Annotated in this window: 45 protein-coding genes and 2 tRNA genes (1 of these 47 only partly in view); 32 read left to right on the top strand and 15 right to left on the bottom strand. The window is 61.1% G+C overall.

Annotation, left to right across the window (positions count from 1 at the left end; all coding sequences use genetic code 11):
- On the top strand, nucleotides 1-443 hold the final stretch of the coding sequence (serB, locus tag AC07OV_RS17505) for a phosphoserine phosphatase SerB (protein ID WP_038850738.1). It extends 772 nt beyond the left edge of the window; 443 of the gene's 1,215 nt are visible here — the last part of the coding sequence; the start codon falls outside the window, past its left edge; it ends in the stop codon at nucleotides 441-443.
- A 138-nt stretch (nucleotides 444-581) separates the two neighbouring features.
- Here the strand turns inward: serB and asd are convergent, their stop codons facing one another.
- Genes asd through AC07OV_RS17490 form a run of 3 tightly spaced genes read right to left on the bottom strand, consistent with a single transcriptional unit; the run spans nucleotide 582 to nucleotide 3,866 of the window.
- Complete coding sequence (gene asd / locus AC07OV_RS17500; RefSeq protein WP_176997146.1) at nucleotides 582-1,442, bottom strand: archaetidylserine decarboxylase; 861 nt, start codon at nucleotides 1,440-1,442, stop codon at nucleotides 582-584.
- 15 nt (nucleotides 1,443-1,457) lie between these two features.
- Entirely contained in the window at nucleotides 1,458-2,273 is an 816-nt protein-coding gene (locus tag AC07OV_RS17495) for a rhodanese-like domain-containing protein (protein WP_457404962.1), read from the bottom strand.
- 57 nt (nucleotides 2,274-2,330) lie between these two features.
- The gene (locus tag AC07OV_RS17490; protein WP_495092653.1) at nucleotides 2,331-3,866 is read right to left on the bottom strand and encodes an HDOD domain-containing protein; all 1,536 of its coding nucleotides are present in this window, start codon (nucleotides 3,864-3,866) and stop codon (nucleotides 2,331-2,333) included.
- A gap of 166 nt (nucleotides 3,867-4,032) precedes the next feature.
- Between AC07OV_RS17490 and motA the strand changes: the two genes are divergently transcribed.
- Nucleotides 4,033-4,884, top strand: coding sequence for a flagellar motor stator protein MotA (motA, locus tag AC07OV_RS17485; RefSeq protein ID WP_176997143.1), 852 nt, complete (start codon nucleotides 4,033-4,035; stop codon nucleotides 4,882-4,884).
- A gap of 3 nt (nucleotides 4,885-4,887) precedes the next feature.
- Entirely contained in the window at nucleotides 4,888-5,904 is a 1,017-nt protein-coding gene (motB, locus tag AC07OV_RS17480) for a flagellar motor protein MotB (protein WP_176997142.1), read from the top strand.
- A gap of 61 nt (nucleotides 5,905-5,965) precedes the next feature.
- Here motB and AC07OV_RS17475 read toward each other — a convergent pair whose 3' ends face one another.
- Nucleotides 5,966-6,328: a type II toxin-antitoxin system PemK/MazF family toxin gene (locus AC07OV_RS17475; protein ID WP_495092652.1), complete on the bottom strand. Its 363-nt coding sequence runs from the start codon at nucleotides 6,326-6,328 to the stop codon at nucleotides 5,966-5,968.
- A 319-nt stretch (nucleotides 6,329-6,647) separates the two neighbouring features.
- Nucleotides 6,648-7,679: a small ribosomal subunit biogenesis GTPase RsgA gene (gene rsgA, locus AC07OV_RS17470; protein WP_176997141.1), complete on the bottom strand. Its 1,032-nt coding sequence runs from the start codon at nucleotides 7,677-7,679 to the stop codon at nucleotides 6,648-6,650.
- Between the two features lie 108 nt (nucleotides 7,680-7,787).
- Between rsgA and orn the strand changes: the two genes are divergently transcribed.
- Nucleotides 7,788-8,330: an oligoribonuclease gene (gene orn, locus AC07OV_RS17465; protein WP_010213620.1), complete on the top strand. Its 543-nt coding sequence runs from the start codon at nucleotides 7,788-7,790 to the stop codon at nucleotides 8,328-8,330.
- A 181-nt stretch (nucleotides 8,331-8,511) separates the two neighbouring features.
- Complete coding sequence (locus AC07OV_RS17460) at nucleotides 8,512-9,129, top strand: trimeric intracellular cation channel family protein (RefSeq protein WP_495092657.1); 618 nt, start codon at nucleotides 8,512-8,514, stop codon at nucleotides 9,127-9,129.
- Here the strand turns inward: AC07OV_RS17460 and queG are convergent.
- A complete protein-coding gene (queG, locus tag AC07OV_RS17455) occupies nucleotides 9,126-10,190 on the bottom strand; it encodes a tRNA epoxyqueuosine(34) reductase QueG (RefSeq protein ID WP_495092651.1) in 1,065 nt (354 codons plus the stop codon). The two genes, AC07OV_RS17460 and queG, sit on opposite strands and share 4 nt — an antisense overlap.
- Before the next feature lie 63 nt (nucleotides 10,191-10,253).
- Here queG and AC07OV_RS17450 point away from each other — a divergent pair, with 63 nt between their 5' ends.
- The 12 genes from AC07OV_RS17450 (at nucleotide 10,254) to AC07OV_RS17395 (ending at nucleotide 24,612) form a co-directional block, all read left to right on the top strand.
- A complete protein-coding gene (locus tag AC07OV_RS17450) occupies nucleotides 10,254-11,114 on the top strand; it encodes an NAD(P)H-hydrate dehydratase (RefSeq protein WP_176997139.1) in 861 nt (286 codons plus the stop codon).
- Nucleotides 11,102-11,572 carry a tRNA (adenosine(37)-N6)-threonylcarbamoyltransferase complex ATPase subunit type 1 TsaE gene (tsaE, locus tag AC07OV_RS17445; RefSeq protein ID WP_176997138.1) on the top strand — a complete coding sequence of 157 codons (471 nt, stop codon included), beginning with the start codon at nucleotides 11,102-11,104 and terminating at the stop codon, nucleotides 11,570-11,572. Before AC07OV_RS17450 ends, tsaE begins: the two co-directional genes overlap by 13 nt.
- Nucleotides 11,573-11,587: 15 nt before the next feature.
- On the top strand, nucleotides 11,588-13,009 hold the full coding sequence (locus AC07OV_RS17440; protein WP_176997137.1) for an N-acetylmuramoyl-L-alanine amidase: 1,422 nt from the start codon (nucleotides 11,588-11,590) through the stop codon (nucleotides 13,007-13,009).
- A complete protein-coding gene (mutL, locus tag AC07OV_RS17435) occupies nucleotides 13,009-14,925 on the top strand; it encodes a DNA mismatch repair endonuclease MutL (protein ID WP_495092650.1) in 1,917 nt (638 codons plus the stop codon). Before AC07OV_RS17440 ends, mutL begins: the two co-directional genes overlap by 1 nt.
- The gene (miaA, locus tag AC07OV_RS17430; RefSeq protein ID WP_494997908.1) at nucleotides 14,925-15,896 is read left to right on the top strand and encodes a tRNA (adenosine(37)-N6)-dimethylallyltransferase MiaA; all 972 of its coding nucleotides are present in this window, start codon (nucleotides 14,925-14,927) and stop codon (nucleotides 15,894-15,896) included. Before mutL ends, miaA begins: the two co-directional genes overlap by 1 nt.
- A 94-nt stretch (nucleotides 15,897-15,990) precedes the next feature.
- Entirely contained in the window at nucleotides 15,991-16,251 is a 261-nt protein-coding gene (gene hfq, locus AC07OV_RS17425; protein WP_176997135.1) for an RNA chaperone Hfq, read from the top strand.
- 12 nt (nucleotides 16,252-16,263) lie between these two features.
- Nucleotides 16,264-17,565: a ribosome rescue GTPase HflX gene (gene hflX, locus AC07OV_RS17420; RefSeq protein ID WP_178918678.1), complete on the top strand. Its 1,302-nt coding sequence runs from the start codon at nucleotides 16,264-16,266 to the stop codon at nucleotides 17,563-17,565.
- Between the two features lie 96 nt (nucleotides 17,566-17,661).
- Entirely contained in the window at nucleotides 17,662-18,837 is a 1,176-nt protein-coding gene (gene hflK / locus AC07OV_RS17415; RefSeq protein ID WP_176997133.1) for an FtsH protease activity modulator HflK, read from the top strand.
- Nucleotides 18,837-19,703, top strand: a complete 867-nt coding sequence (gene hflC, locus AC07OV_RS17410; RefSeq protein WP_105695167.1) for a protease modulator HflC — start codon at nucleotides 18,837-18,839, stop codon at nucleotides 19,701-19,703. Before hflK ends, hflC begins: the two co-directional genes overlap by 1 nt.
- Before the next feature lie 303 nt (nucleotides 19,704-20,006).
- Nucleotides 20,007-21,194, top strand: a complete 1,188-nt coding sequence (locus tag AC07OV_RS17405; protein WP_176997132.1) for an ATP phosphoribosyltransferase regulatory subunit — start codon at nucleotides 20,007-20,009, stop codon at nucleotides 21,192-21,194.
- 54 nt (nucleotides 21,195-21,248) lie between these two features.
- A complete protein-coding gene (locus AC07OV_RS17400; RefSeq protein ID WP_010213605.1) occupies nucleotides 21,249-22,538 on the top strand; it encodes an adenylosuccinate synthase in 1,290 nt (429 codons plus the stop codon).
- 139 nt (nucleotides 22,539-22,677) lie between these two features.
- The gene (locus AC07OV_RS17395; RefSeq protein ID WP_494997906.1) at nucleotides 22,678-24,612 is read left to right on the top strand and encodes a methyl-accepting chemotaxis protein; all 1,935 of its coding nucleotides are present in this window, start codon (nucleotides 22,678-22,680) and stop codon (nucleotides 24,610-24,612) included.
- A gap of 91 nt (nucleotides 24,613-24,703) precedes the next feature.
- On the opposite strand, the gene AC07OV_RS17390 is transcribed toward AC07OV_RS17395, so the two are convergent.
- From AC07OV_RS17390 to AC07OV_RS17375, 4 genes are all read right to left on the bottom strand, one after another.
- A complete protein-coding gene (locus tag AC07OV_RS17390) occupies nucleotides 24,704-26,269 on the bottom strand; it encodes an ABC transporter permease (protein WP_494997905.1) in 1,566 nt (521 codons plus the stop codon).
- Nucleotides 26,269-27,294, bottom strand: coding sequence for an iron ABC transporter substrate-binding protein (locus tag AC07OV_RS17385; protein WP_494997904.1), 1,026 nt, complete (start codon nucleotides 27,292-27,294; stop codon nucleotides 26,269-26,271). Before AC07OV_RS17385 ends, AC07OV_RS17390 begins: the two co-directional genes overlap by 1 nt.
- 144 nt (nucleotides 27,295-27,438) lie before the next feature.
- Nucleotides 27,439-27,525 (bottom strand) — tRNA-Leu (locus tag AC07OV_RS17380).
- Between the two features lie 175 nt (nucleotides 27,526-27,700).
- Nucleotides 27,701-27,787, bottom strand: a tRNA-Leu gene (locus tag AC07OV_RS17375).
- 224 nt (nucleotides 27,788-28,011) lie between these two features.
- Between AC07OV_RS17375 and rnr the strand changes: the two genes are divergently transcribed.
- The 7 genes from rnr (at nucleotide 28,012) to dnaB (ending at nucleotide 35,308) form a co-directional block, all read left to right on the top strand.
- Nucleotides 28,012-30,648 (top strand): ribonuclease R, encoded by a 2,637-nt coding sequence (rnr, locus tag AC07OV_RS17370; protein WP_494997903.1) that lies wholly within the window; start codon nucleotides 28,012-28,014, stop codon nucleotides 30,646-30,648.
- Nucleotides 30,645-31,400: a 23S rRNA (guanosine(2251)-2'-O)-methyltransferase RlmB gene (gene rlmB, locus AC07OV_RS17365; protein ID WP_495092649.1), complete on the top strand. Its 756-nt coding sequence runs from the start codon at nucleotides 30,645-30,647 to the stop codon at nucleotides 31,398-31,400. The genes rnr and rlmB overlap by 4 nt, the downstream gene beginning before the upstream one ends.
- Before the next feature lie 323 nt (nucleotides 31,401-31,723).
- The gene (gene rpsF / locus AC07OV_RS17360; RefSeq protein WP_008035342.1) at nucleotides 31,724-32,146 is read left to right on the top strand and encodes a 30S ribosomal protein S6; all 423 of its coding nucleotides are present in this window, start codon (nucleotides 31,724-31,726) and stop codon (nucleotides 32,144-32,146) included.
- A 28-nt stretch (nucleotides 32,147-32,174) separates the two neighbouring features.
- On the top strand, nucleotides 32,175-32,405 hold the full coding sequence (rpsR, locus tag AC07OV_RS17355; RefSeq protein WP_002551829.1) for a 30S ribosomal protein S18: 231 nt from the start codon (nucleotides 32,175-32,177) through the stop codon (nucleotides 32,403-32,405).
- Between the two features lie 36 nt (nucleotides 32,406-32,441).
- A complete protein-coding gene (locus AC07OV_RS17350; RefSeq protein ID WP_494997902.1) occupies nucleotides 32,442-33,335 on the top strand; it encodes a hypothetical protein in 894 nt (297 codons plus the stop codon).
- A gap of 18 nt (nucleotides 33,336-33,353) precedes the next feature.
- A complete protein-coding gene (gene rplI, locus AC07OV_RS17345) occupies nucleotides 33,354-33,800 on the top strand; it encodes a 50S ribosomal protein L9 (RefSeq protein ID WP_003171376.1) in 447 nt (148 codons plus the stop codon).
- A gap of 110 nt (nucleotides 33,801-33,910) precedes the next feature.
- Nucleotides 33,911-35,308 carry a replicative DNA helicase gene (gene dnaB, locus AC07OV_RS17340; protein WP_016972593.1) on the top strand — a complete coding sequence of 466 codons (1,398 nt, stop codon included), beginning with the start codon at nucleotides 33,911-33,913 and terminating at the stop codon, nucleotides 35,306-35,308.
- A 9-nt stretch (nucleotides 35,309-35,317) separates the two neighbouring features.
- Here the strand turns inward: dnaB and AC07OV_RS17335 are convergent, their stop codons facing one another.
- On the bottom strand, nucleotides 35,318-40,489 hold the full coding sequence (locus AC07OV_RS17335) for a hypothetical protein (RefSeq protein ID WP_495092648.1): 5,172 nt from the start codon (nucleotides 40,487-40,489) through the stop codon (nucleotides 35,318-35,320).
- A 162-nt stretch (nucleotides 40,490-40,651) separates the two neighbouring features.
- On the opposite strand from AC07OV_RS17335, the gene AC07OV_RS17330 reads away from it, so the two are divergent.
- The 6 genes from AC07OV_RS17330 (at nucleotide 40,652) to AC07OV_RS17305 (ending at nucleotide 51,540) form a co-directional block, all read left to right on the top strand.
- Complete coding sequence (locus tag AC07OV_RS17330; protein ID WP_494997900.1) at nucleotides 40,652-42,955, top strand: YgiQ family radical SAM protein; 2,304 nt, start codon at nucleotides 40,652-40,654, stop codon at nucleotides 42,953-42,955.
- Between the two features lie 204 nt (nucleotides 42,956-43,159).
- Nucleotides 43,160-44,080: an Ssp4 family T6SS effector gene (gene ssp4, locus AC07OV_RS17325; protein WP_494997899.1), complete on the top strand. Its 921-nt coding sequence runs from the start codon at nucleotides 43,160-43,162 to the stop codon at nucleotides 44,078-44,080.
- Nucleotides 44,077-44,526, top strand: coding sequence for a hypothetical protein (locus AC07OV_RS17320; protein WP_495092647.1), 450 nt, complete (start codon nucleotides 44,077-44,079; stop codon nucleotides 44,524-44,526). The genes ssp4 and AC07OV_RS17320 overlap by 4 nt, the downstream gene beginning before the upstream one ends.
- Nucleotides 44,527-44,714: 188 nt before the next feature.
- Nucleotides 44,715-48,005, top strand: a complete 3,291-nt coding sequence (locus AC07OV_RS17315; protein WP_495092646.1) for a transglutaminase family protein — start codon at nucleotides 44,715-44,717, stop codon at nucleotides 48,003-48,005.
- A gap of 158 nt (nucleotides 48,006-48,163) precedes the next feature.
- The gene (locus AC07OV_RS17310) at nucleotides 48,164-50,650 is read left to right on the top strand and encodes a circularly permuted type 2 ATP-grasp protein (RefSeq protein ID WP_176997118.1); all 2,487 of its coding nucleotides are present in this window, start codon (nucleotides 48,164-48,166) and stop codon (nucleotides 50,648-50,650) included.
- Nucleotides 50,650-51,540: a transglutaminase family protein gene (locus AC07OV_RS17305; protein ID WP_494997895.1), complete on the top strand. Its 891-nt coding sequence runs from the start codon at nucleotides 50,650-50,652 to the stop codon at nucleotides 51,538-51,540. The genes AC07OV_RS17310 and AC07OV_RS17305 overlap by 1 nt, the downstream gene beginning before the upstream one ends.
- Before the next feature lie 145 nt (nucleotides 51,541-51,685).
- Here AC07OV_RS17305 and AC07OV_RS17300 read toward each other — a convergent pair whose 3' ends face one another.
- A complete protein-coding gene (locus tag AC07OV_RS17300) occupies nucleotides 51,686-51,868 on the bottom strand; it encodes a hypothetical protein (protein ID WP_178918692.1) in 183 nt (60 codons plus the stop codon).
- A gap of 342 nt (nucleotides 51,869-52,210) precedes the next feature.
- Here AC07OV_RS17300 and azu point away from each other — a divergent pair, with 342 nt between their 5' ends.
- The gene (gene azu / locus AC07OV_RS17295) at nucleotides 52,211-52,657 is read left to right on the top strand and encodes an azurin (RefSeq protein WP_176997115.1); all 447 of its coding nucleotides are present in this window, start codon (nucleotides 52,211-52,213) and stop codon (nucleotides 52,655-52,657) included.
- Nucleotides 52,658-52,793: 136 nt separating this feature from the next.
- On the opposite strand, the gene nadE is transcribed toward azu, so the two are convergent.
- The 3 genes from nadE to AC07OV_RS17280 all read right to left on the bottom strand — a co-directional run bounded on the left by nadE (nucleotide 52,794) and on the right by AC07OV_RS17280 (nucleotide 55,936).
- Complete coding sequence (nadE, locus tag AC07OV_RS17290; protein ID WP_495092645.1) at nucleotides 52,794-53,621, bottom strand: NAD(+) synthase; 828 nt, start codon at nucleotides 53,619-53,621, stop codon at nucleotides 52,794-52,796.
- A 3-nt stretch (nucleotides 53,622-53,624) separates the two neighbouring features.
- Nucleotides 53,625-54,839, bottom strand: coding sequence for a nicotinate phosphoribosyltransferase (gene pncB, locus AC07OV_RS17285; protein WP_176997113.1), 1,215 nt, complete (start codon nucleotides 54,837-54,839; stop codon nucleotides 53,625-53,627).
- A 206-nt stretch (nucleotides 54,840-55,045) separates the two neighbouring features.
- Nucleotides 55,046-55,936, bottom strand: a complete 891-nt coding sequence (locus AC07OV_RS17280; protein WP_176997112.1) for a LysR family transcriptional regulator — start codon at nucleotides 55,934-55,936, stop codon at nucleotides 55,046-55,048.
- 153 nt (nucleotides 55,937-56,089) lie between these two features.
- On the opposite strand from AC07OV_RS17280, the gene amaB reads away from it, so the two are divergent.
- A complete protein-coding gene (gene amaB / locus AC07OV_RS17275) occupies nucleotides 56,090-57,580 on the top strand; it encodes an L-piperidine-6-carboxylate dehydrogenase (RefSeq protein ID WP_176997111.1) in 1,491 nt (496 codons plus the stop codon).
- Nucleotides 57,581-57,671: the final 91 nt, after the last annotated feature.

Below are 57,671 nucleotides of genomic sequence, written 5' to 3'. Positions count from 1 at the left end.
CCTCCCTGCGCCTGACCGAAGGCGCCGAAACCCTGTTCGCCGAACTCAAGCGCCTGGGCTACAAGACTGCGATTTTGTCGGGTGGCTTCACTTACTTCGCCAAGCAATTGCAGGCCAAGCTGGGCATCGACTACGTATTCGCCAACGAGCTGGAAGTGGTGGATGGCAAAGTCACTGGCGTGGCGGTAGAGCCGATTGTGGATGCGCAGCGCAAGGCAGATCTGCTGAAGGAATTGGCCCACAAGGAAGGCTTGCGTCTGGAGCAGACCATTGCGGTCGGCGACGGAGCGAATGACTTGCCGATGCTGGCGATCGCCGGGTTGGGTGTGGCGTTCCGCGCCAAGCCGTTGGTGAAGCAGTCGGCCAAGCAGGCGATTTCGACGTTGGGGTTGGATGGCGTGCTGTATCTGCTGGGCTTCCGCGACCGCGACGGCCAGCTCTAACTCCGCGATCCCCCTGTCGGAATGGGATCAAAATGTGGGAGCTGGCTTGCCTGCGATAGCGATGGTGAATCCAACACCGCTATCGCAGACAAGCCAGCTCCCACATTGATTGGGTTCCAGCTTTGAATCTGGTGTGGATCAGGCTTTCGGCAGTGCGATGCCTTGGCCCATCTGTACCGGCGTACCGGCTACCAGCTCTTCAGCCCACTTCACCTGATCCGGCCCGAACAGCACGATCGCGGTCGAGCCCAGCTTGAAGCGACCCAGTTCTGCACCTTTTTCCAGATGAATCGGCGCACGCGCGGCTTCGTCGTAACGGAAGGTTTTCAGCTCGCGTTTCGGTGGCGTTACCAGGCCAGCCCAGACCGTTTCAATCGACGCCACAATCATCGCGCCCACCAACACCACGGCCATCGGGCCACGTTCGGTGTCGAAGATGCAGGCAACGCGTTCGTTACGGGCAAACAGCTCAGGCACGTTTTCAGCGGTGGTCTGGTTCACCGAGAAGATGCGGCCCGGGATGTAGATCATCTCGCGCAGGGTGCCGGCCAATGGCATGTGCACGCGGTGATAGTCTTTCGGCGACAGGTAAACCGTCGCGAAATCGCCGCCCATGAACGGTGCAGCCACGGCAGAGTCACCGCCCAGCAGTTCCAGCACGCTGAAGCTGTGGCCCTTGGCCTGGAACACGCGACCGTGTTCGATTGGGCCCAATTGGCTGACGGCACCGTCGGCCGGGCTCAGTACCGCGCCTGGGGTCTGGTCCAGCGGGCGGGCGCCGTCTTTCAAGGCGCGGGTGAAGAAGGCGTTGAAGTGCTCGTAGGCGGTCACGTCTTCAACCAAGGCCTGGGACATGTCCACTTGGTAGCGCTTGGCGAACCAGCTGGTGAAGGCATTCTTGAACCAGCGCACGCGGCATTCGGCGACGCAGCCAGCCAGGCGCGACAGCAAGTGGTGCGGCAGCAAGTATTGGCTGAGGATAAACAACTGCTTTTTCATAACTGTCCTTAAACCTTAAATCTCGACGGGGGTGTCGGGGTGGTTGCCCCATTCGCCCCAGGAACCGGCATAACCTTTGACTCGCGGATAACCGAGCGCCTTGGCCACCAGGTAGGTGAAGCCAGAGCGGTGGTGAGTCTGGCAGTGGGTGATGATTTCTTTGTCGCGGGTCAGCCCGAGATCTTCGAGGATCTGCGGCATGTCGCGGCGGATACGCAGGTTGCGCGCCTTGTCCATACCTGCGGTCCATTCGAAGTTCACCGCGCCAGGGATGTGGCCACCCTTGGCAGCGAGCACTTTTTCGCCGGAGTATTCCAGTGGGCCGCGTGCATCCCAGATGCCCAGGTCGGCAGCACCGAGGCGGCTTTGCAGGTACTCGCGGGTGGCCGTGGGGCCATCATGCAACGTGAGGCTGACCGGGCCGCCGACAGGTGCGGGCACGTCGGTGGTTACCGGGTGCTGGCCTTCGAGCCACGCCAGCAGGCCGCCGTCCAGGTAGTGGTATTTCTGGTGGCCGATCACGTCGAGCATCCAGATGAAGCGCCCGGCCCAGCCGCCGCCTTCGTCGTCATAGACCACGTAGGTCGCGTCCGGGGTGTGGCCCAGTTCGCCGAAGAGTTTTTCCAGGTCGGCCTTGTGCGGCAGCAGGCCAGGGGCGGGTGGCTGGCCCAGTTGGGTGCGCTTGGGGTCAACGAAATGCGCGCCGGGGATATGCCCTTCGGCGTAGCGGGCGGCACTGGTGAGGTCCACCAGAATCAGGTGTTCGGCATCAAGGCGACCTTGCAGGTCGCTGGACTCGATCACCAGCGGCAAGCCAGAGAAGTCAGGCATGTGAGGTCTCCTGGGCACAAATGTTGGCGATAAAAGAGGGCGATTGTAGCGCAAGCATCAGGCGCTGCGGTTGGTAAAGCTGTGCAGGGCTTTCTCGATGCACTGGGCGGTTTTGCCGAACGCCTGCACGGTGGTTTCCGAGAACGGCCCGCCACCCTGATCGGCCACCATCAACATCACCACGCGGCCATTGCAGCTCAGGGAGCGCAGCAGCAAATGCTCGCCGGTGAACAGGCGACGCAGGATCGGCGGTAACAGCGCCGAAAACTGCGCATGGTTCTCGGGGTTGAGGCGTACCTGGGCGGATTTCTCCAGCAAGCGTTGCAGCAGCGTGCTGTTGACCACGTCCAGGCTCAGATTCGCGGCGTCTTTGGGCAAGCCGTCAGCCTGGTGCACTCGCAGCGTGCTCAGGGCGCGATCGGCCATGAACAGCAAGACCCGTTGCATGCCGCTGGCCACCAGGGCCTCTTTGGCGCAGGTGGTCAGGTGCATGGCGTTGGCAAAGCGGCTTGGCTCCACCAGCAATTCGGTGCAGCGCTTGCGCCACACCGCCAGGGACTCAGCCGTGGGTGGCGGCGCCGGCAGCAGGCCTCGATGGATCTTCTGCACATGCCACGGCCAGATCAGCGACAGCGCCGGGTGCCACAAGTCGGGCATCAGGGTTGCGCGGGCACTGGTCACCGCTTGCTGGTGAACCTGCTGCTGTACCTCGGCCAAAGGCTGTTGCAGGTACAGCGCGGTGAGGTATTGCCAGCGTTCGGTGTGCGGGCAGGTCCAGGATTCCTGGGCCGACATCGCCAGGCCATTGGCCAAAAGCACGGTGTTGGCCGGCTGATTCAGCCAGCGACGCAAATTGGGTTCGGCATCGAGCAGTTGCTGGTGGCGCAGCGGGTCATCTTCACGGGCGATGTGCAGGGCCTTGACCAGCAGGCGTTGCTCGGTCAGCAAGAGCGTATAGCCCTGGGAGACCCAGATCGGCAGGTGCCAGGTTTCGGTCAGGCCGACGCACAGGTCCAGGAGGCGCACACCGAACAATTCCTGCTCGACCTGGCGCGCGGACTGGCCCTTGTGGATCACCCGCAGTTCCCATTCTTCCAGGAGTTTGGGGTACGCCACGGCCATTGGCCACAACGGCGACAGGAACAACAGGCTGCCCCAGTGGATGTCTTGCCACAGCCGCGCCAGGCGGCTGGCGAACAGGCCGTTGGCTTGCTGTGATGCATGCTGGCTCACCAGCAGCAGTTGGCGCAGCGCCACGGGAATTTCGTTGGCCGGCACTGAAGGCAAGCGTGCCAGCAGCTCTTCGGCGCGCTTGAGACCGAGGCGGTTAAGCGCCACTTCAAGGTTTTCGGCCGGTTCCGCCAGGCTGCCGTGGGTATGGCTGTTGGCTTCGCGCATCACGCTGAGCACCAGCGCGGGGCTGTTCTGCATCAGTTCGGCAATGTCTCGCAATGAACTGCGGCTGTCGCGGATGGCTTTGCACACGCGCTCGTGGCTGGCCTGTGGGACGGGCAGCAGCACATCGTCCAGGCGCTTGATCCAAGCGGCGAGGGTGGTGGGTTTTGAACTTGGGACTGTCGTTTCATTAGCCATGATTGGGGCGCGATCATCACTTGCATTCAACACGCCCGGAACGGGCCGAATTGGCTTTTCGCCTTAACGGGCTATAGTCTGGCGCAGTTTTGCCGATAAGTAGAACAAGAGTTTTCGGCTACACCCAATATGTCCATGAACCCGACGGCGCAAGTACAGATCCCCTATGGCTAAAATTATCGGCATCATCGTCGTCATCGCAAGCGTGCTCGGTGGGTACGTCCTGTCCCACGGTAAAATTGCTGCACTGATCCAGCCTTTCGAAGTGCTGATTATCGGTGGTGCCGCGTTTGGTGCATTCCTGCAGGCCAACCCTGGCTACATGACCATGCACGTGATCAAGAAGTCGCTGGGCATGTTCAGCTCGCGCTTCTCCCACACCTTCTACCTGGATGTGCTGGGGCTGATCTACGAGATTCTCAACAAGAGCCGCCGCGAAGGCATGATGGCCATCGAAGCCGACATCGAAGATGCCGCAGCCAGCCCGATTTTCGCCAAGTACCCGGCCGTGCTCAAAGATGAGCGCATGACCGCCTACATCTGTGATTACCTGCGCATCATGTCCTCCGGCAACATGGCTCCCCATGAGCTGGAAGGCCTGTTCGACATGGAACTGTTCAGCCTCAAGGAAGAGCTGGAGCATCCCTCCCATGCGGTGACCGGCATTGCCGACGGCATGCCCGGTTTCGGTATCGTCGCGGCGGTACTGGGTATCGTGGTCACCATGGCGTCCCTGGGCGAAGGCGACCAAAAGGCTATCGGCATGCACGTAGGTGCGGCACTGGTGGGTACCTTCTTCGGTATTCTCGCGGCCTATGGTTTCTTCGGCCCGCTGGCCACCTCCCTGGCCCACGACGCCAAGGAAGAAGTGAACCTCTACGAAGCGATCAAGGCGTGCCTGGTGGCTTCGGCCTCTGGCATGCCGCCATCGCTGGCGGTGGAGTTCGGGCGCAAGGTGCTGTACCCGAAACACCGCCCAAGTTTTGCCGAGCTGGAACAAGCGGTTCGCGGTCGCTAAGTCATGGAAAACAACCAGCCGATAATCATCAAGCGCGTCAAGCGCTTCGCTGCGGGACACCATGGCGGCGCCTGGAAAATCGCCTTCGCCGACTTTGCGACGGCGATGATGGCGTTCTTCCTGGTGCTGTGGTTGATGTCTACCGCCACGCCTGAACAGAAAATCGCCATCGCCGGCTACTTCAAGGACCCGATTGGCTTCTCGGAAAGCGGTACGCCCTTTGTGATCGACCTGGGCGGCTCGCCACAGCTGGCGCCTGAGCGCACCATCAACCCCGAGGTCAAGACCGAGACGCCGCAGCAGAACATTCCTATCGAGCGCGAAACTGTCGAATCGATGGCGGAGCAGGTCGAGAAGGAACGCCTGGAATTGCTGCTGCAGGAGCTGCAGACCAAGGTCGAGGAAAATCCGCAACTGCTGAAGTTCAAGGACCAGATTTCTTTCGAAATCACGCCTGAAGGCTTGCGCATCCAGATCACAGACGCCGCCAACCGGCCGATGTTCGACTCCGGCAGCGCCCGCCTGAAGCCGTACTTTGAGGACATCCTGCTGGCCATGGCCGATACCATCAAGGCGGTGCCGAACAAGATCAGCATCAGCGGCCACACCGATGCCAAGCCGTATGCTGGCCAGGGCGATTTCGGTAACTGGGAGCTGTCGGCCAACCGTGCCAACGCCGCTCGCCGTGCGCTGGTGGCGGGCAGCTACCCCGACCCGCAAGTGGCGCGCGTGGTGGGCTTTGCGTCCTCGCAGCTGTTTGATCATGAAGACCCGTTCAACCCGGTCAACCGCAGGATCGACATCGTGGTGCTGACCAAAAAGGCCCAGCGTGCGATTGAAGGTGACCAACCGCCACCTGCGCCGACCCCAGGCGCCGGCGCCCCGGGCGAGGTTCCGGCCGACCCGAACGCGATCCCGCCAGGGCAGGAACCGTTGCCGGCCCATGAACTGCGTCAGAAGCTGAATCTTTTTGATGATGGTGGGGTGAAGGATCCTACGGTTCCCAAGGCAGGTTCCTAACCGTCTCTTTACTTGGCCTCAATGAAAACGCCCCGATTGATCGGGGCGTTTTCATTTTTGCTCAGAAGGGCAGGTAGGCTTTGACGCCGCTGATGACGCCTCGCATGTCATCGGTGCACAAGCGGGGCACAAAATATTCCCGGCCTTTGGATCGGGTTTTTCGGTGCAGTTTGTCCAGGCGCTCGAAGCTGACGGTGTAGATCATGTCGCACTTCACCCAGAGCTCTTTGTGGCCGTCGGATTGAAGTGGATTGGCGCGCAGGAGGTGGTGCCAATCGTGCTGGATGTCGGGGGCGGTCGAGGAGATCGGTACCACTGTGCAGAGTTTGCGTTTATGTGTGGCGGTGGGGGAAATCACCACGACTTTGCGGATTTTCAGCATTTCTGGCGCAACAAAGCCTCGTGTGAAATCGCAGAGCAGCACATCGCCTTGTTTAGGGTGATAGTAGAGAGCCAATGGTTAATTCCCCACAAAAAGCAAAGCCGCCCGGAGGCGGCTTCATTCGACACGCAGTGGAGCTTGCTTCGCCCCTTCTGCGCCGCTGGATCAACTTCGAAAAGGATCCAGACTCCTGCCAGCTTGCGCTGGTGACGGAGCGATTATGAGCATCGGGAAATTCGAATTCAAGCTGGCTTGTGTCGACGAGCCACCCAGTTGTGCCGAATTCTTGATGCCAACTCCCTTTAAATCAATGGACTAGGGAGCTTTACGTTGCCCTTTATATGTATCAAGAAATGGCCTGTCAGTAACTGCTTTCCGGCAAGCTCGCAATGATCGACCGATAGCTGTTCATCCGTTGCTGCTGCACGCGGCCGTCTTCCAGCGCCTTGAGCAATGCACAGCCCGGCTCGCGGTCGTGCTTGCAGTCGCGGAAGCGGCAGGTGCCGATCAGGTCGTTGAACTCGATGAAACCGGCTTCCACGTCGCTGCGGCTGACGTGGCCGAGGCCGAATTCGCGGATGCCTGGGGAGTCGATCAGCTCACCGCCGCCCGGGAAGTGGAACAACCGCGCCGTGGTGGTGGTGTGGGTGCCTTGGCCGGAAAGCTCCGACAGCGGACCCACGCGGGTTTCGACTTCCGGCAGCAGGCTGTTGACCAGCGACGACTTGCCCACGCCCGATTGGCCGACAAACACGCTGATGCGCCCGTCCAACTGCTGTTGCAGCTGTTCCATGCCGTTGCCGTGATGGGCCGACACTTCCAGCACCGGGTAGCCCAAGGTGCGGTACACCGCCAGCAAGGCATTCAGCGCCGGGGCGTTCTGTTCGTCGATCAGGTCGTACTTGTTGAGCAGCAACAGCGGCCGGATGCCGGCGTGTTCAGCCGCGACCAGGTAACGGTCGATAAGGTTGGCATGGGGCTCGGGCAGTGGCGCGAACACGATCACGATCATGTCGACGTTGGCCGCCACCGGCTTGAGCTGGCCACGGCTGTCCGGGCGACGCAGCTCGGTGGTGCGCGGCAACTGGGCGACGATCACGCCGATACCCTGGTTGCCGGCACGCCAGACCACCTGGTCGCCAGTCACCAGCGCTGGCAGGTTGGCGCGCAAATGGCAGCGGAACACCTGGCCGGCGAGTTCGCCTTCCAGCGCCTCCACTTCGACCTGCACACCAAAGTGCGCGATCACCAGGCCCGTTTGTTCAGGGCCCAGGTCGCCGCCCTCAAGCGCTTCCACGGCGGAGGATTCACGTTTGGCGGCGCGAGCGGCGCGTTCACCTTGAATCTTTTCGATGCGCCAGTTTTGGCGACGATTGAGCTGGCGTTTGGCCATGGGTGTTCCGTGTCGATAATGCAAAGGTTGGGTAAAACGGTCGCGAGTCTAGCACGGCCCCGCCTGCTAAACTGCGCAGCTACGCCAAGGTGCCAAGAGAATAGAGCCATGCAAAACCCACAGAACCTGATTTGGATCGATCTGGAAATGACCGGTCTGAACCCTGACACCGACGTCATCATCGAGATGGCCACCATTGTCACCGACAGCAACCTCAACACCTTGGCCGAAGGTCCGGTGATCGCCATCCATCACAGCGACGCCGTGCTCGCCACCATGGACGAGTGGAACACCCGCACCCATGGCAACTCCGGCCTGACCCAGCGCGTGCGCGACAGCCGTATCAGCATGGCTGAGGCCGAGGCCGAAACCATCGCCTTCCTGGAAAAATGGGTGCCCAAGGGCAAGTCGCCGATCTGCGGCAACAGCATCTGCCAGGATCGCCGCTTCCTCTATACCCACATGAAGGCGCTGGAAAGCTACTTCCACTACCGCAACCTGGATGTGTCCACGTTGAAAGAGCTGGCCGCGCGCTGGGCGCCGGAAGTCAAAGACAGTTTCCATAAAGGCAGCACGCATTTGGCGCTGGATGATATTCGCGAGTCGATTGCCGAGCTGCAGCATTACCGCAAGCATTTCATCAAGGCCTGATTAAGCGGCGCTTGAACCGGCACCATCGCAGGCAAGCCAGCTCCCACATTTGATTGCATTCACACATCAAACTGTGGGAGCTGGCTTGCCTGCGATGAGGGCAGCGCGGTCTTTCGCCAAGCGCCCCCTTTTGGTGCCATCACCAAATGATTAGACTGCGCGCCTCTTTGCAAGGATCGCCATCATGCTGTTGATGCTCTACCTCATCGCCATCACCGCCGAAGCCATGACGGGCGCGCTGTCCGCCGGGCGACGCGGCATGGACTGGTTCGGTGTGGTGTTGATCGCCTGTGTGACAGCGTTGGGCGGCGGTTCCGTGCGTGACGTGCTGCTGGGGCATTACCCGCTGACGTGGGTCAAGCACCCCGAATACCTGGTGCTGACCTCCATCGCCGCGCTGGTGACCATCTTCATCGCGCCACTGATGCGACACCTGCGCTCGTTATTCCTGGCGCTGGACGCCCTGGGCTTGGTGGCCTTCACCCTGATTGGCTGCATGACCGCGCTGGAAATGGGCCACGGCATGCTCGTGGCCTCGGTCAGCGGCGTGATCACCGGTGTGTTCGGCGGCATTCTGCGGGACATCTTCTGCAACGACATCCCGCTGATCTTCCGCCGTGAGCTGTACGCCAGCGTGTCGTTCCTCGCCGCCTGGTTCTACATGCTGTGCCTCTACCTGGAATTGCCCAGCGAGCAAGCGATCCTGCTGACCCTGTTCAGCGGCTTTTTACTGCGCCTGCTGGCGATCCGTTTTCACTGGGAAATGCCCAAGTTCGTCTACAACGACGACGTGCATTAACGGCTGGCGTGCTGGGCCAGCGCCCATTCCACGTGTTCGCGTACCAGCTCCGACGGGTAATCCCGGCGGGCCTTCAGGGCTTCCAGCACGGGAATGCTCGACGGCGCATTGCCCAGGCCCACGGCCAGGTTGCGCAGCCAGCGCTCGTAACCGGCGCGGCGTAGCGGCGAGCCCTCGGTACTGCTGAGGAATTTATCCTCGTCCCACATAAACAGTTCCGCCAGCTCGGCATTGTCCAGGTTGTGCCGTGGCTTGAAGTCACCTTCGGCGGTTGAGCGGGCGAAGCGATTCCATGGGCACACGATCTGGCAGTCGTCGCAGCCGAACACGCGATTGCCGATCAACGGCCGCAGGTCTTCGGGGATCGCGTTCTTCAGCTCGATGGTCAGGTAAGAAATGCAACGTCGCGCATCCAGCACATAGGGGCCAACGAAGGCATTGGTGGGGCAGATATCCAGGCACGCCGTGCAGCGGCCGCAGTGTTCGGTGCTGTGGGGTTCGTCTACCGGCAGCGGCAGGTCGACAAACAGCTCGCTCAGGAAGAAATAGCTACCGGCCTTGCGGTTGAGCACCAGGGTGTTCTTGCCGATCCAACCCAGCCCGGCTTTTTCCGCGATGGCTTTTTCCAGTACGGGGGCGCTGTCGACAAAGGCGCGAAAGCCAAACGGGCCAATTTGCGCCTGAATGCGCTCGGCCAGTTGCTGCACGCGCTTGCGGATCAGCTTGTGGTAGTCGCGGCCCAAGGCGTAGCGCGAGATATAGGCTTTTTCCGGCTTGGCCAGCAGTTGCGCCATTTGTGTGTCGCCCGGCAGGTAATCCATGCGCAGCGACACCACACGCAACGTGCCCGGCACCAGCTCATCCGGGTGCGAGCGTTTGCTGCCGTGGGCGCCCATGTACTCCATCTCGCCGTGGTAGCCCGCGTCGAGCCAGCGTTGCAGGTGCTGTTCATGCTCGCCCAGGTCCAGGCCGCTGATGCCGACTTGTTGAAAGCCCAGCTCGCGGCCCCAGTCTTTGATCGATTGGGCGAGGGCAGGCAGATCGGAGGTAATGGCAGGCATGAGACACAGGAAACCGCAGGTTAGATGCGTATAATTCTGCCAGACATCGGAGCTCGAAGACGCATGCCGCAGACAAAACACGAAATAACCGACGTTCAGCCCCTGTTGCACGGCCATTTGCCGCAACTGGCTGCGCGTTCACCCGACGCCCATAAGGGCCAGTTCGGGCACTTGCTGGTCATCGGGGGGGACCGCGGCTTTGGCGGCGCGGCCTTGCTGAGCGCCGAAAGCGCCTTGCGCAGTGGCGCGGGCATGGTGTCCCTGGGCACGCGCGCCGAGCATGTGCCCGCAGCACTGGCGCGGTTGCCGGAGGTCATGACCGTGGGCGTCAGCTCGGCGAACCAGTTGATGGGCTTGCTGGAAAAAATCTCGGTCATCGTCATTGGCCCGGGCCTTGGTGAGGCCGCGTGGGGCAAAAGCCTGCTGTCGGTTGCCGCCAATGCCAAGCAGGCGCAGGTCTGGGACGCCGATGCCTTAAATCAACTGGCCAAGGGCGGCGTGCAGCTACCGGCCAACTGCGTGATCACGCCGCATCCGGGTGAGGCGGCACGTTTGCTGGGCCTGTCGACAGACGAGGTTCAGGCCGATCGCCTTAAGGTGGTGCGCGCGCTGAGTCAGAAATTCAAAGCAGTGGCTATCCTCAAGGGGGCTGGCAGTTTGATTGCCAGCCCGGACGGACGTGTTTCGCGCTGCGACCAGGGCCATCCGGCGATGGCCACGGCGGGGCTTGGCGACGTGCTGGCCGGCCTGGTGGGCGCGTTGCTCGCCCAAGGCATGCCGGCTTATGAGGCCAGTTGCCTGGCCGTGTGGTTGCACGCCACGGCGGGGGATCGCCAGGGTACCTTTGGTCGCGGCTTGGCTGCCAGCGACTTGATACCTGCCATTCGTCAATTGCTGGAGGAGCAATCGCCGTGTCTGAAGTAATCCTTTTCCTGGCCGATGAAGACGCCATGGTGGCGTTCGGTAATCGCATTGCCCAGGTGACAACGGGGGCGGGGCTGATCTTTCTTGAGGGTGACCTGGGCGCGGGCAAGACCACCTTGTCGCGAGGGATTATCCGAGGGTTGGGCCATACAGGGGCAGTAAAAAGCCCTACGTTCACCCTGGTAGAACCCTACGAAATCGGTGCCGTACGGGCCTTCCACTTCGACCTTTATCGCCTGGTAGACCCCGAAGAGCTGGAATACATGGGCATTCGCGACTATTTCGATGAAGACGCGCTGTGCCTGATCGAGTGGCCAGATAAAGGCACAGGCTTTTTGCCAAAGCCGGACCTGACCATTACCATTACGCCGCATGAGCACGGACGTCAGCTGAAGTTGTTGCCCCAGAGCGCGCGCGGCCAGTCGTGGTGCGCCGCTTTGGCATTGGAATTCAAATAATTGGTGGGGTTAGGTATGCGCTTTCGCGCGTTGGTTGCTGTCGTAGGGGTGTTGCTTGCGGCAATGACTGTCAATGCTCTGGCTGCTTCACAGGTGAAAAGTGTTCGCCTGTGGCGAGCGCCGGATAACACGCGACTGGTGTTCGACCTGTCTGGCCCGGTCCAGCACAGTGTCTTTACCCTGACGGCACCTGATCGCCTGGTGATCGACATCAACGGTGCGACTCTGGCCGCGCCGTTGAAAGTCTCCACCGCCAACACCCCGATTACTGCCATGCGTTCGGCTCAGCGCACGCCGACCGACCTGCGTGTGGTTATCGACCTGAAAAAGGCCGTGACCCCCAAAAGTTTTGTGCTGGCGCCCAACGCGCAATATGGCAACCGGCTGGTGGTCGACCTGTTCGACAACGCCGCCGATGCCAACCCGCCACCCGCTCCGCCTCCGAGCGTAGCGACCGTACCTGCCGTGCCGGTCAACCCGTCGCAGCCGCAGGTGAAATTGCCGCCGCCGCCACCGGCACCGGCCGGTAAGCGCGACATTATCGTGGTGATCGACGCCGGCCACGGCGGTGAAGACCCGGGCGCTTCCGGTTCCCGCGGCCAGCATGAAAAAGACGTGGTACTGGCCATCGCCCGTGAGCTGCAACGCCAGGTCAACGCGATGAAAGGCTACCGTGCCGAGTTGACGCGTACCGGTGACTATTTCATTCCGTTGCGCGGCCGTACCGAGATCGCGCGCAAGAAAGGCGCCGACCTGTTTGTGTCGATCCACGCTGACGCCGCCCCTTCGGCTGCCGCCTTCGGCGCCTCGGTGTTTGCCTTGTCGGATCGCGGTGCTACGTCCGAGACCGCCCGTTGGCTGGCCGACAGCGAAAACCGTTCCGACTTGATCGGCGGGGCCGGCAACGTGTCCCTGGACGACAAGGACAAGATGCTCGCCGGCGTGCTGCTCGACCTGTCCATGACCGCGTCGCTGACCTCCAGCCTGAACGTCGGTCAGAAGGTGTTGAGCAACATCGGTCGCGTGACCTCGCTGCATAAACAGCGCGTGGAGCAGGCCGGGTTCATGGTGTTGAAGTCGCCGGACATCCCGTCGATCCTCGTGGAGACCGGGTTTATTTCCAACTCCAACGAGGCGTCCAAGCTGGCCAGCGCAAGCCACCAGCAGGCGTTGGCGCGTTCGATCAGCGCGGGTATCCGCCAGTTCTTCCAGCAAAACCCGCCACCGGGCACCTACATTGCCTGGCTGCGTGACTCCGGGAAAATCGCCCAGGGCCCGCGTGATCATCGCGTGCAGCCCGGCGACACCCTGGCCATGTTGGCGGTGCGTTTCCAGGTTTCACCCGCAACGCTGCGCAGTGCAAACAACCTGAAAACCGATGAGTTGAAAGTCGGCCAGGTGTTGACCATCCCCGGCACTGAATTGGCGGCGCAGTAATGAGCGAATCAGTCTTGAACAACGGCTCGCGCATCGAGCTGCTCAGCCCGCGTCTTGCCAACCAGATTGCCGCAGGCGAGGTGGTTGAGCGCCCGGCATCGGTGATCAAGGAGCTGTTGGAAAACAGCATCGACTCCGGCGCCAAGCGTATTGATGTGGATGTGGAGCAGGGCGGCGTCAAGCTGCTGCGCGTGCGCGATGATGGCAGCGGCATCTCCTCCGATGACTTGCCGCTGGCTTTGGCCCGACACGCCACCAGCAAAATTCGCGATCTGGAAGACCTTGAGCGCGTGATGAGCCTGGGTTTTCGTGGTGAGGCGTTGGCGTCCATCAGTTCCGTGGCCCGCCTGACGCTGACCTCGCGCACGCGCAGCGCCGATCAGGCCTGGCAGGTGGAAACCGAGGGGCGTGACATGGCGCCGCGGGTCCAGCCGGCCGCCCACCCGGTGGGTACCTCGGTGGAAGTGCGCGACCTGTTCTTCAATACCCCGGCGCGACGCAAATTCCTCAAGGCTGAAAAGACCGAATTCGATCACTTGCAAGAAGTCATCAAGCGCCTGGCCTTGGCGCGTTTTGACGTGGCATTTCACCTGCGTCACAACGGCAAGACCATTCTCAGCCTGCACGAAGCCCATGACGATGCCGCGCGTGCGCGCCGGGTGTCGGCGATTTGTGGCTCGGGCTTCTTGGAGCAGGCGCTGCCGATTGAAATCGAGCGCAATGGCCTGCGCCTGTGGGGGTGGGTCGGTTTGCCGACGTTCTCCCGCAGCCAGGCGGACTTGCAGTACTTCTTCGTGAACGGCCGTGCGGTGCGCGACAAGCTGGTGGCCCACGCGGTGCGCCAGGCCTATCGCGACGTGCTGTTCAATGGGCGGCACCCGACGTTTGTGCTGTTTTTTGAGGTCGACCCTTCGGTGGTCGACGTCAACGTGCACCCGACCAAGCACGAAGTGCGATTCCGTGATGGGCGCATGGTGCATGACTTCCTCTACGGCACCTTGCACCGCGCGTTGGGTGATGTGCGCCCGGATGACCAGTTGTCTGCGCCGATTGTGACGGCCGTGGTGCGGCCGAGCGGCCCGGAAGCCGGCGAGTTCGGCCCCCAAGGCGAAATGAGCCTGGCGGGCAACTTGCTGCAGTCGCCTGCGCCACAGCCGTCGTATAGCGCGCCAGGTTCTGGCTCGGGTGCGGGCTATCAGTACCAATACACCCCGCGTCCGCAGTCGATGGTGCCGGTAGCCGAGGCCCAAGCGGCGTACCGCGAGTTTTTCGCACCGCTGCCCGGTGCCGAGTCGGGCGCGCCTGTTGCCTTGCCAGAAGGTGGCGGGGATATTCCGCCGCTGGGTTACGCGCTGGCGCAGCTCAAGGGCATCTACATCCTGGCGGAAAACGCCCATGGGCTGGTGCTGGTGGACATGCACGCCGCCCACGAGCGGATCATGTACGAGCGCCTGAAGATCGCCATGGCCAGCGAAGGCCTCAGCGGCCAGCCGCTGTTGGTGCCCGAATCCCTGGCCGTGAGCCAGCGTGAGGCCGATTGTGCCGAAGAACACACCAGCGTGTTCCAGAGCCTGGGCTTTGAGCTGCAACGCCTGGGCCCGGAAACCCTGGCGATCCGCCAGATTCCCGCGCTGCTCAAGCAGGCTGAGGCCAACCGCCTGGTCGCCGACGTGCTGGCGGACCTGATGGAGTACGGCACCAGTGACCGCATCCAGGCCCACATCAACGAATTGCTCGGCACCATGGCCTGCCACGGCGCCATCCGTGCCAATCGCCGCCTGGCGCTGCCGGAAATGAACGGTTTGTTGCGCGACATGGAAAACACCGAGCGCAGCGGGCAATGCAACCATGGCCGACCGACCTGGACCCAGATGGGCCTGGACGATCTGGACAAACTGTTCCTGCGCGGCCGCTGATGAGTGCCTTGCCCCCCGCCATCTTCCTGATGGGCCCCACGGCCGCCGGCAAGACCGACCTGGCGATCGAGCTGACCAAGGTGCTGCCGTGCGAGCTGATCAGTGTCGACTCTGCCCTGGTTTACCGGGACATGGACATTGGCACGGCCAAGCCGTCCAAAGCGCTGCTGGCCCAGTATCCGCACAAGCTGATCGACATCATCGACCCGTCCGAGAGCTATTCGGCGGCGGATTTTCGTACCGATGCCCTGGCGGCCATGGCCGAGATCACCGCGCGCGGCAATATCCCGCTGCTGGTGGGCGGCACGATGCTCTACTACAAGGCTTTGCAGGAAGGGTTGGCCGATATGCCGCCCGCCGACGCCCAAGTGCGCGCCGAGCTTGAAGAAGAGGCTGCACGACTTGGCTGGCAGGCCCTGCACGACCAGTTGGCTGCGGTAGATCCGGTGTCCGCTGCCCGTATTCACCCCAATGACCCCCAGCGCCTGACGCGCGCCCTGGAAGTCTGGCGGGTGAGCGGGCAGACCATGACTGAACATCGGCTGAAACAAAGTGCGCAAAGTGCTGACGCAGGCGCATCTGGCACGTCACAATTGCCCTATACTGTGGCGAATCTGGCCATCGCTCCGGCAAATCGCCAGGTGCTGCATGAACGAATTGCACAAAGATTCACAATTATGTTGGAACAGGGGTTTGTGGACGAGGTCGTAGCTCTGCGTTCCAGAGGTGACCTGCATCCAGGGTTACCTTCGATACGTGCTGTAGGCTACCGCCAAGTCTGGGATCATCTGGATGGCAAGCTGACGTCAGCCGAAATGCAGGAACGCGGCATCATTGCCACGCGCCAATTGGCGAAACGCCAGTTCACCTGGTTGCGCAGCTGGAGCGATTTGCACTGGCTGGACAGCCTGGACAGCGACAATCTGTCACGCGCCTTGAAATACTTGGGAACGGTCTCCATATTGAGCTGAGTCCTTGCAATTGCCGTCTATCCTTGGGGGTGTGACGGCCATAAGCTATCTATTTTCCGATTTTTTATTATTGATCCTTAAAGGAGTGCGGCACATGTCAAAAGGGCATTCGCTACAAGACCCTTACTTGAATACTTTACGTAAAGAGAAAGTGGGGGTTTCCATCTATCTGGTCAACGGTATCAAGCTGCAAGGCACGATCGAGTCGTTCGACCAGTTCGTGATCCTGCTGAAGAACACCGTCAGCCAGATGGTTTACAAGCACGCTATCTCGACAGTCGTTCCAGTTCGTCCAATCCGTCTGCCTAGCGCTACCGGTGATGATGCAGCTGACGCTGAGCCAGGTAACGCCTGATAGGAGTCTCCTTTGTTCTTTGAGCGCCACGGTGGTGGTGAGCGAGTCATCCTCGTTCACTTGGATGGACAGGACCCTGAGGCGCGCGAAGATCCGCAGGAGTTTCAGGAGTTGGCAAATTCGGCCGGCGCCGAGACCGTTGCGTTTTTTAACGTGCCGCGTCATCGGCCAACCGCCAAATTCCTGATTGGCAGCGGCAAGGTCGAGGAACTGCGCGACCTGGTTCATGCCGAAGAAGCCGATCTGGTGATCTTCAATCACACCCTCACGCCCAGTCAGGAACGTAACCTCGAACGTGTTTTCGAGTGTCGCGTGATCGACCGTACCGGCCTGATTCTCGATATTTTCGCCCAACGCGCCCGCACCCATGAAGGCAAGCTCCAGGTAGAACTGGCCCAGCTTGACCACATGAGCACCCGGCTGGTTCGTGGCTGGACTCACCTTGAGCGTCAAGGTGGCGGTATCGGCATGCGCGGTCCGGGTGAAACCCAGTTGGAAACCGACCGTCGACTGCTGCGGGTTCGCCTGCGCCAGATCAAGGGCCGCCTGGAGAAAGTGCGCAGCCAGCGCGAGCAATCGCGCCGCGGCCGTTCCCGCGCGGATATCCCGACCGTTTCCCTGGTGGGCTATACCAACGCCGGCAAATCCACGCTGTTCAACAACGTGACCAAGTCCGACGTGTATGCGGCCGACCAACTCTTCGCCACCCTTGATCCGACCTTGCGCCGTCTGGACCTGGCTGACCTTGGGCCGATTGTCCTGGCCGATACGGTGGGTTTCATCCGTCACTTGCCCCACAAGCTGGTCGAGGCATTTCGGTCTACGCTCGAAGAATCGAGCAATTCCGACCTGCTGTTGCACGTGATCGATGCGGCCGAACCGGATCGCATGTTGCAGATCGAGCAAGTGATGCTGGTGCTGGGTGAGATTGGGGCCCAGGACTTGCCGATCCTCGAGGTCTATAACAAACTCGATTTGCTTGAAGGCGTTGAGCCACAAATCCAGCGCGACGAAAACGGCAAGCCCCAGCGGGTCTGGCTGTCGGCGCGTGATGGCAGTGGTTTGGAACTGCTCGAGCAAGCCATCGCCGAGTTGCTCGGCAGTGATTTGTTCGTCGGCACCTTGCGCTTGCCCCAGCGTTTTGCTCGACTGCGTGCACAGTTTTTCGAGTTGGGCGCGGTACAGAAAGAAGAACACGACGAAGAAGGTGTCAGCTTGCTGGCCGTTCGATTGCCGCGCTCGGAGCTGAATCGGCTGGTCAGCCGTGAAGGCGTGGTGCCGACAGAGTTCATCGAACAACACACTTTGCAATAAAAGCCTCCGAAAGCGGTTGTGCCGCAGTAGCAGGCATTCTGTAGCATTGGTCGGCGCGCCGTGGGTGCGTCTTTGCTTTATCAGATGGAGAGCGCTATGGCTTGGAATGAGCCGGGTGGCAACTCGAATAATCAGGATCCTTGGGGTGGTAAACGCCGCAATAATGGCGACCGCAAGGGGCCACCAGATCTCGACGAGGCCTTCCGAAAGCTGCAGGAAAGCCTGAATGGGTTGTTCGGTGGTGGAAAAAAACGTGGTGGTGACGACGGCGGTCGCACAGGCAAGGGCGGTGGCTATGGCCTGCTCGGCCTGGGCCTTGTCGTGCTGGCGGCCGTCTGGCTGTACAGCGCCGTGTACGTCGTGGACGAGCAGGAGCAAGCCGTGGTGCTGCGCTTCGGCAAGTACTACGAGACGGTCGGGCCGGGCCTGAACATCTATTTCCCGCCGATCGACAAGAAGTACATGGAGAACGTCACGCGTGAGCGTGCCTACACCAAGCAGGGCCAGATGCTGACCGAAGACGAGAACATCGTCGAAGTGCCGCTGACCGTGCAGTACAAGATCAGCAACCTGCAGGACTTCGTGCTGAACGTCGATCAGCCGGAAATCAGCCTGCAACACGCTACCGAAAGCGCCCTGCGCCATGTCGTCGGTTCTACCGCGATGGACCAGGTGCTGACGGAAGGTCGTGAATTGATGGCCAGCGAAATCAAGGAGCGCCTGCAACGGTTCCTCGATACCTACCGCACCGGCATCACCGTTACCCAGGTGAACGTACAGAGCGCAGCGGCACCGCGTGAAGTGCAGGAAGCCTTCGATGACGTGATCCGCGCCCGTGAAGACGAGCAGCGTTCGCGCAACCAGGCTGAAACCTACGCCAACGGCGTCGTGCCGGAAGCCCGTGGCCAGGCCCAGCGTATCCTCGAGGATGCCAACGGTTACCGTGACGAAGTGGTCTCCCGCGCCAAGGGTGAGGCGGATCGCTTCACCAAGCTGGTCGCCGAGTACCGCAAGGCACCTGAAGTGACCCGTGAGCGTCTGTACCTGGACACCATGCAGGAAGTCTTCAGCAACACCAGCAAGGTTCTCGTGACCGGCAGCAAAGGTGGGCAGAACAACCTGCTGTACCTGCCGCTGGACAAGATGATCGAAGGGGGCCGTAGCGGTACCAGCGCGCCGTCCACCAGTTCGAATGCCGCTGCCAATGAAGCGAGCGCCCGTGCGGCCGCAGACTTGCTGCAACAGCAAACACGTACCAGGGAGAGTCGTTGATGAGCAATAAATCGCTGACAGCCCTGATTGTGGGTGTCGTCGTGGTCATCGCTGCCTGGAACTGCTTCTACATCGTGTCTCAGACCGAGCGCGCGGTGTTGCTGCAATTCGGTCGTGTGGTGCAGGCGGATGTCCAGCCAGGTTTGCATGTGAAGGTCCCTTACGTTAACCAGGTGCGCAAGTTCGACGGCCGCCTGATGACGCTGGATGCACCGACACAACGCTTCCTGACCCTGGAAAAGAAAGCCGTGATGGTTGACGCCTACGCCAAGTGGCGCGTCAAGGACGCCGAGCGTTTCTACACCGCGACTTCCGGCCTCAAGCAGATTGCCGACGAGCGTCTGTCGCGCCGTCTGGAATCGGGCCTGCGTGACCAGTTTGGTAAGCGAACCCTGCACGAGGTGGTCTCCGGTGAACGTGACGCGCTGATGGCTGACATCACGCGTTCGCTGAACACCATGGCGGAAAAAGAGCTGGGCATCGAAGTGATCGATGTCCGGGTCAAGGCCATCGACCTGCCGAAAGAAGTGAACCGCAGCGTGTTCGAGCGTATGAGCACCGAGCGTGAGCGTGAGGCCCGTGAGCACCGCGCCAAGGGTAACGAACTGGCTGAAGGTATCCGTGCGGATGCCGACCGTCAGCGCCGTGTACTGCTGGCCGAAGCCTATCGCGAGTCTGAAGAGGCCCGTGGTGATGGCGATGCTCAAGCCGCGGCGATCTACGCCAAGGCCTACGGCCAGGACCAGGAGTTCTACGCGTTCTACCGTAGCCTGCGTGCCTACCGTGAAAGCTTCGCGAACAAAACCGACGTCATGGTGCTGGACCCAAGTAGCGATTTCTTCCGCTACCTGGAAAAAGCCAAGTAATCAGCTCGTCACTGTGTAGGACCCACTCCGTCGGGCGGCTAAAACGCCTGGCGGGGTGATCCTTTCAGAAAACGGGTGTATGATGCGGCAGCCGGGAAATTCCCGGCTTTTTTGCGTCTGCATGTTTGATTGTTGTTTGGCCGCGCAGACGCCACAGGTTTTCGAGGAAAGTGCCCGACGAGGCCGCTAGCAGGCCATTCGTCACGTCGTTCTTGCGCGTTGTTTATGCAGGGGCCGGGCATTTTCTGCTTCACTCAAGGCTCGGCCGAGGGCTGGCCGCCCGGATCATAGGGGAATGGCGTAATGGCAACGGTAGACCGCTGGCTGCTGCCAGATGGCATCGAAGAAGTACTGCCACCGGAAGCTGCGCGCATCGAAGTAGCGCGTCGGCAGGTGTTGGATCTGTTCCAGAGCTGGGGTTACGAGTTTGTCGTGACCCCCCATATCGAGTACCTGGAATCCCTGCTGACCGGCGCGGGCCAGGACCTGGATCTGCGCACCTTCAAGGTCATCGACCCGCAATCGGGCCGGCAAATGGGCTTCCGTGCCGACATCACCCCGCAAGTGGCGCGCATCGATGCGCACACCCTGCGTCGTGAAGGCCCGAGCCGCCTGTGCTATGCCGGCAGTGTGCTGCATGCACAGCCGCGTGCCTTGTCGTCGTCCCGCAGCCCGATCCAGTTGGGCGCCGAGTTGTACGGCGACGCCAGCCCGAGCAGCGACGTTGAAGTGATCAGCTTGATGCTGGCCATGCTGCAACTGGCTGACGTGCCGGATGTGCACATGGACCTGGGCCATGTCGGTATCTACCGTGGCCTGGCCCGTGCGGCCGGTTTGTCCGGTGAAGTGGAGCAACAGTTGTTCGATGCTCTGCAACGCAAGGCCATCGATGAAGTCATCGCGCTGACCGCTGGCGTGCCTGCCGACCTGGCTGACATGCTGCGTGCGCTGGTGAACCTGTGCGGTGGCCGTGAAGTGCTGGTAGCCGCCCGCGAGCGCCTGGCCAATGCGCCGGCGCCGGTATTGGCTGCGCTGGACGACGTGCTGGCGATTGCCGAGCAGTTGTCGGCGCGGTTCCCGGACTTGCCGCTGTACTTTGACCTGGGTGAGTTGCGCGGTTACCACTACCACACCGGTGTGGTGTTCGCGGTGTTTGTGCCGGGTGTTGGTCAAGCCATCGCCCAAGGCGGTCGTTACGACGATATCGGCGCTGACTTCGGTCGCGCGCGTCCGGCGACTGGCTTTTCTACCGATTTGAAAACCCTGGTGACCCTGGGGCGTGCTGAGGTCGAGCTACCGTCTGGTGGCATCTGGATGCCCGACAGTACGGACGCAGCACTCTGGCAGCGGGTTTGCCAGTTGCGCAGTGAGGGTCAGCGTGTCGTCCAGGCCTTGCCTGGGCAGCCATTGGCCGCCGCCCGTGAAGCGGACTGCGACCAGCAATTGATTCTGCAGAACGGGCTTTGGCAAGTATCGCCACTGGCTTCTTGAGTTTTCCTGCCGGCCATCGCCGGCACCAAGTTTGCGCGAATGAGGACAAGTGTTATGGGTAAGAATGTCGTAGTCCTGGGCACCCAATGGGGTGATGAGGGCAAAGGCAAGATCGTTGATCTGCTGACCGAACATGCTGCCGCCGTAGTGCGCTACCAAGGTGGCCACAACGCTGGCCACACCCTGGTCATCGATGGCGAAAAAACCGTCTTGCACCTGATCCCGTCGGGTGTACTGCGCGAAGGCGTGCAGTGCCTGATCGGCAACGGCGTGGTGGTTGCACCTGACGCCCTGCTGCGCGAGATCACCAAGCTGGAAGAGAAAGGCGTACCGGTGCGCGAGCGTCTGCGTATCAGCCCGTCCTGCCCGCTGATCCTGTCCTTCCACGTTGCGCTGGACCAGGCCCGTGAAAAGGCCCGTGGCGAGCTGAAGATCGGCACCACCGGTCGTGGCATCGGCCCGGCCTACGAAGACAAGGTTGCACGTCGTGGCCTGCGTGTAGGCGACCTGCTCAACATGCCGCGCTTTGAAGACAAGCTGCGTGAATTGGTGGATTACCACAACTTCATGCTGGTGGGTTACTACAAAGAACCGGCCATCGAGTTCGAAAAGACCCTGGCCGAGTGCAAGGAATACGCTGAACTGCTCAAGCCGCTGATGCTGGACGTGACCGCTGAGCTGCACGACCTGCGTCGCGCGGGCAAGGACATCATGTTCGAGGGCGCCCAAGGCTCCCTGCTGGACATCGACCACGGCACCTACCCGTACGTGACCAGCTCCAACACCACCGCTGGCGGCGTTGCCACCGGTTCGGGCGTTGGCCCGATGTTCCTGGACTACATCCTGGGCATCACCAAGGCTTACACCACACGCGTAGGCTCCGGTCCGTTCCCGACTGAGCTGTTCGACGAAGTCGGTGCGCACCTGGCCAAGCAAGGCCACGAGTTCGGCGCCACCACTGGCCGTGCTCGTCGTTGCGGCTGGTTCGACGCGGTTATCCTGCGTCGCGCTATCGATGTGAACAGCATCTCGGGCATCTGCCTGACCAAGCTGGACGTACTCGACGGTCTGGAAACCATCAACATCTGCATTGGCTACAAAGATGCAGAGGGCAAAGACGTTGCTCCGACCGACGCTGACAGCTATGTAGGCCTGCAGCCTGTGTACGAAGAAGTGCCGGGCTGGACTGAATCGACCGTGGGCGCCAAGACCCTGGAAGAGCTGCCAGCCAACGCTCGCGCTTACATCAAGCGTGTGGAAGAGCTGATCGGCGCGCCAATCGACATTATTTCGACGGGCCCGGACCGCAACGAGACCATCGTTCTGCGTCACCCGTTCGCTTAATAAGCTGTTGATGTAGAAAGCAAAGGGCTCCTTCGGGAGCCCTTTGTCGTTTCTGGCTGGCAAACGGCACGACCCTTGCTATGGTTCTTTCTTTCGCGGTGCTATCAAATTAATGGCACCCGTGGTGGAGGGATTCCCAGTGTCTGCCGTTCTCTCATTGTTACAAAGCCGGCTGTTGCGGCCGGTGTTCGTTACCCTAGGTATCGCTCTTTTGGTGCAGGTGCTGGTGGCCGTCGCCCTGACGCGGAGCACCGTCACTGCGTTGGAAGCGGATTTGGGCAATCGCCTGGGTATCGACAGCCAGAAACTCTCTGGCGAGCTGGCGCAAGCCGGCAAGGAAGTGACGTCCAGCCTGGACAGCCTGTCGACCAGCACACGTCAGCGCCTGACTGCGGGGCTTTCGACTCGCCTGCAGGAAGAGCAGAAGCAACTGCGTGCGACCCTTGAAAAAGACCTGAAAGACTCTGCCAATGACATGGCACAGCTGCTGGCCTCGGTGGCACCCCGCGCCATGTGGGACAGCGACGTGCCGACGTTGTCGGAGTTTGCCCGGCGTGCGCAGCGCAATCCCAACGTGCTGTTCGTGGTCTATGACGACGCGGCGGGTGAGCATTTGACCCGCTACCTCAACCGTGAAAACCCGATCAATCAGGCGCTGCTGGAAAAGGGCAAGGGCGACCGTGCCCTGGATAAAGTGTTGGATGCGGCGAAAGATGACCCTTCCGTGTTCTACGTCGAAGCGTCCATCAGCCCCAATGGCGTGGAGATCGGCAAGGTGCGCATGGGGGTTTCCACCGCAGCGGTGGAGGCCGACTTGGCCGCGCTGGACAAGCGTTTTACTGCGCTGATCGCCAGTGGTGATCAATTGGTTGGCGATAGCCTCAAGGGCGCAGCGGCCGACAGTGCTGCGGCCATGGGCGCGCGCCTGCAGTCCGCGCAAGCCACCGCCACCCAGATGACCGCCAACACCAGCAGCGCCGTGCAGGACGCCGCGGGCACCTTGCGCTGGCGCATCGGCATGGGCTTGGCGCTGGTGGGTTTTGGTGTGTTGCTGCTGATCGCCATCGTGTTGGGGCGTCGTGTGGTCAACCGTTTGAAGCTACTCATCGCGGCCATGGACGACTTGGCCGCGGGCGAGGGCGACCTGACCAAGCGTGTGCAGATCAGCAGCAAAGACGAAATCGGCGACATGGCGTCGGCCGTCAATCGCTTTGTCGATAAGTTGCAGCCGATCGTGCGTGAGGCGGGCGATGTGGCCCAGCGTACCGGCGTGGAAATCGGCGCGATGACCCTGCGCAATGCTGGGGCCGATGCGGCGGCGGGTTTGCAGCGTGATGAAGTGGCCGAGAGCCTGCGCGCGTTGTCGCAGATGGCCGATGAAGCCCAGGCTGAAAGTCACGCCATGCAGGCGGCGTTGCAACAGGTGGTGGATATTCGCCAGGCCACGGATGAGAACTCACGCACTTCGGCGGAAGTCGGCAGTTTGATCGAAGCGTTGGCGGGGCAGGTGCAGGCCGGGTCCACAGTGATCGAGCGGCTCGCGCAGCAAAGCGAGCAGATTGAAGTGGTGTTGACGGTGATCCATGGCATCGCCGAGCAGACCAATCTGCTGGCCCTCAATGCGGCAATCGAGGCGGCGCGTGCCGGTGAGACCGGGCGCGGGTTTGCGGTGGTGGCGGACGAAGTGCGTGCGCTGGCGAGCAAGACCCAGAGTTCGACCGGCGACATCCAGGCGCACATCGTGGCGTTGCAGCAAGGTGCGCGTGAGGCGGTGGAAACCATCGGCAAGGCCGGGCGCCAGGCCAGCGAAGGGTTGCTGGTGCTTCGTGACAGCGTGCGCCTGCAGCAGACGGTGCAGGCTTCGGTGGAGCAGGTGCATGCGGCGATTGGTTTGGCGACGCGTGCGGCCGAGCATCAAGCTCAGGGCGCCCATGCGGTGCGTGGTCGGGTCGAGGTGATTCATGCCCAGGCCGAGCGTGCGGCGCAGGCGGTCGTGGAGACCACGGCCAGTGGCAAGGTGCTGGATGGGTTGGCGGCGCAGTTGAAGGCGAGTCTGGGGCAGTTTCGAGCCTGAGGTTGTCTGCTCCGGCCTCATCGCAGGCAAGCCAGCTCCCACAGGGGAATGCATTCCAAAGGTGGGAGCTGGCTTGCCTGCGATAGCGGTCTTAACGGCTCAAATACATCCGCGTCGTGAGCAGATACACCGGCAACCCCGACACCACTATCAACAACGCCGCATAAGGCGCCGCCGCCGCGAACTCCACATTCGAGGTATGCGCCCACACCGCTGTCGCCAGGGTATTGAGGCCCGTCGGACTCAACAGCAAGGTGGCAGTCAATTCCTTCATCGCATCCAGAAACACCAGTGCAAATGCAGCGCCCAGCGCCGGGAAGATAATTGGCAGCGTCACCCGGCAGAACGCACTGAATGACGATGCTCCCAGTGTACGTGCCGCTTCTTCCAATTGTGGCGCGGCCTTGTTCAGTGCCGTGCGAATCGGTGCCTGGGCCAGCGGCAAAAACAGCAGCGCATACGCGATTAACAGCAGTGCCGACGTCTGATACAGCGCCGGTACATAATGCAGGGCGAAATACACCAGCGTCAGTGCAATCACCAGGCCGGGCAGGGCGTGCAGCAGGTAAGGCAGGCGTTCGGCCCAGATCGCCAACTGGCCTTTATAGCGCACCACCAGCAGCCCGACGGGTACCGCCAATACCAGGCACAACGCCGCGCCGCCCAGGGACAGCGCGAGTGACGACAGCAATGCCTCGCCAATTTCGGCTACCGGAAATGCTGCTGACGAACCCACGGCTAACCAGTAACCGAGCATCCCCAGCGGAATCCCGCTGCCGATGATTGCCAGCACCAGACAAAAGAGTTGCCCCAGCGGCGCCCACTTGCCCAGCCGTACTTGTTCGGCGTGCCGCGCCGCGCCCTGGCCGATGCGCACGTGTCGGCCTTTGCCGCGCACGCGCAGCTCCAGCCACAGCAGCGTCAAGCACATCACCAGCAATACCGCCGACAGCATTGCGGCGTTGGCATTGCTGAATTCCAGTTCGAACTGCTGGTAGATCGCCGTGGTGAAGGTCTGCAGGCCGATGATCGACAGGGCGCCGAATTCCACCAGCATGTGCAACGCGATCAGCAGCGCTCCGGCCAGTAGCGAAGGCCACAGCAGTGGCAGCGTAATGCGGAAAAATACGCCCCAGCGATTCAGCCCCAGGGTGCGGGCCGATTCTTCCAGGGAGGGATCAAGATTGCGCAATGTCGCTGCCACCGGCAGAAACACCAGCGGGTATTTGGACAGGCTCATCACCAGGATCGCGCCGCCCAGGCCTTCGAAATTCGCGCTGAGCGACACCCAGGTAAAGCTGCTGACAAATGCGGGCACCGCAAACGGCAGGCACAGAATCACACCCCAGATGCGTCGCCCCGGCAGGTTGCTGCGTTCCAGCAGCCAGGCCAGTGACAGGCCGATCACACCGCAGGTCACTGTGACGCCGACCATCAGCGCCAAGGTGTTACGCAGCAGCCCGAAGACATATGGCCGCCACAACAGATGCAGCGCCTGCGTCCAGCCGGCTTGCCATGCCTTGAGCCCGACATACACCAGCGGCAGCAGGCTGAGGCCTACCAGCAACAGTACCGGCAGTAGCAGCCAGATCGACGGGCGCTTGCGCCTGGGGCTCAAGCCCCCACGCAGGGTGGGGGCGGTCAACGATGGGTTCATCAGTTCAAGCCAACGTCACGTTCCAGGTCCAGGGCCTCTTCAGCATTGCCAAGGTCCGCCGGGGTGACTTTCGGCGGTTGCAGTTCGCTGAACGGCTTGAGGCCACGGTTGGATTCCATGCCCTTGCGCAACGGGTATTCGGCCGAGGTGTTGGTGATCACGCGCTGGCCTTCTTCGCTGGCCATGAATGCCAGCAATTGCTGAGCTTCCTTGGGGTGCTTGCTGGATTTGAGCGCGGCGGCGGACGACACGGTGATCAGGCCGCCGACATCGCCGTCGGTGAAGTAGTGCAGTTGGGAGTCCAGCTTGGTTTTTTCTTTCTTCAGGGCGAACCAGTAGTAGTTGTTCACCAGCACGGTGGCCACTTCGCCGTTTTCCACGGCTTTGAGGGCGACCATGTTGTTGCTGTACACCTTGCCGAATGCACGCAGGCCGGTCAGCCATTCCTCGGCAGCTTCGCGGCCGTGCAGCTTGATGATGGCCACGGCCTGTTCCTGGAAGGCGCCGCTGGTGGGCACGAAGCCGACCTTGCCTTGCCACTCGGGGCCGGCGAAATCCAGTACTGACTTGGGCAGGTCTTTTTCAGCGATCAGTTTGGGGTTGAAGGCCACGACGCGGGTGCGTGCGGTCACGCCCATCCAGTCGCCGTTGGCACCTACGTAATCCTTGGGCAGCACGTCGAGGGTGCTGGCGTCGATCTTGGCCAGCAGGCCTTGCTCGCCGAGTTTGTTCAGAGGCGGTGATTCTTCGGTGTAGATCACGTCGGCAGGGGAGCGGTCGCCTTCTTCAACGACTTGGCTGGCCAGCTGGTTGCTGCTGCCTTTGCGCACGTTGACGTGAATGCCGGTCTTGGCTTCGAAGGCCTTGGCGAGCTCGTCGCCGACTTCTTTATGCTGGCCGTTGTACAAGGTCAGGGAGACTTTGTCGGCGGAGTGGGCGGTAGGAGAGAGCAGGGTCAGGCCGAGCAGAGTGATGGTCAGGCCACGCAGAAGGGATGTCTTGAGACGGGTATCGCGGATCATCATCCGGGGTTTTCCTCACTTGAGTGCAACAAATCGTTGCAAGGATAAACGATAAAGTTTCTCAGGTGCGGACGAGGAGGGAATAGGGGAGTAAGTTTTCAAACCCCGGAAACGAAAAAACCCGCTTTCGCGGGTTTGATCTGAATTTGGTGCCCAGGAGAAGACTCGAACTTCCACGACCGTAAGGTCACCAGCACCTGAAGCTGGCGTGTCTACCAATTTCACCACCTGGGCTTATCAACAACGTTTGCGCTGTTGATGGAGCGAACTATACGGAGGGCTTTTTGATCTGTAAACCCCTGATTCGAAAATATAAATCAAAAATCTCGTTAAGAATCAAAGGCCTGAAACGCAAAAACCCGCTTTCGCGGGTTTTTGGAGACTCAAGGCATAACCTTGAGTTTGAAATTGGTGCCCAGGAGAAGACTCGAACTTCCACGACCTTGCGATCACCAGCACCTGAAGCTGGCGTGTCTACCAATTTCACCACCTGGGCAGCATCAACAACGTTGCCGTCGTCGATGGCGCGCACTATACGGAGGGGATTTTGAGCTGTAAACCCCTGCCATGAAAAAAGCCTGGAATTTTTCGCCAGTGGTCATGCAAGGTGTACTGCGGGGGCCGGAAAGGGCTTTTAAACGCTTGTTGATGCCTGAAATTTCCCGTTTCAATACGCGTATGCCAAACTAACCCGCATATAGACAAGGTGAAAACTCTCTAATGGCCGATTGGCAGTCCCTCGATCCCGAGGCCGCTCGTGAAGCGGAAAAATATGAAAACCCTATTCCTAGCCGCGAACTGATCCTGGCGCATCTCGCCGATCGGGGTTCGCCTGCTAGCCGCGAGCAGCTGGTTGAAGAATTCGGTCTGACCACCGAAGACCAACTCGAAGCGCTGCGCCGCCGCCTGCGCGCCATGGAGCGCGATGCACAACTGATCTACACCCGCCGTGGCACTTACGCGCCCGTGGATAAGCTCGACCTGATCCTGGGCCGCATCGCCGGTCACCGTGACGGCTTCGGCTTCCTGATCCCGGACGATGGCAGTGACGACCTGTTCATGAGCCCCGCGCAAATGCGCCTGGTGTTCGACGGTGACCGCGCCCTGGCACGCGTGTCCGGCCTCGACCGTCGCGGTCGCCGTGAAGGCGTGATCGTCGAAGTGGTGTCCCGTGGTCACGAGACCATCGTCGGTCGTTACTTCGAAGAAGGTGGCATTGGTTTTGTCGTGCCGGATAACCCCAAGGTGCAGCAGGAAGTGCTGATCACCCCGGGCCGCAACGCCAACGCCAAGATCGGTCAGTTCGTCGAGGTGAAAATCACCCATTGGCCAACCCCGCGCTTCCAGCCGCAGGGTGACGTGATCGAAGTGGTCGGCAACTACATGGCGCCAGGCATGGAAATCGATGTGGCGCTGCGCACCTACGATATCCCGCACGTTTGGCCTGAAGCTGTCGTCAAAGAAGCCCGCAAGCTCAAGCCTGAAGTGGAAGAGAAGGACAAAGAGAAGCGCATCGACCTGCGCCATCTGCCGTTCGTCACCATCGACGGTGAAGACGCCCGCGACTTCGACGACGCCGTTTACTGCGAAGCCAAGCCAGGCAAGCTGCGCCTGTTCTCCGGTGGCTGGAAGTTGTACGTGGCGATTGCCGACGTCTCCAGCTATGTGAAGATCGGTTCAGCGCTGGATGCCGAGGCTCAGGTGCGTGGCAACTCGGTGTACTTCCCCGAGCGCGTGATTCCGATGCTGCCAGAGGAATTGTCCAACGGCCTGTGCTCCCTGAACCCGAAAGTCGACCGCTTGGCCATGGTGTGCGAGATGACCATCTCGAAAACCGGCGAAATGACCGACTACCAGTTCTACGAGGCGGTGATTCACTCTCAGGCACGCCTGACCTACAACAAGGTCAGCACCATCCTGGAAGCGCCGAAGACCAGCGAAGCCAAGGCTTTGCGTGGCGAATACGCTGGCGTGGTGCCGCACCTCAAGCAGCTGTATGCGCTGTACAAGGTGTTGCTGGGCGCCCGTCACACCCGTGGCGCGATCGATTTTGAAACCCAGGAAACCCGGATCGTCTTCGGTTCCGAGCGCAAGATCGCCGCGATCACCCCGACTACGCGCAACGACGCGCACAAGCTGATCGAGGAATGCATGCTGGCCGCCAACGTGGCCACTGCTGAATTCCTGAAAAAGCACGAGATTCCTGCGTTGTACCGCGTGCACGACGGCCCGCCGCCGGAGCGCCTGGAAAAACTGCGTGCGTTCCTCGGCGAGCTCGGCCTGTCCCTGCACAAAGGCAAGGACGGCCCGACGCCGAAGGATTACCAGGCTCTGCTGGCCAGCATCAAGGACCGTCCGGATTACCACGTGATCCAGACCGTCATGCTGCGCTCCCTGAGCCAGGCGGTGTACAGCGCGGATAACCAGGGCCACTTCGGCCTGAATTACGAGGCGTACACCCACTTCACCTCGCCGATCCGCCGTTACCCGGACCTGCTCACGCACCGCGCCATCCGCAGTGTGATCCACTCCAAGCAGAACACCCCGCACGTCAAGCGCGCCGGTGCCATGACCATTCCGAAGGCGCGGATCTATCCGTACGACGAAGCGGCCCTGGAGCAGTTGGGCGAGCAGTGCTCGATGAGCGAGCGCCGCGCCGACGAAGCCACCCGCGACGTGGTGAACTGGCTCAAATGCGAGTTCATGAAAGACCGCGTGGGCGAGTCGTTCCCGGGCGTGATCACAGCCGTGACCGGCTTTGGTCTTTTCGTTGAATTGACCGATATCTACGTCGAAGGCCTGGTGCACGTCACCGCCTTGCCGGGTGACTACTACCACTTCGACCCTGTGCATCACCGCCTGGCGGGCGAGCGTACTGGTCGCAGCTTCCGTTTGGGCGACACGGTGGAAGTACAGGTCATGCGCGTCGACCTCGACGAACGCAAGATCGACTTCGGCATGTCCGACAAGCCGGCCGAATCGCCTGGCAACCGTAAAAACCGCGGCAGCAAAACCGCGACGCCGGCCGCCAAAGGCAAAGATGCGCCTGCGAAAGCAGCAGCCACCGAGCCTGCGCCAGCCAAGCCGGCTCGCCGTTCTTCTGCCAAGGACAAGGCCCCTGAAGCCTACCGCCCAAGCGACGCTGCGGCAAAAAATGCCGAAGTGCGCAAGAGCCGCGAGTTGAAGCAGCAGTTGCTCAACGAAGCCAAAAGCGGTGGTAAAGCGGCGTCTGGGGGAAAGTCCCACGGGTCGGAAAAACCGTCGAGCAAGCCAAGTAAACACCGTAAAGGCCCGCCCAAAGCGGGTTCGGCCCCTGCCAAGAGCGGCGGGTCGCGCAAACCTAAGGCCAAGTCATGAGTCTGGAAAAAATCTACGGCGTCCACGCCGTAGAAGCACTGCTGCGTCACCACCCTAAGCGCGTCAAGCAGGTGTGGTTGGCAGAAGGTCGCAGCGAGCCGCGCGTACAGGCGCTGGTCGAGTTGGCCACCCAAAACAAGGTTGCCATCGGCCAGGCCGAGCGCCGCGAGATGGATGTGTGGGTCGAAGGCGTCCACCAGGGCGTGGTGGCGGATGTCAGCCCGAGCCAGGTCTGGGGCGAGGCGATGCTCGACGAGCTGCTCGACCGTACCGAAGGCTCGCCGCTGCTGCTGGTGCTGGACGGTGTGACCGACCCGCACAACCTCGGCGCCTGCCTGCGTTCGGCGGATGCTGCTGGTGCGCTGGCGGTCATCGTGCCAAAAGACAAGTCTGCCACGCTGACGCCCGTGGTGCGTAAAGTGGCCTGTGGCGCGGCGGAGGTGATTCCGCTGGTGGCCGTGACCAACCTGGCGCGCACCCTGGAAAAACTCCAGCAGCGCGGCCTGTGGGTTGTGGGCACGGCGGGGGAGGCTGAGGTCAGCATTTATGACCAGGACCTCACCGGCCCAACCATCCTGATCATGGGGGCCGAAGGCAAAGGCATGCGCCGCCTGACCCGTGAGCATTGCGACTACCTGGTGCACCTGCCGATGGCCGGTAGCGTCAGCAGCCTCAACGTGTCGGTCGCCACCGGCGTGTGCCTGTTCGAAGCCCAGCGCCAGCGTGGCGCCAAGGCCAAGCCGAAGAAATAACTGCCTCAACCTGTAGGAGCCGGCTTGTGTGGGAGCTGGCTTGCCTGCGATAGCATCACCTCAGTATTGCTGAAAGACCGAGGCCTGCATCGCGGGCAGGCCCGGCTCCCACAAAGGCCGGCTTCTGCAATGGTTTTTGGTGTTTAGGTGATTGTTCAAATAATCACCAATCACCTTGCGCCCTTTCTCCCCCTTCTCTACAATTGCGCCCCTTGCCTTCCTGGCAGGCGCCTATGTGCCTCCCTGCGGCAAGATCCATAAGTGTCATTCACTCCTTGTCTGACCGTTTTTGAGCGGCAGGCTACAACCCGTAAGGAGCATTCATGCGTCATTACGAAATCATCTTTTTGGTCCACCCGGATCAAAGCGAGCAAGTCGGCGGCATGGTTGAGCGTTACACCAAGCTGATCGAAGAAGACGGCGGCAAAATCCACCGTCTGGAAGATTGGGGCCGTCGTCAACTGGCCTACGCAATCAACAATGTTCACAAGGCTCACTACGTGATGCTGAACGTTGAGTGCACTGGCAAGGCCCTGGCCGAGCTGGAAGACAACTTCCGCTACAACGATGCAGTGATCCGTAACCTGGTCATCCGTCGCGAAGAAGCCGTTACCGGCCAATCCGAGATGCTCAAGGCTGAAGAAAACCGCAGTGAGCGCCGTGAGCGTCGCGACCGTCCTGAGCACTCCGACGCCGAAGGCGTTGATGGTGATGACAGCGACAACAGCGATAACGCTGACGAGTAATCCACGGACCTTTTAAGGAGCCTATCAAATGGCACGTTTCTTCCGTCGTCGTAAATTCTGCCGCTTCACCGCTGAAGACGTGAAAGAGATCGATTACAAAGATCTCAACACTCTGAAAGCCTACGTATCCGAGACCGGCAAAATCGTTCCAAGCCGCATCACCGGTACCAAAGCTCGTTATCAGCGTCAGCTGGCCACCGCTATCAAGCGCGCCCGCTTCCTGGCCCTGCTGGCCTACACCGACAGCCACGGCCGCTGAGACCGGGCAGTCGACAAGTAGTAAGGGATTGAATGCATGCGCGCCTTAGCTGAGTTCATCATGCGCGGTCGCGTGCAGGCCACTCTGGTAGTGGCCGGATGTGCGGCATTGCCGTTGCTTTATTGGTTAGGTGCTGCCGCAGGTTGCCTTGTGCTGCTGCGGCGCGGTTTGAAGGACGCCTTTGGCGTTCTTGCCCTGGGATTGTTGCCGGCCTTGATCTGGTGGCTGCAATTTGGTGATCCACGGGTACTTCTGGTACTGCTGGGGTCATCGAGCCTTGCGTTGGTTTTACGCGCAAGTGAGTCCTGGGTCCGTACGCTGCTGGTCAGCGTGGCATTGGGTTTGGTGTATTCAGTGATGCTTGGCGCGGCTTTCCGCCCGCAAATCGAGGTGCTGGCACAGGAGATCGTCAAGATCCTGCCGCTGGCCCTCGGGGATCTCTACCAGCAATTGGAGGTAGATGAGCGAGCGCAACTTGCGTCACTGATTGCACCGGTCCTGACCGGCCTGATTGCGGCATTGTTGCAGGTCGTTAGCGTGCTGAGCCTGATTCTTGGGCGTTATTGGCAGGCGTTGTTGTACAACCCGGGTGGTTTTGGTCGCGAGTTTCGCGATATCAGGATCCCCGCGGGGCCGGCGATGTTGCTGCTGGCGTGCATGGTTGTCGGGCCGAAGTTAGGTCCACAGATGGCCTTGCTGGCGCCGATTTGCAGCGTACCGCTGGTGTTTGCCGGGCTGGCCCTGATTCATGGGCTCGTTGCGCGAAAGCGCCTTGCCAAGTTCTGGCTGGTGGGGTTGTACGTCACGCTGTTGCTGTTCATGCAGCTGATCTATCCGTTACTCGTGGTCTTGGCCATTGTCGACGGCCTGATTGATTTTCGCGGTCGTCTGGCGTCGAAAGACGCCGATAACGCGAACGGTGAAGGTTAAAAGTTAGAGGATTTTCACATGCAACTGATCCTTCTGGAAAAAGTCGCCAACCTGGGCAACCTGGGCGACAAAGTGAACGTTAAGGCCGGCTACGGTCGTAACTACCTGCTGCCATACGGCAAAGCCACCGCTGCAACCGCTGCCAACCTGGCTGCGTTTGAAGAGCGTCGTGCTGAGCTGGAAAAAGCAGCAGCAGACAAAAAAGCTTCGGCCGAAACTCGCGCTGCCCAACTGGCTGAGCTGGAAGTGACTATCACTGCCACCGCTGGTGACGAAGGCAAGCTGTTCGGTTCGATCGGCACCCACGACATCGCTGATGCACTGACCGCCTCCGGCGTTGAAGTGCAGAAGAGCGAAGTTCGTCTGCCGAACGGCACCATCCGCAACGTAGGCGAATTCGACGTAGCCGTGCACCTGCACGCCGAAGTTGAAGCCACCGTACGCGTTGTCGTGGTAGCAGCTTAAGCCGCACCTAACTGACTGGCACCTCGCGTGCCAGGCGGTTAACATCGGGCACGATCCTGTTTACAGGTCGTGCCTTTTGTTTTTCTACAAACCCCAAATTCCAAGTGGCCATGAACGATATTTCAGCTCCTGAGCAATACGATCTGCAAACCGCTGCCCTGAAGGTGCCGCCGCATTCCATCGAGGCCGAACAAGCCGTGCTCGGTGGCTTGATGCTGGACAACAACGCCTGGGAGCGCGTGCTGGATCAAGTCTCGGACGGTGATTTCTATCGCCATGACCACCGCCTGATCTTCCGCGCCATCGCCAAGCTGGCCGACCAGAACTCACCCATCGACGTGGTGACCCTGGCCGAACAGCTGGACAAGGAAGGCCAGACCTCCCAGGTCGGCGGCCTGGGCTACCTCGGCGAGCTGGCGAAAAACACGCCGTCCGTCGCCAACATCAAGGCCTATGCCCAGATCGTGCGCCAGCGGGCCACGCTGCGCCAGCTGATCGGCATCAGCACCGAGATCGCCGACAGTGCCTTCAACCCGGAAGGGCGCACCGCCGAAGAGATCCTCGACGAAGCCGAGCGCCAGATCTTCCAGATCGCCGAAGCCCGCCCGAAAACCGGCGGCCCGGTGGGCGTCAACGAGCTGTTGACCAAGGCCATCGACCGCATTGACACGCTGTTTAACACCGACGCGGCCATCACCGGTATTTCCACCGGCTACACCGACCTCGACGAGAAGACCAGCGGCCTGCAACCCGCCGACTTGATCATCGTCGCCGGCCGTCCGTCCATGGGTAAGACCACCTTTGCGATGAACCTGGTGGAAAACGCCGTGTTGCGCAGCGACAAGGCCGTGCTGGTGTACTCCCTGGAGATGCCAGGTGAATCGCTGATCATGCGGATGCTGTCGTCCCTGGGTCGTATCGACCAGACCAAGGTCCGTTCCGGCCAACTCGAAGACGACGACTGGCCGCGCCTGACCTCGGCGGTCAACCTGCTCAACGACCGCAAGCTGTTCATCGATGACACGGCGGGCATCAGCCCCTCCGAGATGCGCGCGCGTACCCGCCGCCTGGTGCGTGAGCACGGCGACATCGCCCTGATCATGATCGACTACCTGCAGTTGATGCAGATCCCGGGTTCCAGTGGTGACAACCGCACCAACGAGATTTCCGAGATCTCCCGGTCCCTCAAGGCCCTGGCCAAGGAATTCAACTGCCCGGTGGTGGCGCTGTCCCAGCTCAACCGCTCCCTGGAACAACGTCCCAACAAGCGTCCGGTGAACTCCGACTTGCGGGAATCGGGTGCGATCGAGCAGGACGCCGACGTGATCATGTTCGTGTACCGCGACGAGGTGTACCACCCCGAAACGGAACACAAAGGCATTGCCGAGATCATCATCGGCAAGCAGCGGAACGGCCCGATCGGTTTCATCCGCCTGGCGTTCATTGGCAAATACACCCGCTTCGAAAACCTTGCACCGGGCAGTTATAACTTCGATGACGACGAGTAACCGTCACGCCTACGGCACGCGTTCAAACAGCTTTTGTGCAACTTTCAAGCTGATTGCTTCACGCCAAATGGCTTGATGAGCACGCCCCGCTTGCTCCTCGCGTTGCTGAAAGTCGCTGCCCTGTCGGCCTTGCGCCAGAGTTTTCAAATGGCCGCCTTTGATCATGTAGTCCAGCGCCGGGCGATCAAGGCGGTCGTAATGGAAATGTGCTTCCCATAGCGGCGTATTGTCGGCGGCGTCGTTGATCCCATACACATCCAGATATGAGCGCTCATTACCCTTGCCCAGCGGTTTGCGGTTCAGTGTTTTGACAACCCTGAGCTGGGCATTGTCGAGCAGATAATCCAGACGCTGTACATTGAGCACGTCTTTGTTCTTGTACATGCGGATTAGCAGGTCGCGACCTTCCGTCATCAAACGGTTACTGCCCGCCTTCAAGCGCGCGATCCTGTCGCTGTCTACGTCCGAGCCCTCAAGTTTATGCGCCAGTTCGCTCAGCTGGTTGGCCTTGCTGCTCAAAAACTCGTAGATATTGGTCGGGTAGTGTTTTTTACGTTCGTTGGCTCGCGCCAGTGCCACATGGTCATCCACTTTTGCCAGCAGGGCGTCGGCTTGTCCTGCCAGCAAGGGTTTGGCCGGCGGGCTGAGAGCGACCTCCACGAGTTGCCATTCGCCGGCCTTTTTCTCATAGCGGCGTGCTGTGTCCAGCTTGAACGGATCATCCACGGTTACCGTCACGCTGCCATCCGCTGCGGTTTCCTTGATGCCCACCATGACTTTGTAGGCACCGTTGCGCCGTGTGCGAAACATCTTCCGGACAGTGGCCGGCCCGGGGGCTTCAGCAGGTTGCGCCGGGATAAAATCAAAATCGATGTCCTGATCGTAGGCCGGTAACTCCTGATTGCTCGCCAGTTTTTCATGCAGTTGGGTAATACGGTTTTCCAGTTGGGTTTCATAGGTGTCGATGATCGCGAGGATGCCGTTGACCGATGCGATCCGTTCCGGGGAAACCGTACCCAGCAGTGCCACATAGTCGGGTTTCTCCACCGCGATCTGCTCCAGCGCCAGGCGCAACGCCACGGGCTGGGAGCGTTCGGGGATATTCGGCAGGTCCTCCGTCACCCAATGAATGGCCATGGCGGTATCGATCCCGATGGTAGGAGGGGCCTTGGGATTGTCGGTGAGCAGGCGGTTCAGCACGTTGAAACGCGTGACTTGCACCTTGTTTTCATCGGGAAGGCCAGCATTGATGCGGTCCATTTTCTCGGCATCGCTGCGTGACAGTTTGCGGATCTGTTCGATCACCTCCTTGCGCATTTGCAGAATTTCGAGTTTTTTGTTCATGTGGGCCAGGACCTTCTTGCACGTCTCAGCGGTGATGTCTTGCTCGACAACCTGGCGACCACGCAGGTCCATGATGACCATGAGCTTGTTCAGGAAGTCGACTCGGAGGGTCTGTTGCTCCACCAGTTCTTCCTTGTACAGGCCTCCTGTCTTGAGCAGTACCAACCAGTCCTTGTGTTCAATCAGCGAGTTGACATAGCTCTCCTGCAGGCGTGTGTGCCTGATAGTGTGCACTTCAAGCGCTACCAGTGCGGCCGTTTCGGCATCGCTGCCTTCAGGGTGTTTTTGCGCCAGTGCCAATAGTTCGTCAAACCGTGTACCAGAAGAAACCAAGCCGTTGAAGGCCGTCCGAATGGGCTCATAACGTTGCATCAAGAAGGCCTTGATGTCATGCCGCTGTGCAGTGCGGCGCATTCCGCCGAGGGCACCAACGAGTGCCGTGACCCACAAATTGGCAGTATTGCGCGTGATAGCACGGGTCTCGCCGCTGCGGCTGGCACGGTAAATATTCTCGCTCTCCAGCGCCACCGGATCTTGAGGTTTAACAATGCGCCAGACCTTGTTATCGACAGTCGAGGCATCAAGGTCGAGCATTACTTGATAGGCTTTCTGATCAACATTGACGTATTTTCGACCGGCGATTGTGTAAATGCCGTCGACATCGGGCAGTTGTGCGACTTGGTGCGTGTCAAAGGCGCGCCAATCGGCCAGTGTTTGGCTGGAAAGAGGCAGCTGTGGGGAAGGCGGCAGGACGTCAGGTAGATAGTCACGATGTACGCGTGCTTGTTGCATGACATCCGTGACTAATCCAGCGCGATCATAGATGCCCCTGCCCAGGCTGTTGCGTTGCGCGTCAGTGAGGGTGCGAAGGGTGGCACTGACCAGGCTGTTTTCAGTGGCGGGCGGCAGTTGCACATCGCCGCTGTCTTGCAGGTAGCCGGCGTACTTGCGGCCATCTTTGACCAGCATCACAAACGTGTCCGAATCCGGATGGCCGTAGGTGTCCAATAAAAGGCCGCGCCCGGTCACGTGGCCGGCGTGATTATAGGTCGGCAGGTAAACCTGGATCGCAAGGTTGGTCGGCCAGTTCGGCAGCAATGGCAGCAAATGACAGAACAAGGCTTCGCTGTGCTGATCAAGGCCGATGCCAGCCGAATCGCTCAAGGCGCCCAGTGCCTGGACCACGCGACTCTCTCTCACGTGCGCATGGATTGCGGCGCGAGCGGGCGCGTCGATGGGGGAGTAGTCGCCAGCGGTCAATGAAGGATGCAGGCGCGCCAGCTCATCCGCTGCGCTGCGGGAAAGGTCAGGGAAGCGGCGCCGCAACGTGTGGCTCACCGACTGCTCGATGGGTCTGTCTGTCGGTGCGAACCGTCGGGCACCATTGCTTACGGCCAGTTGCCCGCGCGGCAGACCGCGCCACAGCGCGTGAAACACCTCGTCAAGATGTTGGCCAAGGTGCTCGCCCAGTGTTTTACGCACCTCCAACAGGCGATTGGCCAGGTGCTGGTCCTGAGCGTTGATCCCGGTTTTGCCCAGGGTTGCGCCGGGGTTCAGTCGCTCGTATTCCTTTACTGCCAGATGCAGCAGTGTGTCAGGGGGGGAGGTAGGCGCTCGCGTGCGATAGTCGCCGTCGCCGGTCTGCAGCAGTTCGATCACCGGTGCAGCCCGTTCGTTGACGGCGAGCACAGGTGAATGCCGGGTGATCAGCGTGGTGCCGTCAAGTTGATAAATAGCGAGGTCGCAACGGCTGATGTCGGCCAGCAGTGCAGGCAACAGTTGATCGGCGATCGCCGGTAGGCGCGTGTCCGGCTGTTGGAGTGCGCTGTGCAGCAACCGGATTTGCTCGCGCAGATACTGTTCCTCGATGGCTTGGGTGAACGTCCAGCGGGGTGTTTCATGGCCTGCCCAGGCATTCAGCAATTGCCGGCGATCAATGCCTGCCACATCCAGTGCCCTGCGACAGCCGTCCAGTGACAGAGCCTGTTCGGTTGGGGCCAGTATCCGTTGCAGGAGCTGATGGTCGCTGAGTGGCTGCGTGTCGATAGGGTCCAGCGTCCAGCGTTTGTGCTGTGGGTGGTAAGTGACAAACGGCTCGAAAGCGGCGGTCTGATGGGTCAGGCGATAGCGTCCTGAGACACTGTCCCGTGCAACCCTGGCCACCTTGTCCTGGCCTTCGACACTGATTTTGATGAAGTGCTGGCCGGCGCGCTCGAACAGCCCTTGCTCGTTCGCTTCGAGACCCTCCAGGGTTTTGGGATCAACCTGGGTATAGGCCTGCATGAACCACAACCCCGGGCTGCCAGCACCCTGCATGCCTGCTTTGGGCGAACCCAGGGTGTGCATCAACTGCCGGTTCCGGTGTTGTGACAAGCGAGCGCCCACACCTTGAAGGCGTGCGCTGACCACCAGATCGAAGATATCGCTTACCGCCTGGATCAGCTCGGCCTGGCGCCCCTGGCGCAAGGCGCTCACTGCCTCTACGGTCTGGGCTGTCAATGTACCAAGGGTGGCGAACAGCATGACCCTGCTCAAGCCTGTCACGCCGCCGGGTACCGGGATCAGCAGCATCGACAAGGTTTCGCTGACCACATATTTGAGTAAGCCCAGTGCAGCCTCGCGATCGGCCAGGCGCGTGTTGCGGGCCAGGCGTACAAGGTCGGACTGGATTGGCCACGACAGGCTGATCGCCAGCGTGTGCATCAATGAGTGCGGTGCCACACCGTAGGGTTCGATCAGCAATTTTTCCCGGTTTGGGGTTTTGCTGGTGAACAGGTCGTAGAAAAGGCGTGCGTGCCAGTAAAGCTTATCGCGGTTGACGGTGAGCGGCTTGATGAACGTTCTGAGCTTTTCCTGGTTGTTCAGCGAAAGGGTTTTGATAAACCAATTGAACGTTTCCAGGTTCACGTGATTGCGCAATTGCAGCTGCAAGCCTTCCACGGCGTCGGCCACGGAAAAATGACGACGAAACGCGCCGTTTGGGCGGTCGGGGAAATAGCTGTAAACCCGTGTGCCCTGGGGGGGCTCAAAGCGTCGGGTAAAGAACGGCAGGGTGATTTTTTCACCGCCTGCATCGATCTGGTAGGTACTCCAGTTGAAGGTGTTATCGGACAGTTGCCGATTGAGGCGGTTGAATTCCTGCGCGTCGATGCCCCATGGCTGCGTTGTGCGGCAGGCGTCATGCAGGGCCAGCGACAGTTTGGTGGCGTGCAAGGAGAACAGCGGGGCAGATAACCGTGCTGTGTAGTTCTGTTCAATGAAATCGGTGACTTGTCTGCCCAGGTCGGTTTGCCGCGCAACCTCAACAAATTCGGACACGTTAAGGCTATTGTCGCTGATGTAGCTGGCGTTCTGTTCTTCTGTCGAAAAGTAAGCGGTAAAGCCGAAGTTGCGCTGTGCCGCTTCCAGCAACGTCATGGACCTTTCGTACTCACGAACGGCGAGGTCTTCTTTGAACATCTGAACGTGCTGGCTCAACGCGTCGTTGTCGTCAATCTCCGGTAAATCGCTTGCAGGAATTGGCAGTTGCCGAACACGTGTTTTCAGATAAGTGGTACGCGCATTTATCGTTTTGCCGGTCTTGAGCCGGAGTGCGGTTTCCAGTGACTCCAGCATTTGTCGGTTGAGGTCACTATAGAAACTGTTGATTGCCAGGCTCAGGGTTGTTTCATGCCTGATGTGTTCCTTGCATAGACGCAGGTAGTCTTGTTGCTGTGCCGGGGTGAGTTTGCCCATGAAGGTGTTCAGGTTACCTTCAATGACATTCAGGGCCTGAAGCTCGCTCCAGTATTCACTGGACGGTATAACGCTGGGGGCGTGGGTGGCAGGAGTCGCCATGGTCGTCGCTCGAAAAAAGAATCGAGCGACTCTAGGCATTGGGAGACCCGTTCAGGCGGTACTTATTATTGTCTTTAAAAGCCGACCATTGCCGTCGGAATTGGTCAAAATTTGTGCTATATTCCGCGCCCGCGATTTTTCATCTCAACACCGGTCACCGTCATGCAAACAGCCAAGCCGTTATTTGACTATCCCAAGTACTGGGCCGAATGTTTCGGTCCAGCGCCATTCCTGCCCATGAGCAGGGAGGAGATGGATCAGCTTGGCTGGGATTCCTGCGACATCATCATCGTCACCGGTGATGCCTACGTTGACCATCCCTCGTTCGGCATGGCGATCATCGGCCGGCTGCTGGAGTCCCAGGGCTTCCGCGTCGGGATCATCGCCCAGCCGAACTGGCAGTCCAAAGACGACTTCATGAAGCTCGGCGAGCCGAACCTGTTCTTCGGCGTCGCGGCCGGCAACATGGACTCGATGATCAACCGCTACACCGCCGACAAGAAAATCCGTTCCGACGACGCCTACACCCCTGGCGGCATGGCCGGCAAACGCCCGGACCGCGCCAGCCTGGTGTACAGCCAGCGTTGCAAGGAAGCCTACAAGAACGTGCCGATCGTACTCGGCGGTATTGAAGCTTCGCTGCGCCGCATAGCCCACTACGACTACTGGCAGGACCGCGTGCGCAACTCGATCCTGATCGACGCCACCGCCGACATCCTGCTGTACGGCAACGCCGAGCGCGCGATTGTCGAAGTTGCCCAGCGCCTGTCGTGGGGCCACAAGATCGAAGACATCACCGACGTGCGCGGCACCGCGTTTATCCGCCGTGACACGCCGGTGGGCTGGTACGAAGTGGACTCCACCCGTATCGATCGTCCGGGCAAGATCGACAAGATCATCAACCCGTACGTGAACACCCAGGACACCCAGGCCTGTGCCATCGAGCAGGAAAAAGGTCCGCAGGACGATCCGGAAGAAGCCAAGGTCGTGCAGATCCTGGCCAGCCCGAAGATGACCCGCGACAAGACCGTGATCCGTCTGCCGTCGGTCGAGAAAGTGCGCAACGACGCGGTGCTTTATGCCCACGCCAACCGCGTGCTGCACCTGGAAACCAACCCGGGCAACGCCCGCGCCCTGGTGCAGAAGCACGGTGAGGTGGATGTGTGGTTCAACCCACCACCCATTCCTATGACCACTGAAGAAATGGACTACGTGTTCGGCATGCCTTACGCCCGTGTTCCGCACCCGGCGTACGGCAAGGAGAAGATCCCGGCCTACGACATGATCCGCTTCTCGGTGAACATCATGCGTGGCTGCTTCGGCGGCTGCACCTTCTGCTCGATCACCGAGCACGAAGGCCGCATCATCCAGAACCGTTCCGAAGAGTCGATCATTCGCGAGATCGAGGAGATCCGCGACAAGGTCCCGGGCTTCACCGGCGTGATCTCCGACCTCGGCGGCCCGACCGCGAACATGTACCGCATCGCCTGCAAGAGCCCGGAAATCGAATCGGCGTGCCGCAAGCCGTCGTGCGTGTTCCCGGGCATCTGCCCGAACCTGAACACCGACCATTCGTCGTTGATTCAGCTGTACCGCAGCGCCCGTGCGTTGCCGGGTGTGAAGAAGATTCTGATCGCCTCCGGCCTGCGCTACGACCTCGCCGTGGAGTCGCCGGAGTACGTGAAAGAGCTGGTCACCCACCACGTCGGTGGCTACCTCAAGATCGCCCCGGAACACACCGAGGAAGGTCCGCTCAACCAGATGATGAAGCCGGGCATTGGCAGCTATGACAAGTTCAAGCGCATGTTCGAGAAGTACACCAAGGAAGCGGGCAAGGAGCAGTACCTGATCCCGTACTTCATCGCGGCCCACCCGGGCACCACCGACGAAGACATGATGAACCTGGCCCTGTGGCTCAAGGGCAACGGCTTCCGTGCCGACCAGGTGCAGGCGTTCTACCCGTCGCCGATGGCCACCGCCACTGCGATGTACCACTCGGGCAAAAACCCGCTGCGCAAGGTCACGTACAAGAGCGACGCGGTGACCATCGTCAAGAGCGAGGAGCAGCGCCGCCTGCACAAGGCGTTCCTGCGCTACCACGACCCGAAGGGCTGGCCGATGCTGCGTGAAGCGCTGACCCGCATGGGCCGCGCCGACCTGATCGGGCCGGGCAAGGACCAGTTGATCCCGCTGCACCAGCCGAGCACCGACAGCTACCAGAGCGCCCGTCGCAAGAACTCGACGCCGGCTGGCAGCCACAAGGTCGCCAAGGAAACCACCACCAAAATCCTCACCCAGCACACCGGCCTGCCGCCGCGTGGCAGTGATGGCAGCAACCCGTGGGACAAGCGCGAACAAGCCAAGGCTGCGGCCCAGGCACGCAATAAGCAGGCCGCCAAGGAGCGCAGCGATGCCGCGAAGGGCAAGGGCGGCAAGCCTGCGCGCAAGCCCGTCGTGCCGCGTTGATCGCAGCCTGAATAAACAAAACGCCAGCCTCGTGCTGGCGTTTTGCTTTCTATTCGCTGGCGAGCCTGTTTGTTAAGGTGGCGCCTATTGAATCGCCATCGCCGGCAAGCCCGCTCCCACCGTTTGGAACGCGTTCCCCTGTAGGAGCCGGCTTGCCGGCGATGGGGCCAGCACGGCCACCAACACCGTCAAGGAAGAACACTCATGGGCAACCCCCTGGCCACCATCGGCATGGACTCCAACCGCTCCCAATTCATGGCGCGCCAGCGCATTGAAAGTCAGATCAACCTACCGCGCCTGTTTGCGGCCATCGACGCCGATCCCGCCATCGTCGGCGCGGGTGTCGTGTACATCGACGCCGATTTTAACGTGGTGACCCTGCGCGAATTCCAACCCATCTGCAGCATCGCGCCCAAGCGGTTGATCCTGCGTGAGGCGCAGAAGTACATCGCACCGACGCAATTCGCTCAGCAGGTGCAAGACAACCCCCGCGAATCGCGATTAGTGGGCGAAGCGGTCAATACCACCTTGTCGTGTGCAGGAGCGGTGATCGGATGGATTGTGGTGCTCAGTGGTTCCGTCGCGGTTCCGTTTTCGGCGGGGGCCAGTTCGGTGGTCGTGGCACTCGGCTACACCGCCGCCGCAGCCAGCTCAGTGCAGTGTTTTGCCAGCGGCTATCGCACTGTCAATGAAATCCGCAACCCTGCCAAGAATGATCAGCTCGACAGCGAAGAGTGGTACCAATACACCATGATTGCGCTGGATGCCGCCTCGTTGGTCGGGGTGGGTGCATCGTCACTGGCGACGCTCAAACTGGTCCGGCTGAACAAGGCGACCACCGGGAAAAGTGTGAGAGAGGTGCTCCGTGGCTTGAACCGTCAGGAGCGTGCCAAACTCACGAAGGAGCTATTGAGTATCAACGACCCACGCCTGACATCGAAGATGATCAAGTTGAAGCAACTGTCGGGCGAGTTGCCAAAACGGTTCACGCCCACCGAGGTCAAGCACGCGACTGTGACGCAAATCAAGGATGCCTTGGGCGCAGCCATCGGCTTCACCGGCAGCGCGGTTTCGGGGAACGTGCGCACGATTGCGGTGGGGTTGTATGAGGAAGCCGAGCAATGAGTGAGTTTCCCAGTATCCGCAGCTTTCTATCGACCTACTTTCCGGTTTTCATGGGGGCGATATTCGCCTCCATTTTTACCTTGGTGTTTGCGGTGCCGCATTTTTTCGACAGTTACTTACCCGGCCTTTCCATGGAGGACAACGCCAAGTATTCCTTCCTGGGAGGCATAGCACTCACCTTGGTCATTGTGCATTGCAACTTCATGATTGCCCGTGGATACCCGCAGTGGGTATGGCCACTGGTGGGGCTACTGGGGCTCTGCTTTCTAGGTGTATTGCCAACCTTTAGTGATCAACCGCACCGCCTCATGTTTGGCTTGGGCTTGCTGTTCCCGTTACTCGGGCTGCTACTGCTCAACAGCCAGCGCCATCGCGAAATGCGTCAGAAGCTGCGCGAAGTGCGTCACCTGCGTGAAGCCGTGATTGCCCGCCAAAAATCCCTGTGATTGGGTAGATTCCCCACTCCTCCTTCACACCGGCGCCACAAATATGTGCAAGCCTCGCACCATGGCACCCCCGTCGGCGCCGTTTTGGTGCTGTACTGCACCGGGTCTTACGATAAAGCGCAATGACCGCCGCTCTGGCATAAGTCTTGCGCGCTTTGTTTCCATGCCCTGGCTCGCAGGAGGCCGCCGTGTCGATTCATGTCGCGTTGCACCACGTTACGCATTACCGCTATGACCGCGCTGTCGAACTCGGCCCACAGATCGTGCGGTTGCGCCCGGCCGCCCATAGCCGCACGCGGATTCTGTCCTATGCACTGAAAGTTCTGCCCGAGCAGCATTTCATCAATTGGCAGCAAGACCCCCAAGGCAACTACTTGGCGCGCCTGGTGTTCCCGGAAAAGACCGATGAGCTGCGCATCGAAGTCGACCTGGTTGCCGAAATGGCGGTGTTCAACCCGTTCGACTTTTTCCTGGAGCCCTACGCCGAAAAAATCCCCTTCAGCTACGCCGCCGATGAGCAACGTGAGCTGGCGCCGTACCTGGAAACCCTCCCGCTGACGCCGAAATTCGCGCAGTACCTGGCGGGTATCGACCGTACGCCTTTGCCGGCGGTGGATTTCCTGGTGGGCCTCAACCAGCGCCTGGCCGCGGATATTGGCTACCTGATCCGCATGGAACCGGGCGTGCAAACTCCGGAATTCACCCTGGAGAACGCCTCCGGTTCCTGCCGTGATTCGGCGTGGCTGCTGGTGCAGATCCTGCGCAACCTGGGGCTGGCGGCGCGGTTTGTCTCGGGTTACCTGATCCAGCTCACCGCCGACGTCAAAGCCCTCGACGGCCCTTCCGGCACGGAAGTGGACTTCACCGACCTGCACGCCTGGTGTGAGGTGTATTTGCCCGGTGCCGGCTGGATCGGCCTGGATGCCACCTCGGGCCTGTTCGCCGGTGAAGGTCATATCCCATTGGCCTGTAGTCCTGATCCCTCGTCTGCCGCGCCGATCAGTGGGTTGGTGGAACCTTGCGAGTGCGAATTCACCCACGAGATGTCGGTTGAGCGGATTTGGGAGGCGCCGCGCGTCACCAAGCCCTACACCGAAGAACAATGGCTGGCGATTCAAGCGCTGGGTCGGCAGATCGACGGCGACCTGCTCAAGGACGATGTGCGCCTGACCATGGGCGGCGAGCCGACCTTCGTGTCCATTGATGACCCCGACGGCGCCGAGTGGAACACCGCCGCCCTCGGGCCAGACAAGCGACGCTTGTCTGCCGAGTTGTTCCAGCGCATGCGCAAGCATTACGCACCCAAAGGCCTGGTGCACTTTGGCCAAGGCAAGTGGTACCCCGGCGAGCAATTGCCGCGCTGGTCGCTCAACTGCTACTGGCGCCGCGACGGTGTGCCGATCTGGCACAACAGCGCGCTGATTGCCGATGAACAAGAGGACTACGGCGCCGATGGCGAGATGGCCGGGCGCTTCCTGGCCAGCGTGGCCGAGCGCCTGAAGCTGCCGGCGCGCTTTGTGTTCCCGGCCTATGAAGACAACTTCTACTACCTGTGGCGCGAAGGTGCGTTGCCGCAAAACGTCACCGCCCAGGACCCACGCCTGAGCGACGATTTGGAGCGCGAACGCCTGCGCAACGTGTTCAGCCAGGGCCTGGATAAAGTCATCGGCCAAGTGCTGCCGCTGGCGCGCACGGCAGCCAACGACCGCTGGCAGAGTGGTCGCTGGTACCTGCGGGACAATCATTGCCGCCTGGTGCCAGGTGACTCGCCGCTGGGCTATCGCCTGCCGTTGGCCTCGCAGCCGTGGGTGACGGCGGCCGAATACCCGTTCGTGCATCCCACCGACCCCAATCAGGATCTGCCAGAGCTGCCGACCACGGCCCAACTGCAAACGCACGACGAGCCCGCGCCGAGTGATGAGCGCGTACCGAAGGTGGACCAGTCCGCCGACTGGCTGACCCGCACCGCGTTGTGCGCCGAAGCACGAGCAGGGCGCTTGTACCTGTTCATGCCGCCTCTGGAGCGGGTCGAGGATTACCTTGAGCTGGTGGCCGCCATCGAGGCCACGGCCGAAGAACTGCATTGCCCGGTGCTGCTGGAAGGCTACGAGCCACCGGCCGATACGCGCCTGAGCAACTTTCGTGTGACCCCTGACCCGGGTGTGATCGAAGTGAATGTGCAGCCGTCCGCAACATGGGACGAGTTGGTGGAACGCACCGAATTTCTCTACGAAGAGGCGCGGCAAACCCGCCTTACCACGGAAAAATTCATGATTGACGGGCGCCACACCGGTACCGGTGGCGGCAACCACTTCGTGCTGGGCGGTGCCACGCCGAAGGATTCACCGTTTTTGCGTCGGCCCGATCTGCTGCGCAGCTTGATCAGTTATTGGCATAACCATCCCTCTTTGTCGTACCTGTTTTCCGGCCTGTTTATCGGCCCGACGTCCCAGGCACCTCGGGTGGATGAAGCCCGTAACGATGCGCTGTATGAGCTGGAGATCGCCTTCGCGCAAATGCCTGCGCCCGGTGAGGACTGCCCGCCGTGGTTGGTGGACCGCCTGCTGCGCAACCTGCTGATCGACGTGACGGGCAACACCCATCGCGCCGAATTCTGCATCGACAAACTCTACTCGCCGGATGGCGCCACCGGCCGCCTGGGCCTGCTGGAGCTGCGCGCCTTTGAAATGCCGCCCCATGCACGCATGAGCCTGACCCAGCAGTTGCTGCTGCGTGCCTTGGTCGCACGTTTCTGGCGTGAACCCTATGCGCCGCCGAAGCTGGCGCGCTGGGGCACAGAGCTGCATGACCGTTTCTTGCTGCCACATTTTATCGAGCAAGACTTTGCCGACGTGATCGTCGAACTCAACGCCGCAGGCTACCCACTGCGTGCCGAATGGTTTGCGGCGCACCTGGAGTTCCGCTTTCCCAAGGTCGGCGACTACGCCGTCAGCGGGATCGAACTGGAGCTGCGCCAGGCCCTGGAACCTTGGCATGTGCTGGGTGAGGAGGGCGCGGTGGGGGGTACGGTGCGCTACGTGGATTCATCCCTGGAGCGCCTGCAAGTCAAGCTCACCGGGCTGGCGCCGCAACGCTACCTGCTGACCTGCAACGGCGTCCCGGTGCCGCTGCACGCCACCGGTCGGGTGGGTGAGTTCGTCGCCGGCGTACGCTATCGCGCCTGGCAACCGGCCAACTGCCTGCAACCGACTATCCCGGTGCATGCGCCGTTGGTGTTCGACGTGCTCGACACCTGGATGCAACGTTCGCTGGGGGGCTGCCAGTATCACGTGGCGCATCCGGGTGGGCGCAATTACGACAGCCTGCCGGTGAATGCCAACGAAGCGGAGAGCCGACGCATGGCGCGGTTTTTCCGCTTGGGGCACACCCCCGGGAAACAACCGGTGCCCGCCCTGGTGATCAACGATGAGTTGCCAATGACCCTCGATCTGCGGCGTTTTCCCCCTAAAAATGACTAAACCCAATCCCCCTGTAGGAGCCGGCTTGCCGGCGATGGCGGTGTACCAGCCACCCGCTAGGTTGCCTGAACCAACGCGATCGCCGGCAAGCCGGCTCCTACGGTAGATTGCGGTGGATTTGAATTAAACTGAGCCCCCTTGCCTCTGCCGAGCGTTCCATGTCTGACTTGCTCGACCGTTACCCGCTGACCGCGGGCACTTATCACGAACTGCTGGATGACAGTGGCCAGGTGCGCGCTCATTGGCAGCGCCTGCTCGACCACCTGCAACGCAGCACGCCCGCGCAGTTGGCCCAGCGCCAGGCGCTGCTGACCCGGCAGATCCAGGAAAACGGCGTGACCTACAACGTCTACGCCGACCCCAAGGGCGCCGACCGCCCCTGGGAGCTGGACTTGTTGCCCCATGTGTTGGCCGCCGATGAATGGCAGCAGCTGTCGGCCGGTATCGCCCAGCGTGCGCGCCTGCTCAATGCGGTGCTGGCCGACCTGTATGGCCCGCAACGTTTGATCAAGGAAGGCCTGCTGCCCGCCGAGCTGGTGTTCGGACACAACAATTTCCTGTGGCCGTGCCAGGGCATCCAGCCCCCCGACGGCGCGTTCCTGCACCTGTACGCGGTGGACCTGGCACGCACGCCCGACGGTCGCTGGTGGGTCACGGCCGACCGTACCCAGGCGCCGTCGGGTGCCGGCTATGCGTTGGAAAACCGCACCATCGTGTCCCGTGCGTTCCCGGACCTCTACCGCGATTTGCAGGTGCAGCACCTCACCGGGTTCTTCCGCACGCTACAGGAAACCCTGGCCCGCCAGGCGCCGGGTGATGATCAGCCGCCGTTGATCGTGCTGCTTACACCCGGGCGGTTCAACGAAAGCTATTTCGAACACCTCTACCTCGCCCGGCAGCTCGGCTACCCGCTGGTGGAGGGCGGCGACCTCACCGTGCGCGACAGTACCGTGTTCCTCAAGACCCTCAGCGGCCTGCGCCGGGTGCACGCGATCATGCGGCGCCTGGACGACGATTTCTGCGACCCGCTGGAACTGCGCACCGACTCGGCCCTGGGCGTGCCCGGCCTGCTCGACGCGGTGCGCCAGGGCAACGTGTTGGTGGCCAACGCCTTGGGCAGCGGCGTGCTGGAATCCCCCGGCCTGCTGGGCTTCCTGCCGAAGATCAACCACTACCTGTTTGGCGAAGAGTTGATACTGCCGTCCATCGCCACCTGGTGGTGTGGCGAAGCACCGGTGCTGGCCGAAGCGCTGGAAAAGCTGCCGGAGTTGCTGATCAAGCCGGCCTTTCCGTCTCAAAGCTTTGCCCCGGTGTTTGGTCGTGACTTGAACGACGAACAGCGCCAGGCCCTGGCCGATCGCATGCGGGCGCGGCCTTATGCCTATGTCGCCCAGGAACTGGCACAGCTGTCCCAGGCGCCGGTGTGGCACACCGTGGATGACCACCTGCAACACCGCGCCATCGGCATGCGCGTGTACGCCGTGGCCAGCGACGAGGGTTACCGGGTGCTGCCCGGTGGCCTGACCCGTGTGGCCGCCGAGGCCGACGCCGAAGTGGTGTCGATGCAGCGCGGTGGCGCCAGCAAGGACACCTGGGTGCTCGGCGAACGGGCTGCCGGTGGCGAACACTGGCGTGCCCAGCGCGCCATCGGTGCCCATGATCTGGTGCGCCGCGACCCCTATCTGCCGTCGCGAGTGGTGGAAAACCTGTTCTGGTTTGGCCGCTATTGCGAGCGTTGCGATGACAGCGCGCGCTGGCTGCGAATCGTGCTGGCGCGCTATGTGGACGGCGATGATCCACTGGCGTTGCAGGCGGCGGTGGAGTTGGGCGAGACCCTGCGCCTGCTGCCGGACGAGGGCGAGTTGCCCGAGCGCCTGCAGGCGGCCTTGCTCGGTGATGACTGGCCGTCGAGCCTGCGCGCCAACCTGCAGCGCTTGCAGTGGGCGGCGTCCCAGGTGCGCGGCAAGCTGTCCCGGGAGAACTGGCAGGCGTTGGTCGAGCTGCAGCGCGAAGCGCTGGAGCTGGAAAGCGACACCCCGGACTTTGGCGAGTTGCTGGATTTCCTCAACCGTCTGGTGATGTCCCTGGCGGCGCTGTCCGGGTTTGCCCTGGACGACATGACCCGTGACGAAGGCTGGCGCTTCCTGATGATGGGCCGGCGCATCGAGCGCCTGCAGTTTTTGAGCAGCAGCCTGGCGGCGTTCCTGCGCGGCGTGGCGGTGTTCGACCAGGCGGGGCTTGAGTGGTTGCTGGAACTGGGCAACAGCAGCATCACTTACCGCTCGCGCTACCTGGCGGTGCCGCAGTTGATCCCGGTGCTCGACCTGTTGTTGCTGGACGAGCAGAACCCCCATGCGGTGTTGTTCCAGCTCAAGTTGGTCAGCCGTACGTTGCGGCGGCTCAATGATGATTTCGGCGTGCCCCGGGAAACCGGCCTGGGCCCGTTGGTGGAGCGCCTGGCGCGTTTCGACCTGGGCTGCCTGGAGAACCCGTTGTTTGGCGAGTCCAGCGTGCGTGCCGCACTGGACGGCCTGGCCGACCTGCTGCAAGCGGTGGCCGATGAGAGTGGGCAAGTGTCGGATCGTTTGGCGTTGCGCCATTTTGCCCATGTGGATGATGTCAGCCAGCAAACGGTGTCGGTGTGATGAGTGCGCGCTACCAGATTTTCCACGATACCCACTATCACTACGACAGTCCGGTGTCCCTGGCCCAGCAGTTGGCGCACCTCTGGCCACGGCCCTGTGCCTGGCAGCGTTGCAGCTCGCAACAGCTGGACATCAGCCCACAGCCGTCGTCGCGCCGTGATGAGCTGGATGTGTTTGGCAACCCGATCACCCGCCTGGCGTTTGAGCGGCCCCATGATGAGTTGCTGGTCAACGCCGGCTTGACCGTGGAAGTGCTGGCGCGCCCGGCGCTGGACTTCCAGTTATCGCCGGCCTGGGAACAGACCCGCGACAGCCTCACCTACGGCAGCCAGCCGATGTCCGAGGCGTTGATCGAAGCGTGCCGTTTTCGCTTCGAGTCGCCCTACGTGCACCTGAAAAAGAACTTCGTCGAATTCTCCGAGAGCTGCTTCCCGGCCGGCCGCCCGCTGTTACTGGGCGTGCAGGCACTGATGGAAAAGATCTTCGGCGAATTCACCTTTGATGCCGAAGCCACCCAGGTCGCCACGCCGCTGGTGGAAGTGCTGGAGCGCCGGCGTGGTGTGTGCCAGGACTTTGCCCACCTGATGCTCGCGTGCCTGCGTTCACGGGGCCTGGCGGCGCGTTACATCAGTGGCTACCTGCTCACCCAGCCACCGCCCGGCCAGCCACGGCTGATCGGCGCCGATGCGTCCCACGCGTGGGTCTCGGTGTATTGCCCGGTGTCAGGCTGGGTGGATTTTGATCCGACGAACAACGTTCAGCCGGCGCTGGAACACATCACCCTGGCCTGGGGCCGGGACTTCTCGGATGTGTCGCCGTTGCGCGGGGTGATCCTGGGGGGAGGGAACCATGACCCCGAAGTACGGGTGACGGTGATGCCACTGGAATAGAGCCTGACAGGCTAGCGTGTGTGGGAGCTGGCTTGCCTGCGATGGCCGCTACTCGATCTGACGGATACACCGAGTCGCCTGCATCGCGGGCAAGCCCGGCTCCCACATGAGCGATCATTCCCACACTCTGCGTGGGAACAATCAATTATTCAGCAGGATCTTTTGGTGTTTCGGTCTCGTCGTTCGTTTCTTCACCATCAACTTCGGCGGTCAGACCATTGGCCTCTTCTTCTGCAGCGGCTTTCTTGCGTTGCAGTTTTTCCTCTTTCTTCTGCTCCTTGGCCAAGTCTCTCTGACGTTTGGCGAAGGAGTAATTAGGTTTGGCCATGGGCGATCCTCTAGGGTCGAAGGTGAGGGTGGCGGCGCGCAGCTGCCTTGGGCTGCCTTGGGCTGCCATGGTAGCAGCTTAGCAGCGCGCTTGGCCTTCACTTACCGCAGGCGTAGGCGGCCAGCAGGCCGTTGAACAGTTGGTTGAGGTGCATGGCTCGGGCTCCAGTGGGTGATGGCCCGATCATAGGCAGGTCGTTGCACTTTGGCTGGTAGATTGTGTTGATCAGTCTGATAGCCTAAAGTTGTATACAATCTGTTGATGCAGATCATAAGAATTCCTGCCTGCTTCAGGCACCCTTGTCGCAATACGCGTTTTTTAAACCCTGCCTTGGAGATTCACATGTTTGCCAAACTCGTTGCTGTTTCCCTGCTGACTCTGGCGAGCGGCCAGTTGCTTGCTGCAGAGTGCGCGGTCACCGTCGACTCCACCGACCAGATGTCGTTCAACACCAAAGAAATCACCATCGACAAGAGCTGCAAGACCTTCACCGTGAACCTGGAGCACTCGGGCAGCTTGCCGAAAAACGTCATGGGCCATAACTGGGTCCTGACCTCGGCCGCCGACATGCAGCCGGTAGCCACCGACGGCATGGCCGCAGGCATCGACAAGAACTACCTGAAGGAAGGCGACGCACGCATCATCGCCCACACCAAGATCATCGGTGCTGGCGAGAAAGATTCGGTGAGCTTTGATGTGTCCAAGCTGAAGGCGGGCACTGACTACGCGTTCTTCTGCTCGTTCCCGGGCCACATCTCGATGATGAAAGGCACGGTGGTGGTTAAGTAAGACCGCGTCATCGTTCATCGCAGGCAAGCCAGCTCCCACATTCAACCGCATTCTCATGTTGGAACTCGGTCAACTGTGGGAGCTGGCTTGCCTGCGATGGCGATCAAATAATCAATACAAAACTACCTGTCTCACCTCACGGCGCAAACGGTATGACCCGCTTGTGCTCCGTCTTGCGGTAGGTATCGCAGATAATCTTGAACGCTTCCTCACGCACGGGCTCACCGTGCAGGAACGCATCGATCTCGGCGTAGGTCACGCCATGTGACGCTTCGTCCGGCTTGCCCGGCGACAGGTCTTCCAAATCCGCCGTCGGCACTTTCTCGACCAGTGATTCCGGCGCGCCAAAATGCCGTGCAATGGCTCGCACCTGGTTCTTCACCAACCCGCTCAACGGCGCCAGGTCGCACGCGCCATCGCCGAACTTGGTGAAAAAGCCCATCACCGCTTCCGCCGCATGGTCGGTACCAATCACCAACCCACCCGCTGCACCTGCGATGGTGTACTGCGCCACCATGCGCATGCGCGCCTTGGTGTTGCCCAGCACGAAATCACGGGACACCGCCGCCTTGCCTTCAAACGCCGCCACTTCATTGGCCAGCGCCTTCACCGCCGGGCCGATGTTCACGGTGTGGCGTTCGTCGGGCTTGATAAAGTCCACTGACGCCGTGGCATCGATTTCATCGAACTGGGTTTCGTAGGGCAGGCGCACCGCGATAAAGCGGTAGGCTGTATCGCCCGTGCTTTCGCGCAGTTCTTTCATCGCGCGCTGGGCCAGGAGGCCTGCGGTCAGGGAATCCACGCCGCCGCTGATGCCCAGCACCAGGGTCTTGAGCCCGGAATTGCGCAAGCAATCCTGGATGAAAGTGATGCGGCGGGAAACCTCAGCCTCAAGGGCGGCCTGGTCGTTGAACGGTGCTTGAACCTTGAGCTGCTGCGCAATCTCACGCTGTACGGCTTGCATGATTCACTCCTTGCTGGAAAGGGCAGGTACTTTGAAAACGTGTCGCAAATAGGCGACAAAATTCGGATCGGTGCAGTGGGTCTTGCCCGCTTCATCGGAGATCTTCGCGACGGGCTGGCCATTGCAGGCGGTCATTTTAAGCACGATGCTCATCGGCTCCACACCCGGGATGTCGCAGGTCAGGTTGGTGCCGATGCCGAAGCTCACATTGATGCGACCGCGCAGCGCCCGGAATATTTCCAGAGCCTTGGGCAGCGACAGGCTGTCGGAGAACACCAGGGTCTTGCTCATCGGCTCGATGCCGAGCTTGTGGTAATGGGCGATGGCTTTTTCGGCCCATTGCACCGGGTCGCCGGAGTCGTGGCGCAGGCCGTCGAACAGCTTGGCGAAGTACAGATCGAAATCGCCCAGGAACGCGTCGGTGGTGATGCAATCGGTCAGGGCGATGCCCAGCAGGCCACGGTATTCACGCACCCAGCAATCGAGGGCGGCGATCTGGCTGTCGATCAGGCGCGGGCCGAGTTGCTGGTGGGCCATGATCCACTCGTGGGCCATGGTGCCCAGGGGTTTCATGTTGAGCTCGCGGGCCAGGTGCACGTTGCTGGTGCCGACAAAACGCCCGGGGAAGTCATGCTTGAGCACATTGACCACTTCTTCCTGCACGCGGTACGAGAAGCGGCGGCGGGTGCCGAAGTCGGCCACCTGCAACTCGGACAGCTCTTCGCTGCTGGCATTGGCGGTAAGCCAATCGAACTTGCGATACAGCTGCTCGCGGGCCTGTTCAAGGATCACGGTCTGGTAGCGGTAGCGGTTACGCACTTCGCTGACGATGGCCAGCATCGGCACTTCAAACAGGATCACATGCAGCCATGGCCCGCGCAGGCGAATGAATAATTCGCCGTTCTCGATGCCGGTCTGCACGTAACGCAGGTTGAAGCGGAACAGCCCGAGAAAACGCAAAAAATCCGGCTTCATGAAGCTGATGCGTTCCAGGAAACCCAACTGGTCGGGGCTCAGGCTCAACTCGGCGAGGCGCTCGATCTGGTAACGGATCTCCGCCAGGTACGGGCGCAGGTCTTCACTGTTACGGCAACGAAACTCCCATTCAACTTCCACGTTCGGGTAGTTGTGCAGCACCGCCTGCATCATGGTCAGCTTGTAGAAGTCGGTGTCGAGCAGGTTCTGCACGATGCGATCGGCAAACACACTCTCGCTCATAACGGGAATCTCCAGACGGGTCGGCGATGGGCGCCGGCCTTTACGCACAATTAAGGAATGGCGCTAGTGGCGCATAGACCTGTGGGGTTTTGCCAGTGATTTTTTCAGTGCAGCCACTGGCCTCATCGCAGGCAAGCCAGCTCCCACAGATGAAATGCATTCCAAATGTGGGAGCTGGCTTGCCTGCGATGGCGATATTCCAGGCACTAAATCACCTGCTCCATCATCCACTTCACAAACTCCCTCACCTTGGGCACCTCCGCCGAATGCTCTGGGTACGCCAGGTAATACGCATCCTGGCTCGGCATTGCATGCTGCCAGGGAATCACCAACTTGCCGTCCGCCAGTTCCTCCTCCACCAGAAACCGCGGTAACAACGCCACGCCACAACCCACCTGCGCGGCACGAATGCACATATAAAAAGTGTCGAAACGCGGCCCGTGATAACTGTGCTCGGTCTGGTAGCCCTGGCTGGCGAACCAGTCGTGCCAGCCCTGTGGCCGCGAGGCATTTTGCAGCAGCACCAGATCACTCAATTGCGTGGGGTCAGTAAAAGGCCGCGTCGGCAGGCTTTCTGGTGCGCACACCGGCACCAGCTCTTCGCTGAACAGCTTCAGGCTCTCGGTGCCGGGCCGTGAACCCTGGCCAAAGTAGAAGGCCATGTCGGCCTTGCCTTGCAGCAGCTCATCGGGCTCCTGCTCGTTGCACAGGTCCAGGTGGATCTGCGGGTGGCGCAGCCGCCAGCCCTTGAGGCGCGGCACCAGCCAGCGTGCGCCGAAGGTGTAGGGCGTGGACACCCGCAGCACTTCGGTCTCACCACCATAAGAGCGCAGGTAGTGAGTGGACATCTCTACCTGCGTCAGAATCTTGCGCACTTCCACCAGGTACAGGTCACCCGCCGGGGTCATCTGCAGGCGCCGGCGCACGCGGCGGAACAGCAGGTGCTGCAAGAGTTCTTCAAGCTGGGCCACTTGCTTGCTCACCGCGCTCTGAGTGAGGTTCAGCTCCTCGGCGGCGCGGGTGAAGCTCAAGTGGCGGGTGGCGGCTTCGAAGCACTGCAGGGCGGTGATCGAGGGCAAATGTCTTTTGTTCAGCACGGCGTGCCTCTTTTTATGCTTTGCATGAATAAACGGAATGATATCTCGCCTAATCGTCGTTTGTTGGCAAGTCTTGGGCCAGCTACAAATAAGGTCTGGATCGCCGTGTGTGCCGCGGCGCGAATTTTCTGTTTGAGATTGAAGGAGTGACCCATGGTTGCCGCATTGCTTGATCGTCTCGGGGTGAACCCGGCGCTGTACCAGGCGGGCAAACAGCCCGTGCATTCGCCGATTGATGGCAGCCGCATCGGCAGCGTGCACTGGGAAGGTGCCGCCGAGGTGGAGCAGCAGGTCAGTCGCGCCGAGCATGCATTCGAGGCCTGGCGCAAAGTGCCAGCACCGCGTCGCGGCGAGCTGGTGCGTCAGTTCGGTGACGTGTTGCGCGAATACAAGGCCGACCTGGGTGAGCTGGTGTCCTGGGAAGCCGGCAAGATCACCCAGGAAGGCCTGGGTGAAGTGCAGGAAATGATCGACATCTGCGACTTCGCCGTCGGCCTGTCGCGTCAGCTGTACGGCTTGACCATCGCCTCCGAGCGCCCGGGCCACCACATGCGTGAAACCTGGCACCCGCTGGGTGTGGTCGGTGTGATCAGTGCGTTCAACTTCCCGGTGGCCGTGTGGGCATGGAACACCACCCTGGCCCTGGTCTGCGGCAACGCGGTGATCTGGAAACCCTCGGAAAAGACCCCGCTCACCGCCCTGGCCTGCCAGGCGCTGTTCGAGCGCGTGCTGAAGAATTTCAACGATGCCCCGCAGTACCTCAGCCAAGTCATCATCGGCGGCCGCGATGCCGGCGCCGCGCTGGTGGATGACCCGCGCGTGGCCTTGATCAGCGCCACAGGCAGCACCCGCATGGGCCGTGAAGTGGCCCCCAAAGTCGCCGCGCGCTTTGCTCGCAGCATCCTTGAGCTGGGCGGCAACAACGCCATGATCCTCGGCCCAAGCGCCGACCTGGACATGGCCGTGCGCGCCATCCTGTTCAGCGCCGTCGGTACGGCTGGCCAGCGCTGCACCACCCTGCGTCGCCTGATCGCCCATGAGTCGGTGAAAGAAGAGATCGTTACCCGCCTCAAGGCCGCTTATTCCAAAGTGCGCATCGGCCACCCACTGGAAGGCAACCTGATCGGCCCGCTGATCGACAAGCACGGCTTCGACAACATGCAGGACGCCCTGGAGCAAGCCTTGAGCGAAGGCGGTAAGGTGTTTGGCGGCAAGCGCCAGCTGGAAGACAAATTCCCCAACGCCTACTACGTGTCGCCGGCCATCGTGGAAATGCCCGAGCAGAGCGACGTGGTGTGCACCGAGACGTTCGCGCCAATCCTCTATGTGATCGGCTACAAGGATTTTCCTGAAGCCCTGCGTCTGAACAACGCCGTGCCTCAAGGCCTGTCGTCGTGCATCTTCACCACCGACGTGCGTGAGGCCGAGCAGTTCATGTCGGCGGTGGGCAGCGACTGCGGCATCGCCAACGTCAACATCGGCCCGAGCGGCGCGGAAATCGGCGGCGCGTTTGGGGGTGAGAAAGAAACCGGTGGCGGGCGTGAATCGGGTTCGGATGCATGGCGCGGCTACATGCGTCGCCAGACCAACACCGTGAACTACTCGCTGGAGTTGCCGCTGGCACAGGGCATCACTTTCGACTGATCCACTATCGAAACGCGGTTAAAAATGTGGGAGCTGGGGGGGGGGGGGGGGGGGGGGGGGGGGGGGGGGGGGGGGGGGGGGGGGGGGGGGG

It is taken from the genome of Pseudomonas sp. GW821-FHT09A09 (assembly GCF_059418405.1).
Note: the sequence above shows the minus strand (reverse complement) of the source record. Positions and strands in the feature narration are given on the sequence as shown.

Bases quoted from the DNA above. Each gene is read 5' to 3' on its own strand.
- AC07OV_RS17330 (WP_494997900.1), top strand. From the start codon at position 40,652: ATGCAAACAGCCAAGCCGTTATTTGACTATCCCAAGTACTGGGCCGAA.
- AC07OV_RS17390 (WP_494997905.1), bottom strand. From the start codon at position 26,269: ATGAACCCATCGTTGACCGCCCCCACCCTGCGTGGGGGCTTGAGCCCC.
- azu (WP_176997115.1), top strand. From the start codon at position 52,211: ATGTTTGCCAAACTCGTTGCTGTTTCCCTGCTGACTCTGGCGAGCGGC.
- rpsF (WP_008035342.1), top strand. From the start codon at position 31,724: ATGCGTCATTACGAAATCATCTTTTTGGTCCACCCGGATCAAAGCGAG.
- AC07OV_RS17335 (WP_495092648.1), bottom strand. From the start codon at position 40,489: ATGGCGACTCCTGCCACCCACGCCCCCAGCGTTATACCGTCCAGTGAA.
- asd (WP_176997146.1), bottom strand. From the start codon at position 1,442: ATGAAAAAGCAGTTGTTTATCCTCAGCCAATACTTGCTGCCGCACCAC.
- hfq (WP_176997135.1), top strand. From the start codon at position 15,991: ATGTCAAAAGGGCATTCGCTACAAGACCCTTACTTGAATACTTTACGT.
- rplI (WP_003171376.1), top strand. From the start codon at position 33,354: ATGCAACTGATCCTTCTGGAAAAAGTCGCCAACCTGGGCAACCTGGGC.
- motB (WP_176997142.1), top strand. From the start codon at position 4,888: ATGGAAAACAACCAGCCGATAATCATCAAGCGCGTCAAGCGCTTCGCT.
- rsgA (WP_176997141.1), bottom strand. From the start codon at position 7,679: ATGGCCAAACGCCAGCTCAATCGTCGCCAAAACTGGCGCATCGAAAAG.
- rlmB (WP_495092649.1), top strand. From the start codon at position 30,645: ATGAGTCTGGAAAAAATCTACGGCGTCCACGCCGTAGAAGCACTGCTG.
- orn (WP_010213620.1), top strand. From the start codon at position 7,788: ATGCAAAACCCACAGAACCTGATTTGGATCGATCTGGAAATGACCGGT.
- rpsR (WP_002551829.1), top strand. From the start codon at position 32,175: ATGGCACGTTTCTTCCGTCGTCGTAAATTCTGCCGCTTCACCGCTGAA.
- AC07OV_RS17305 (WP_494997895.1), top strand. From the start codon at position 50,650: ATGAGTGCGCGCTACCAGATTTTCCACGATACCCACTATCACTACGAC.
- AC07OV_RS17405 (WP_176997132.1), top strand. From the start codon at position 20,007: ATGGCAACGGTAGACCGCTGGCTGCTGCCAGATGGCATCGAAGAAGTA.
- AC07OV_RS17495 (WP_457404962.1), bottom strand. From the start codon at position 2,273: ATGCCTGACTTCTCTGGCTTGCCGCTGGTGATCGAGTCCAGCGACCTG.
- pncB (WP_176997113.1), bottom strand. From the start codon at position 54,839: ATGAGCGAGAGTGTGTTTGCCGATCGCATCGTGCAGAACCTGCTCGAC.
- amaB (WP_176997111.1), top strand. From the start codon at position 56,090: ATGGTTGCCGCATTGCTTGATCGTCTCGGGGTGAACCCGGCGCTGTAC.
- rnr (WP_494997903.1), top strand. From the start codon at position 28,012: ATGGCCGATTGGCAGTCCCTCGATCCCGAGGCCGCTCGTGAAGCGGAA.
- AC07OV_RS17385 (WP_494997904.1), bottom strand. From the start codon at position 27,294: ATGATGATCCGCGATACCCGTCTCAAGACATCCCTTCTGCGTGGCCTG.
- AC07OV_RS17310 (WP_176997118.1), top strand. From the start codon at position 48,164: ATGTCTGACTTGCTCGACCGTTACCCGCTGACCGCGGGCACTTATCAC.
- hflC (WP_105695167.1), top strand. From the start codon at position 18,837: ATGAGCAATAAATCGCTGACAGCCCTGATTGTGGGTGTCGTCGTGGTC.
- mutL (WP_495092650.1), top strand. From the start codon at position 13,009: ATGAGCGAATCAGTCTTGAACAACGGCTCGCGCATCGAGCTGCTCAGC.
- miaA (WP_494997908.1), top strand. From the start codon at position 14,925: ATGAGTGCCTTGCCCCCCGCCATCTTCCTGATGGGCCCCACGGCCGCC.
- AC07OV_RS17490 (WP_495092653.1), bottom strand. From the start codon at position 3,866: ATGGCTAATGAAACGACAGTCCCAAGTTCAAAACCCACCACCCTCGCC.
- motA (WP_176997143.1), top strand. From the start codon at position 4,033: ATGGCTAAAATTATCGGCATCATCGTCGTCATCGCAAGCGTGCTCGGT.
- nadE (WP_495092645.1), bottom strand. From the start codon at position 53,621: ATGCAAGCCGTACAGCGTGAGATTGCGCAGCAGCTCAAGGTTCAAGCA.
- AC07OV_RS17320 (WP_495092647.1), top strand. From the start codon at position 44,077: ATGAGTGAGTTTCCCAGTATCCGCAGCTTTCTATCGACCTACTTTCCG.
- dnaB (WP_016972593.1), top strand. From the start codon at position 33,911: ATGAACGATATTTCAGCTCCTGAGCAATACGATCTGCAAACCGCTGCC.
- queG (WP_495092651.1), bottom strand. From the start codon at position 10,190: ATGCCTGCCATTACCTCCGATCTGCCTGCCCTCGCCCAATCGATCAAA.
- AC07OV_RS17350 (WP_494997902.1), top strand. From the start codon at position 32,442: ATGCGCGCCTTAGCTGAGTTCATCATGCGCGGTCGCGTGCAGGCCACT.
- AC07OV_RS17400 (WP_010213605.1), top strand. From the start codon at position 21,249: ATGGGTAAGAATGTCGTAGTCCTGGGCACCCAATGGGGTGATGAGGGC.
- ssp4 (WP_494997899.1), top strand. From the start codon at position 43,160: ATGGGCAACCCCCTGGCCACCATCGGCATGGACTCCAACCGCTCCCAA.
- AC07OV_RS17300 (WP_178918692.1), bottom strand. From the start codon at position 51,868: ATGGCCAAACCTAATTACTCCTTCGCCAAACGTCAGAGAGACTTGGCC.
- AC07OV_RS17450 (WP_176997139.1), top strand. From the start codon at position 10,254: ATGCCGCAGACAAAACACGAAATAACCGACGTTCAGCCCCTGTTGCAC.
- AC07OV_RS17440 (WP_176997137.1), top strand. From the start codon at position 11,588: ATGCGCTTTCGCGCGTTGGTTGCTGTCGTAGGGGTGTTGCTTGCGGCA.
- hflK (WP_176997133.1), top strand. From the start codon at position 17,662: ATGGCTTGGAATGAGCCGGGTGGCAACTCGAATAATCAGGATCCTTGG.